The sequence below is a fragment of the Enterobacter cloacae complex sp. FDA-CDC-AR_0132 genome (assembly GCF_003010695.1).
Classification (GTDB): Bacteria; Pseudomonadota; Gammaproteobacteria; order Enterobacterales; family Enterobacteriaceae; genus Enterobacter; species Enterobacter ludwigii.
The window spans coordinates 3,050,093-3,107,074 of sequence record NZ_CP027618.1 but is presented as its reverse complement, the minus strand read 5'-3'; the positions used below and the strand labels follow the sequence as shown (position 1 = coordinate 3,107,074).

56 protein-coding genes, 5 tRNA genes and 1 riboswitch (2 of these 62 only partly in view) are annotated in these 56,982 nt (G+C 56.1%); of the genes, 26 read left to right on the top strand and 35 right to left on the bottom strand.

Translation table 11 applies throughout. The features are described from left to right. The 3 genes in view from AM379_RS14955 to AM379_RS14945 are tightly spaced (at most 21 nt apart) and all read left to right on the top strand, a layout consistent with a single transcriptional unit that may run on beyond the window. Positions 1-788, top strand: partial view of a fimbria/pilus outer membrane usher protein gene (locus AM379_RS14955; protein WP_158701854.1) — the end only. Its footprint begins 1,756 nt before the window's first position; the window shows 788 of its 2,544 coding nt (coding positions 1,757-2,544); its start codon lies beyond the left edge, outside the window; the stop codon is at positions 786-788. A gap of 21 nt (positions 789-809) precedes the next feature. Further along, on the top strand, positions 810-1,799 hold the full coding sequence (locus tag AM379_RS14950; RefSeq protein ID WP_106503853.1) for a fimbrial protein: 990 nt from the start codon (positions 810-812) through the stop codon (positions 1,797-1,799). Between the two features lie 5 nt (positions 1,800-1,804). Further along, positions 1,805-2,308: a fimbrial protein gene (locus AM379_RS14945; RefSeq protein WP_078775028.1), complete on the top strand. Its 504-nt coding sequence runs from the start codon at positions 1,805-1,807 to the stop codon at positions 2,306-2,308. On the opposite strand, the gene dinG is transcribed toward AM379_RS14945, so the two are convergent. Then, on the bottom strand, positions 2,295-4,472 hold the full coding sequence (gene dinG, locus AM379_RS14940; protein WP_106503852.1) for an ATP-dependent DNA helicase DinG: 2,178 nt from the start codon (positions 4,470-4,472) through the stop codon (positions 2,295-2,297). The two genes, AM379_RS14945 and dinG, sit on opposite strands and share 14 nt — an antisense overlap. A gap of 96 nt (positions 4,473-4,568) precedes the next feature. Then, on the bottom strand, positions 4,569-5,954 hold the full coding sequence (gene rhlE, locus AM379_RS14935; RefSeq protein WP_106503851.1) for an ATP-dependent RNA helicase RhlE: 1,386 nt from the start codon (positions 5,952-5,954) through the stop codon (positions 4,569-4,571). 237 nt (positions 5,955-6,191) lie between these two features. Between rhlE and cecR the strand changes: the two genes are divergently transcribed. From cecR to AM379_RS14910, 5 genes are read left to right on the top strand one after another with little or no spacing between them, the layout of a single operon-like run. Next, positions 6,192-6,869 carry a transcriptional regulator CecR gene (gene cecR, locus AM379_RS14930; RefSeq protein ID WP_014169235.1) on the top strand — a complete coding sequence of 226 codons (678 nt, stop codon included), beginning with the start codon at positions 6,192-6,194 and terminating at the stop codon, positions 6,867-6,869. Beyond that, a complete protein-coding gene (gene hlyD / locus AM379_RS14925; RefSeq protein ID WP_040016978.1) occupies positions 6,866-7,861 on the top strand; it encodes a secretion protein HlyD in 996 nt (331 codons plus the stop codon). The genes cecR and hlyD overlap by 4 nt, the downstream gene beginning before the upstream one ends. Beyond that, positions 7,854-9,593 carry an ATP-binding cassette domain-containing protein gene (locus tag AM379_RS14920; RefSeq protein ID WP_040016977.1) on the top strand — a complete coding sequence of 580 codons (1,740 nt, stop codon included), beginning with the start codon at positions 7,854-7,856 and terminating at the stop codon, positions 9,591-9,593. Before hlyD ends, AM379_RS14920 begins: the two co-directional genes overlap by 8 nt. Further along, positions 9,583-10,716, top strand: coding sequence for an ABC transporter permease (locus tag AM379_RS14915; RefSeq protein WP_020884927.1), 1,134 nt, complete (start codon positions 9,583-9,585; stop codon positions 10,714-10,716). The genes AM379_RS14920 and AM379_RS14915 overlap by 11 nt, the downstream gene beginning before the upstream one ends. Positions 10,717-10,725: 9 nt before the next feature. Next, entirely contained in the window at positions 10,726-11,832 is a 1,107-nt protein-coding gene (locus tag AM379_RS14910) for an ABC transporter permease (RefSeq protein ID WP_014169231.1), read from the top strand. On the opposite strand, the gene AM379_RS14905 is transcribed toward AM379_RS14910, so the two are convergent. Beyond that, positions 11,794-12,204, bottom strand: a complete 411-nt coding sequence (locus AM379_RS14905; protein WP_014169230.1) for a YbhQ family protein — start codon at positions 12,202-12,204, stop codon at positions 11,794-11,796. The two genes, AM379_RS14910 and AM379_RS14905, sit on opposite strands and share 39 nt — an antisense overlap. Before the next feature lie 133 nt (positions 12,205-12,337). Between AM379_RS14905 and AM379_RS14900 the strand changes: the two genes are divergently transcribed. The 3 genes from AM379_RS14900 to AM379_RS14890 are packed head-to-tail and all read left to right on the top strand — an operon-like array spanning position 12,338 to position 15,299. After that, entirely contained in the window at positions 12,338-13,099 is a 762-nt protein-coding gene (locus AM379_RS14900; protein WP_014169229.1) for an endonuclease/exonuclease/phosphatase family protein, read from the top strand. Further along, positions 13,096-14,337, top strand: a complete 1,242-nt coding sequence (gene clsB / locus AM379_RS14895) for a cardiolipin synthase ClsB (RefSeq protein WP_106503850.1) — start codon at positions 13,096-13,098, stop codon at positions 14,335-14,337. Before AM379_RS14900 ends, clsB begins: the two co-directional genes overlap by 4 nt. Then, positions 14,337-15,299, top strand: coding sequence for a lysylphosphatidylglycerol synthase domain-containing protein (locus AM379_RS14890; protein WP_014169227.1), 963 nt, complete (start codon positions 14,337-14,339; stop codon positions 15,297-15,299). The genes clsB and AM379_RS14890 overlap by 1 nt, the downstream gene beginning before the upstream one ends. A gap of 58 nt (positions 15,300-15,357) precedes the next feature. Here AM379_RS14890 and AM379_RS14885 read toward each other — a convergent pair whose 3' ends face one another. From AM379_RS14885 to moaA, 6 genes are all read right to left on the bottom strand, one after another. Next, complete coding sequence (locus AM379_RS14885) at positions 15,358-16,065, bottom strand: Bax inhibitor-1/YccA family protein (protein ID WP_014169226.1); 708 nt, start codon at positions 16,063-16,065, stop codon at positions 15,358-15,360. 58 nt (positions 16,066-16,123) lie between these two features. Further along, complete coding sequence (gene moaE / locus AM379_RS14880; protein WP_014169225.1) at positions 16,124-16,576, bottom strand: molybdopterin synthase catalytic subunit MoaE; 453 nt, start codon at positions 16,574-16,576, stop codon at positions 16,124-16,126. A gap of 1 nt (position 16,577) precedes the next feature. After that, positions 16,578-16,823, bottom strand: a complete 246-nt coding sequence (gene moaD / locus AM379_RS14875) for a molybdopterin synthase sulfur carrier subunit (protein ID WP_086532769.1) — start codon at positions 16,821-16,823, stop codon at positions 16,578-16,580. Continuing rightward, positions 16,816-17,301, bottom strand: a complete 486-nt coding sequence (gene moaC / locus AM379_RS14870) for a cyclic pyranopterin monophosphate synthase MoaC (RefSeq protein ID WP_008501142.1) — start codon at positions 17,299-17,301, stop codon at positions 16,816-16,818. The genes moaD and moaC overlap by 8 nt, the downstream gene beginning before the upstream one ends. Positions 17,302-17,304: 3 nt before the next feature. Continuing rightward, positions 17,305-17,817, bottom strand: coding sequence for a molybdenum cofactor biosynthesis protein B (gene moaB / locus AM379_RS14865; RefSeq protein ID WP_020884931.1), 513 nt, complete (start codon positions 17,815-17,817; stop codon positions 17,305-17,307). A gap of 24 nt (positions 17,818-17,841) precedes the next feature. Then, positions 17,842-18,831, bottom strand: a complete 990-nt coding sequence (gene moaA / locus AM379_RS14860; RefSeq protein WP_032681391.1) for a GTP 3',8-cyclase MoaA — start codon at positions 18,829-18,831, stop codon at positions 17,842-17,844. Beyond that, positions 18,819-18,953: riboswitch (molybdenum cofactor riboswitch) on the bottom strand. Its footprint overlaps the gene before it by 13 nt. Before the next feature lie 226 nt (positions 18,954-19,179). On the opposite strand from moaA, the gene yvcK reads away from it, so the two are divergent. After that, entirely contained in the window at positions 19,180-20,088 is a 909-nt protein-coding gene (yvcK, locus tag AM379_RS14850; protein WP_020884933.1) for a uridine diphosphate-N-acetylglucosamine-binding protein YvcK, read from the top strand. A gap of 86 nt (positions 20,089-20,174) precedes the next feature. Here yvcK and uvrB read toward each other — a convergent pair whose 3' ends face one another. Continuing rightward, the gene (uvrB, locus tag AM379_RS14845) at positions 20,175-22,190 is read right to left on the bottom strand and encodes an excinuclease ABC subunit UvrB (protein WP_079231254.1); all 2,016 of its coding nucleotides are present in this window, start codon (positions 22,188-22,190) and stop codon (positions 20,175-20,177) included. Between the two features lie 751 nt (positions 22,191-22,941). Between uvrB and AM379_RS14840 the strand changes: the two genes are divergently transcribed. Continuing rightward, entirely contained in the window at positions 22,942-23,664 is a 723-nt protein-coding gene (locus AM379_RS14840; RefSeq protein ID WP_014169219.1) for an ABC transporter ATP-binding protein, read from the top strand. Here the strand turns inward: AM379_RS14840 and bioD are convergent. The 4 genes from bioD to bioB are packed head-to-tail and all read right to left on the bottom strand — an operon-like array spanning position 23,627 to position 27,254. Next, complete coding sequence (gene bioD, locus AM379_RS14835; protein WP_063934396.1) at positions 23,627-24,328, bottom strand: dethiobiotin synthase; 702 nt, start codon at positions 24,326-24,328, stop codon at positions 23,627-23,629. The genes AM379_RS14840 and bioD overlap by 38 nt on opposite strands. After that, positions 24,321-25,076, bottom strand: coding sequence for a malonyl-ACP O-methyltransferase BioC (gene bioC, locus AM379_RS14830; RefSeq protein WP_106503849.1), 756 nt, complete (start codon positions 25,074-25,076; stop codon positions 24,321-24,323). The genes bioD and bioC overlap by 8 nt, the downstream gene beginning before the upstream one ends. After that, a complete protein-coding gene (gene bioF, locus AM379_RS14825; protein WP_106503848.1) occupies positions 25,060-26,217 on the bottom strand; it encodes an 8-amino-7-oxononanoate synthase in 1,158 nt (385 codons plus the stop codon). The genes bioC and bioF overlap by 17 nt, the downstream gene beginning before the upstream one ends. Next, complete coding sequence (gene bioB / locus AM379_RS14820) at positions 26,214-27,254, bottom strand: biotin synthase BioB (protein ID WP_014169215.1); 1,041 nt, start codon at positions 27,252-27,254, stop codon at positions 26,214-26,216. Before bioB ends, bioF begins: the two co-directional genes overlap by 4 nt. Positions 27,255-27,340: 86 nt before the next feature. On the opposite strand from bioB, the gene bioA reads away from it, so the two are divergent. After that, positions 27,341-28,630 carry an adenosylmethionine--8-amino-7-oxononanoate transaminase gene (gene bioA, locus AM379_RS14815; protein WP_425592155.1) on the top strand — a complete coding sequence of 430 codons (1,290 nt, stop codon included), beginning with the start codon at positions 27,341-27,343 and terminating at the stop codon, positions 28,628-28,630. 72 nt (positions 28,631-28,702) lie between these two features. Beyond that, positions 28,703-29,179 (top strand): kinase inhibitor, encoded by a 477-nt coding sequence (locus AM379_RS14810; RefSeq protein WP_014169213.1) that lies wholly within the window; start codon positions 28,703-28,705, stop codon positions 29,177-29,179. A 42-nt stretch (positions 29,180-29,221) separates the two neighbouring features. Here AM379_RS14810 and hutH read toward each other — a convergent pair whose 3' ends face one another. The 5 genes from hutH to hutI all read right to left on the bottom strand — a co-directional run bounded on the left by hutH (position 29,222) and on the right by hutI (position 35,476). Continuing rightward, on the bottom strand, positions 29,222-30,742 hold the full coding sequence (gene hutH / locus AM379_RS14805) for a histidine ammonia-lyase (protein ID WP_044866436.1): 1,521 nt from the start codon (positions 30,740-30,742) through the stop codon (positions 29,222-29,224). Then, positions 30,742-32,427 (bottom strand): urocanate hydratase, encoded by a 1,686-nt coding sequence (hutU, locus tag AM379_RS14800; protein WP_020884940.1) that lies wholly within the window; start codon positions 32,425-32,427, stop codon positions 30,742-30,744. The genes hutH and hutU overlap by 1 nt, the downstream gene beginning before the upstream one ends. A gap of 136 nt (positions 32,428-32,563) precedes the next feature. Continuing rightward, a complete protein-coding gene (locus AM379_RS14795) occupies positions 32,564-33,298 on the bottom strand; it encodes a histidine utilization repressor (RefSeq protein ID WP_047357123.1) in 735 nt (244 codons plus the stop codon). Between the two features lie 19 nt (positions 33,299-33,317). Then, positions 33,318-34,256 (bottom strand): formimidoylglutamase, encoded by a 939-nt coding sequence (gene hutG / locus AM379_RS14790; RefSeq protein ID WP_106503846.1) that lies wholly within the window; start codon positions 34,254-34,256, stop codon positions 33,318-33,320. Next, positions 34,253-35,476, bottom strand: a complete 1,224-nt coding sequence (gene hutI, locus AM379_RS14785) for an imidazolonepropionase (RefSeq protein WP_106503845.1) — start codon at positions 35,474-35,476, stop codon at positions 34,253-34,255. The genes hutG and hutI overlap by 4 nt, the downstream gene beginning before the upstream one ends. 224 nt (positions 35,477-35,700) lie before the next feature. Between hutI and AM379_RS14780 the strand changes: the two genes are divergently transcribed. Further along, positions 35,701-36,984 carry a putative acyl-CoA thioester hydrolase gene (locus tag AM379_RS14780; RefSeq protein WP_014169207.1) on the top strand — a complete coding sequence of 428 codons (1,284 nt, stop codon included), beginning with the start codon at positions 35,701-35,703 and terminating at the stop codon, positions 36,982-36,984. Between the two features lie 91 nt (positions 36,985-37,075). On the opposite strand, the gene pgl is transcribed toward AM379_RS14780, so the two are convergent. Next, positions 37,076-38,071 (bottom strand): 6-phosphogluconolactonase, encoded by a 996-nt coding sequence (gene pgl / locus AM379_RS14775; protein WP_106503844.1) that lies wholly within the window; start codon positions 38,069-38,071, stop codon positions 37,076-37,078. A 140-nt stretch (positions 38,072-38,211) separates the two neighbouring features. Here pgl and AM379_RS14770 point away from each other — a divergent pair, with 140 nt between their 5' ends. Then, complete coding sequence (locus tag AM379_RS14770; protein ID WP_025204641.1) at positions 38,212-39,030, top strand: pyridoxal phosphatase; 819 nt, start codon at positions 38,212-38,214, stop codon at positions 39,028-39,030. On the opposite strand, the gene modC is transcribed toward AM379_RS14770, so the two are convergent. The 4 genes from modC to AM379_RS14750 form a co-directional block, all read right to left on the bottom strand. Further along, positions 39,031-40,089, bottom strand: a complete 1,059-nt coding sequence (gene modC, locus AM379_RS14765; RefSeq protein WP_020884945.1) for a molybdenum ABC transporter ATP-binding protein ModC — start codon at positions 40,087-40,089, stop codon at positions 39,031-39,033. It abuts the gene before it with no gap. Between the two features lie 2 nt (positions 40,090-40,091). Then, entirely contained in the window at positions 40,092-40,781 is a 690-nt protein-coding gene (gene modB, locus AM379_RS14760) for a molybdate ABC transporter permease subunit (protein WP_106503843.1), read from the bottom strand. Further along, positions 40,781-41,554, bottom strand: a complete 774-nt coding sequence (gene modA, locus AM379_RS14755; protein WP_063925289.1) for a molybdate ABC transporter substrate-binding protein — start codon at positions 41,552-41,554, stop codon at positions 40,781-40,783. The genes modB and modA overlap by 1 nt, the downstream gene beginning before the upstream one ends. Positions 41,555-41,733: 179 nt before the next feature. Next, complete coding sequence (locus tag AM379_RS14750) at positions 41,734-41,883, bottom strand: AcrZ family multidrug efflux pump-associated protein (RefSeq protein ID WP_020884948.1); 150 nt, start codon at positions 41,881-41,883, stop codon at positions 41,734-41,736. Between the two features lie 127 nt (positions 41,884-42,010). On the opposite strand from AM379_RS14750, the gene modE reads away from it, so the two are divergent. The 7 genes from modE to gpmA all read left to right on the top strand — a co-directional run bounded on the left by modE (position 42,011) and on the right by gpmA (position 49,762). Further along, complete coding sequence (modE, locus tag AM379_RS14745; protein ID WP_025204643.1) at positions 42,011-42,799, top strand: molybdenum-dependent transcriptional regulator; 789 nt, start codon at positions 42,011-42,013, stop codon at positions 42,797-42,799. Positions 42,800-42,866: 67 nt separating this feature from the next. After that, entirely contained in the window at positions 42,867-44,339 is a 1,473-nt protein-coding gene (modF, locus tag AM379_RS14740) for a molybdate ABC transporter ATP-binding protein ModF (RefSeq protein ID WP_106503842.1), read from the top strand. A gap of 202 nt (positions 44,340-44,541) precedes the next feature. After that, the gene (galE, locus tag AM379_RS14735) at positions 44,542-45,558 is read left to right on the top strand and encodes a UDP-glucose 4-epimerase GalE (RefSeq protein ID WP_020884951.1); all 1,017 of its coding nucleotides are present in this window, start codon (positions 44,542-44,544) and stop codon (positions 45,556-45,558) included. Positions 45,559-45,567: 9 nt separating this feature from the next. After that, a complete protein-coding gene (galT, locus tag AM379_RS14730) occupies positions 45,568-46,614 on the top strand; it encodes a galactose-1-phosphate uridylyltransferase (RefSeq protein WP_014169198.1) in 1,047 nt (348 codons plus the stop codon). A 3-nt stretch (positions 46,615-46,617) separates the two neighbouring features. Continuing rightward, complete coding sequence (gene galK / locus AM379_RS14725) at positions 46,618-47,766, top strand: galactokinase (RefSeq protein ID WP_025204645.1); 1,149 nt, start codon at positions 46,618-46,620, stop codon at positions 47,764-47,766. Then, positions 47,760-48,803 carry a galactose-1-epimerase gene (gene galM, locus AM379_RS14720; RefSeq protein ID WP_032681402.1) on the top strand — a complete coding sequence of 348 codons (1,044 nt, stop codon included), beginning with the start codon at positions 47,760-47,762 and terminating at the stop codon, positions 48,801-48,803. The genes galK and galM overlap by 7 nt, the downstream gene beginning before the upstream one ends. A 206-nt stretch (positions 48,804-49,009) precedes the next feature. Next, on the top strand, positions 49,010-49,762 hold the full coding sequence (gene gpmA / locus AM379_RS14710; RefSeq protein WP_020884954.1) for a 2,3-diphosphoglycerate-dependent phosphoglycerate mutase: 753 nt from the start codon (positions 49,010-49,012) through the stop codon (positions 49,760-49,762). A 61-nt stretch (positions 49,763-49,823) separates the two neighbouring features. On the opposite strand, the gene aroG is transcribed toward gpmA, so the two are convergent. Continuing rightward, positions 49,824-50,876 (bottom strand): 3-deoxy-7-phosphoheptulonate synthase AroG, encoded by a 1,053-nt coding sequence (aroG, locus tag AM379_RS14705; protein ID WP_014169194.1) that lies wholly within the window; start codon positions 50,874-50,876, stop codon positions 49,824-49,826. A gap of 304 nt (positions 50,877-51,180) precedes the next feature. Between aroG and AM379_RS14700 the strand changes: the two genes are divergently transcribed. Beyond that, positions 51,181-51,561 carry a YbgS-like family protein gene (locus tag AM379_RS14700; protein ID WP_025204646.1) on the top strand — a complete coding sequence of 127 codons (381 nt, stop codon included), beginning with the start codon at positions 51,181-51,183 and terminating at the stop codon, positions 51,559-51,561. 106 nt (positions 51,562-51,667) lie between these two features. Further along, the gene (zitB, locus tag AM379_RS14695; protein WP_020884956.1) at positions 51,668-52,606 is read left to right on the top strand and encodes a CDF family zinc transporter ZitB; all 939 of its coding nucleotides are present in this window, start codon (positions 51,668-51,670) and stop codon (positions 52,604-52,606) included. Here the strand turns inward: zitB and pnuC are convergent. From pnuC to tolB, 10 genes are all read right to left on the bottom strand, one after another. After that, positions 52,603-53,322 (bottom strand): nicotinamide riboside transporter PnuC, encoded by a 720-nt coding sequence (gene pnuC / locus AM379_RS14690; RefSeq protein ID WP_020884957.1) that lies wholly within the window; start codon positions 53,320-53,322, stop codon positions 52,603-52,605. The genes zitB and pnuC overlap by 4 nt on opposite strands. A 22-nt stretch (positions 53,323-53,344) precedes the next feature. After that, positions 53,345-54,388: a quinolinate synthase NadA gene (gene nadA / locus AM379_RS14685; protein ID WP_106503841.1), complete on the bottom strand. Its 1,044-nt coding sequence runs from the start codon at positions 54,386-54,388 to the stop codon at positions 53,345-53,347. A gap of 235 nt (positions 54,389-54,623) precedes the next feature. Beyond that, a tRNA-Lys gene (locus AM379_RS14680) sits at positions 54,624-54,699 on the bottom strand. 31 nt (positions 54,700-54,730) lie between these two features. After that, a tRNA-Lys gene (locus AM379_RS14675) sits at positions 54,731-54,806 on the bottom strand. Between the two features lie 139 nt (positions 54,807-54,945). Next, positions 54,946-55,021, bottom strand: a tRNA-Lys gene (locus AM379_RS14670). Positions 55,022-55,025: 4 nt separating this feature from the next. Continuing rightward, positions 55,026-55,101: transfer RNA gene (locus AM379_RS14665), tRNA-Val, on the bottom strand. Positions 55,102-55,128: 27 nt separating this feature from the next. Further along, positions 55,129-55,204, bottom strand: a tRNA-Lys gene (locus tag AM379_RS14660). 161 nt (positions 55,205-55,365) lie between these two features. Continuing rightward, positions 55,366-56,160, bottom strand: coding sequence for a cell division protein CpoB (gene cpoB / locus AM379_RS14655; protein WP_032677703.1), 795 nt, complete (start codon positions 56,158-56,160; stop codon positions 55,366-55,368). Between the two features lie 9 nt (positions 56,161-56,169). Next, on the bottom strand, positions 56,170-56,691 hold the full coding sequence (pal, locus tag AM379_RS14650; protein WP_003858578.1) for a peptidoglycan-associated lipoprotein Pal: 522 nt from the start codon (positions 56,689-56,691) through the stop codon (positions 56,170-56,172). A gap of 35 nt (positions 56,692-56,726) precedes the next feature. Further along, positions 56,727-56,982, bottom strand: the end of a protein-coding gene (gene tolB, locus AM379_RS14645; protein WP_025204648.1) for a Tol-Pal system beta propeller repeat protein TolB. Its footprint extends 1,037 nt past the window's final position; the window shows 256 of its 1,293 coding nt (coding positions 1,038-1,293); its start codon lies beyond the right edge, outside the window — the gene reads right to left on this strand; the stop codon is at positions 56,727-56,729.

The window sequence follows — 56,982 nt, the reverse complement described above, 5'->3', positions numbered from 1 at the left end:
GGATGCATAACACCTGGGCCACCTACAACCTCAACAACACCAAAGACGGTACGACGCAGAACATCGGCCTTAACGGTACCGCGCTGAAGGGAGACAACCTCAACTGGAATATTCAGGAGGGGCTGAGCAGCACCGGTAGCGGAAACTCCACCAGCATGAACGCCGATTATAAAGCGACCTATGGCGAAGTGAGCGGCGGGGTAAGCCAGGATAAATACCAGCAAACCGTAAACGTCGGGCTGCAGGGTGGCGCGATCGTGCACGCCAACGGGATAACCCTGAGCCAGCCGCTCGGAGAGACCATTGCGCTGGTGAAAGCACCGGGAACACACGGTACCCATATCGCCAATCAGACGGGCGTTGAGACCGACTTCCGCGGCTATACCGTCGTGCCGTTTGTTACCCCTTATCGCCACAATACCATTGCGCTGGATACCGAAACCCTGCCCGACGAGGCCGACGTGACGCACGCAGCGTACGTTGTGACCCCGACACGCGGGGCCGTGGTGCGCGCCAGCTTTAATACCCGCGTGGGCAGCCGGGTCCTGATGACGCTGACGCACAACGGTAAACCGCTGCCCTTCGGTGCGACGGTAACAACGGAGGATAAGGACAGCGAATTTATTGTCGGCAATGACGGCCAGACCTATCTCTCCGGCCTGCCAAAGCAAGGGCATCTCGCCGTCACCTGGGGACAGGATGCGAGCGAGCACTGCGAGGCCGACTACGTCCTTACGGATGAGACAGAGAAAACCAACATCCTTAACGCTGCTGCGCAGTGCCACTGATTCACCGTTAGGCAAACCATTATGCAAATGATTAAACAGTGCTTTTTCTTCCTGGTCCTGGGAACCGCCGCGTTATTTATGCCTCATGCTAACGCGCTCTGTACCTCATCCGATCTGCCAAAACAGATTAATGTGACCTCCGTATCCGTCTCGAGCACGTTGCCGGTAGGTGCCACCATTCCAGGCACCGAGCAGACCGTTCACGTGGCGGGCAACTGCTATAACCCTTCTGACTTCGGGCTTCCGATTGTTGCGTGCTATTACGGCGCAGGTCTGGAGATCCCCGGTCTTTCTGGGGTGTATGAATCAGGGCTGGAAGGAATTGGCGTAGCGCTGATGAATGACAAAGGCCAGCGAATTACCGGTGCCGGGGGAATTTACTGTAACTCAAGCGGCACGCCGCTGGGCTATGTCTCCAACGACATTTCTGAGGCCTTTAACTTTAATGTCACGCTGGAACTGGTGAAAACGAGCAATACGGTCAAATCAGGTTCGCTTTCTCAGGCGGAGTCTAAATTTGGTGTCGGGGTTTATCAGCATGAAGGCATCAGCGATCCTAATACGATTTCCTATGCGGGCAATGTGAATCTCGAAACGGTTACCTGCTCTGTCCTGCCTAAAAATCTCACCGTGAACCTGGGCGATTTTCCCGTCAGTGATTTTATCAGTATCGGGTTGCTATCCAGCCCTGCACAAAACTTTGACGTCACGATTAATTGCGACAGCACCGTCCAGCCTGAGCTAAAGGTGACCAGCGCAAACGGCTACGAAACGGCATTCGAAGGGGTGATCAAATTGACTCAGCAGAACGGCATGGCAACCGGCGTGGGCGTGAGAATGCTCTTTGATGACCATCTCGCCACCTTTGACACCTATGTCAGCACCCGAAGCCAGGCCATCGCCAACGAAACCCTGCGAATACCGTTCGAGGTTCGTTACGAACAGGTCAGCAACGTGGTGACACCGGGGCCGGCCAATACCGTGGCGACTATCACTCTGGCTTATAAGTGACCAACATGAAAAAGACACTTGCGATCCTGATTCTCGGCTTGATTGTCCGGGCACAGGCGGACGATATTCAGATCCAGATGACAGGCAATATTTACGCCAACACCTGCATTATTGACAGCGCCAGCCGCAACCTGACGGTGGATTTAGGCCAGGCGGTATCAGGGGATTTTAAAAATGTGGGCGATACCGGCGCGTGGAAAGACTTTACGCTCTCGGTCTCGCATTGCCCTCCCACACTTGCGCTGGCGACCGCCTTTTTCTATGGTCAGGCCGACAGTACGCACCCGACAAAATTCGCCAATATCGGCAGTGCGAAAGGGTTGGCTCTGGAACTGGCAGACCGCCAGGACAATATACTCATTGCCCCGCAGGCAGCCTTTAACGTTCCGGTTAACTCAGCGGACCACACGGCAACGTTTCCTCTGGCTGCCCGCTATTATGCCAGCGCATTGCCCGTCACCGCCGGAACGTTTAACAGCGTGGTCCAGGTGACCTTTACTTACCAGTAGGCCCGCGCCCCTTCGTACGGATGCTTTTACGCCGTCCGGCGGCAGGTTTTGCCGGACGTTTTTTAACGTCGGGCACGTCCGGCTGTTCAATCGGAAAAACAGGCAGAGCGTTGAGTAACCGCTGGCCGTAATTTTTGGTGAGCAGACGTTTGTCATAAATCACCACCTCTCCCCAGCAGCTGTGGCTACGGATCAGACGCCCCACCTGCTGAATCAGATTAAACGACGCCGCGGGTAAGCTTTGGACCTCGAACGGATAGCGATTGAGGCTTTTGAGCCATTCACCTTCGGTGATGACGACCGGGCTGTCGATGGGCGGGAAGGCGATTTTATGGATATGCACCTGCGTCAGGTAATCCCCCTTCAGATCCAGCCCCTCCGCGAATGACTGCAGCCCGATCAGCACGCTACGTTCCCCGTTATCAATGCGTTTGCGGTGCAGCTCTACCAGACGGTAGCGGGGCTGATCGCCCTGCACCAGCAACAGCAATCGCAGGTCGGTAACGTGCTCCAGAAAACGCTGCATCGCCCTTCCACTGGCAAACAGGACCAGCATGCCGGGATATTTTTCACTCTCCAGCTGCTCGCGGAAATACGCTGCCATTTCGGCAATGTGCTGTTCTTCGTTGTCGATAAGCGGCTCATACTTCATGCGCGGAATGACCAGCTTGCCCTGTTCACAGTGGTTAAACGGCGAATCCAGCGCCACAAAACGATCGCCAGCTTTCTCTTTCAGCCCGCTCATCTCCTGTAAACGGGAGAAACTGTTCAGGGAACGCAACGTCGCGGAAGTCACTACCACGTGCGGCACGCTGCGCCAGATAAGCTTTTCCAGCTGATCGGCAACACGAATCCCCACGCAGTGGAAAAACAGGTGCGCCTGTCCGTCTTTCACGTCACGGGTTGCCCATTTGGTGACCGGCGCACCGGACGCCTGCGCCATCGAGGCCAGACGCCAGAGCTTGCTCTGGGCTTCGAACATGCCCAACGCACGGTTCATCTGCAGCAGAATGCGGTGCAAACGTACCACGTCGTGGCTACCGGTTTTCTCACTGAGATCGTTTAAGAACATCTCCGCCAGCCCGCGCAGCTTTTCAAGGTGCTTCGCCAGCTGCTGGCAGATCTCCATCACCTCGTCGGGCAGCTCTCCCATCGCAAAGCGGTGCTCTGCTTCCTGGGTCGCCGGGAGATAAAGATTGAGAATGTTATTCAGGGAAGCAATAAGGCTGTAGACCGCTTCGCAATGTTCGCTCAGCCGCTCGGGCACCGCCAGCGGCGGTGTGGTTTTCGGGCGGAACTGCTCCATACAGGTCGCCACCAGCTTGCAGAACAGATCCAGCTGCAGGCGGAACCACGGCGCGGTGATTTCGGCGCTCATCTCCAGCGCATCCCGCGCCACATCCGGCAAATGGTGGCCTTCATCGAGCACCAGCAGCAGGTTTTTGGGCTCCGGCAGGACGGCCTCACTCTCCAGCGCGGCCATGACCAGCGCGTGGTTAGCGACAACCACCTCCGCTTCCTGAATCTCCCGCCGTGCGACAAAGAACGGGCACTCGCGATAGTAGTGGCAGTTGCGGTTAAGGCAACTGGCTTTATCGGTGCTGAGCCTGCGCCACAAATCATCGCTGATGGCATGGCTGGTGTGATCGCGAAGGCCGTCCCACTTGTAGCTGTCGAGCTCGGTTTTTAGCTTCGCGCACTGCTCCTGTTCCGCTTTGTTGTTCGGCGTCAGTTCATCATCCAGAAAGGCCAGCAGATCCTGCTGAGAGGGCTCACTGCTGGCGAGAGCCGCGAGATTGCGCGGACACACATAACGCCCGCGGCCAAAGGCGGCTGTAAATCGCAGTTCAGGGATGATTTTGCGCAGCAGCGGCAGGTCTTTACTGAAGATTTGATCCTGCAGGGCCACGTTAGCGGTGCTGACCACCAGCGTTTTTTGCTCTTCCCGCGCAATGGCAATGCCCGGGATTAAATACGACAGGGTTTTCCCGACACCCGTCGGGGCTTCAATCGCCAGATGTCGTCCGTCGTCCCCGGAGAGCGTTTTTGCCACATCAGCAATCATCTGCCGCTGAGGCGCTCGGGGGATAAAATCGGGGATCTGCTGTTGTAGCGCCTTATACCAGGCGCCAATTTGCGCTTTGAGCGCCGCGGTTAAAGCCATCGGAGGACCTGAAATACTGTATAAACAGCCACTATTGTGGCACTTTCTTTCCGCTGCCGCAAAAGAAAAGCCCGGCTTTACGACCGGGCTTCCAGATTACTGCGGGTTAGCAGGTTTACGCGGGCGGCGTCGGCGCTGCCCTTCCCCTGCCGGTTTCCCCTCGCCGCTACGCCATGGGCTTTCACCGCCTGGCTTAGCCTCTGTATTACGACGCGGAGGTTTGCCCGCGGCTTTCGGTGCACCGCCTTCAGAACGACGCGGCTGCTGACTGCGCCCGCCACCCTGACCACGACCACCGCCGCCGCCCTGACGGCCATTCTGAATAGGCTCCGCCTTGATGGACGGGTCCACGTCATAGCCCGGGGTTTCGATACGCGGGATCTCTTTTCTCAGCAGACGTTCGATATCACGCAGCAGTTTGTGTTCATCCACACACACCAGCGAAAGCGCTTCACCGGTTGCCGCCGCACGACCGGTACGACCGATACGGTGAACATAGTCTTCCGGTACGTTTGGCAGCTCGTAGTTTACGACGTGCGGCAGTTCTTCAATATCCAGACCGCGGGCAGCAATGTCGGTGGCAACCAGGACGCGAATGTCACCGGATTTAAATTCAGCCAGCGCGCGGGTACGTGCCCCCTGGCTTTTGTTACCGTGGATCGCCGCGCTGCGGATACCGTCTTTATTCAGCTGTTCCGCCAGATGGTTAGCGCCGTGCTTGGTACGGGTAAAGACCAGCACCTGCTGCCAGTTGCCCTGACCAATCATATGGGAGAGCAGTTCCCGCTTACGCTTTTTATCAACGAAGTGCACGTGCTGGGTAATTTGCTCAGAGGCGGTGTTGCGGCGCGCCACTTCCACTTCCAGCGGGTTATGCAGCAGTTTTTCCGCCAGCGCCTTGATCTCATCAGAGAAGGTGGCAGAGAACAGCAGGTTCTGACGACGCGGTGGCAGCTTAGCCAGCACGCGACGAATGTCGTGGATAAAGCCCATATCCAGCATGCGGTCAGCTTCGTCCAGCACCAGGATTTCGATGCTATCAAGCTTCAGGGCATTCTGGTGCTCAAGATCCAACAGACGACCCGGCGTTGCCACCAGCACGTCCACGCCACCGCGCAGCTTCATCATCTGCGGGTTAATGCTTACTCCACCGAAAACCACCAGCGAGCGAATGTTGAGATAGCGGCTGTACTCACGCACGTTCTCACCAATCTGGGCCGCCAGCTCACGCGTTGGGGTGAGGATCAGGGCACGCACCGGACGACGTCCTTTGGCGTGCGGCTGATTTTTTACCAGCAGCTCTAACAGCGGCAGGGTAAAACCCGCGGTCTTACCGGTACCGGTCTGGGCGCTGGCCATCAGGTCGCGGCCCTGCAGAACGGCCGGAATAGCCTGCTGCTGGATTGGGGTTGGCTCGACGTAGCCCTGCTCTGCGATAGCGCGCAAAATTTCAGGGTTCAGGCCAAGGGAATCAAAAGACATAAAAACTCCGAACCGCCCCGACCATCACAGGTGTAGTTTTCAGGGAGATATAACGAATAGGGAAGGACAAAAACCACAATGTCGTGAAGCAGCGGAGTGTAGCAGGTTTTGTGACGTGGCGCATAAAATATCCCGCAGCGCTGCGTTGACGAAAGATTTCCCGCCGTGTGGTCACTGGACAAAAAGGGCAACCGGGCATAATGTTAATCAATCGATTGATTAATTTTTAAAACCGCCATGAATACGACCCCAACGACATCGAAAGGTGAACAGGCCAAAAACCAGCTTATTGCCGCCGCGCTGGCGCAGTTTGGCGAATATGGTCTGCATGCCACCACGCGGGACATCGCGGCGCAGGCCGGGCAAAACATTGCGGCCATTACCTACTATTTTGGCTCAAAAGAGGATTTGTACCTCGCCTGTGCCCAGTGGATCGCCGACTTTATCGGTAACCATTTTCGGCCACACGTTGAAGAGGCCAGCGGGCTATTGAGCCAGCCGTCGCCGGATCGCGCCGCCATCAGGCAGCTGATTATCAGCGCCTGCGACAATATGATTCGCCTGCTGACCCACGACGAGACGCTGAGCCTGAGTAAGTTCATCTCCCGTGAGCAGCTCTCCCCTACGGCGGCTTACCAGCGAGTGCACGATCAGGTGATTGCCCCGATGCATACGCACCTGACCCGGCTGATCGCGGCCTATACCGGACGAGACGCCGACGATACCGAGACTATTTTGCATACCCACGCCCTGCTGGGTGAAATTCTCGCCTTCCGTCTTGGGCGCGAAACGATCCTGTTACGCACCGGCTGGACACAATTTGATGAGGATAAAGCCGCGCAGATTAGCCAGGTCATCACCTGTCATCTCGATCTGATCCTGCAAGGCTTAACGCAAAGGAGCCTGAAGTCATGAAAAAACCTGTCGCCATCATTCTGGTGGTCGTTGTTCTGCTTGCCGCAGGTATCGGCGGCTGGCTGTGGTATCAAAGTCACCAGGACAGAGGCCTGACGCTGTACGGTAACGTCGATATTCGCACCGTGAATATGAGTTTCCGCGTCGGGGGGCGCCTGGCCTCCCTCACCGTTGATGAAGGCGATACCATCAAAACCGGTCAGAGGCTGGGGATGCTCGACAAGGCCCCGTACGAGAACGCGCTGATGCAGGCGAAAGCAGGTGTTTCCGTGGCGCAGGCGCAATATGACCTGATGCTGGCCGGCTACCGTGACGAAGAGATTGCTCAGGCCGCCGCCGCGGTCAAACAGGCGCAGGCCGCCTATGACTACGCACAAAACTTCTATGCCCGTCAGCAGGGGCTGTGGAAAAGCCGCACCATTTCTGCCAACGACCTGGAAAACGCCCGCTCCTCCCGCGACCAGGCCCAGGCGACGCTGAAATCCGCCCAGGATAAATTAAGCCAGTACCACACCGGTAACCGCCCGCAGGACATCGCGCAGGCAAAAGCCAGCCTGGAACAGGCGCAGGCGCAGCTGGCGCAGGCGGAACTGGATCTGCACGACACCACGCTCATTGCCCCGTCTGACGGCACGCTGATGACCCGCGCCGTGGAGCCGGGCAGCATGTTAAGCGCGGGAAGCACCGTCCTGACGCTTTCTCTGACGCGTCCGGTATGGGTGCGCGCCTATATTGATGAGCCTAATCTCGGCCAGATGCAGCCGGGCCGCGAGCTGCTGCTCTACACCGACGGTCGGCCGGATAAACCGTATCATGGCAAAGTTGGCTTTGTGTCGCCGACGGCTGAATTCACGCCCAAAACGGTTGAAACGCCGGATCTGCGTACCGACCTGGTTTATCGCCTGCGCATCATCGTGACCGATGCCGACGACGCGCTGCGTCAGGGCATGCCTGTCACCGTAAAAGTCAGCGACGGGGAACGACATGAATGACGCGGTTATTCAGCTCAACAATCTGGTCAAACGCTTCGCGGGGATGGAAAAACCTGCCGTCGCCCCGCTGAACTGTACCATTCAGAAAGGCTATGTGACCGGGCTGGTTGGCCCGGACGGCGCAGGCAAAACGACGCTGATGCGGATGCTGGCGGGTTTGTTAAAGCCTGATGAAGGAACCGCCAGCGTGCTCGGACTCGACCCGATTAAAGACGATGGCGCGCTCCATGCCATGCTGGGCTATATGCCGCAGAAGTTTGGTCTGTATGAAGACCTGACGGTGATGGAAAACCTCAATCTGTATGCTGACCTGCGCAGCGTCACTGGCGAAACCCGTCAGAAGACCTTTGCCCGTTTGCTGGAATTTACCTCGCTTGGCCCCTTCACCGACCGGCTGGCGGGCAAGCTCTCCGGCGGGATGAAACAAAAGCTGGGGCTGGCCTGTACGCTGGTGGGCGAGCCGAAGGTTCTCTTGCTCGATGAACCCGGCGTGGGCGTCGACCCGATTTCGCGCCGCGAGCTGTGGCAGATGGTGCATGAGTTAGCCGGCGATGGGATGCTGATCCTCTGGAGCACCTCGTACCTTGATGAAGCGGAACAGTGCCGTGACGTTCTGCTGATGAACGAAGGTGAGCTGCTTTATCAGGGAGAGCCGACCACACTGACGCAGAGCATGGCTGGTCGCAGCTTCCTGTTGCACAGCGCCCAGGCCTCCAACCGTCAGCTGCTGCAGCGGGTGCTAAAGCTACCTCAGGTCAGCGATGGAATGATTCAGGGCCGTTCGGTGCGCGTGATCCTCACGAAAGAGGCGACCGCGGACGATATACGTCGTGCACCGGGTATGCCTGAAATTGAGATGGAGGAGACCGCGCCACGCTTTGAAGATGCGTTTATCGATCTGCTCGGCGGCGCAGGGACATCAGAATCCCCCCTCGCCGCGATCCTGCACACGGTTGAAGGTACGCCGGGTGAAACGGTGATTGAAGCCAAATCCCTCACCAAAAAGTTTGGGGATTTTGCCGCCACCGATAACGTCAATTTCGCGGTGAAACGCGGTGAGATTTTTGGCCTGCTCGGGCCAAACGGCGCCGGGAAATCGACCACTTTTAAGATGATGTGCGGCCTGCTGGTACCGACCTCGGGCAAAGCGCTGGTGCTCGACATGGACCTGAAGGTCAGCTCCGGCAAGGCGCGTCAGCATCTGGGCTATATGGCGCAGAAATTCTCACTGTATGGCAACCTGACGGTCGAGCAGAACCTGCGCTTTTTCTCCGGCGTGTACGGCCTGCGGGGCCGCGCGCAGAACGAGAAAATCCACCGCATGAGCGAGGCCTTTGGCCTGACGGGCATTGCTTCCCATGCCACCGACGAACTGCCGCTCGGCTTCAAGCAGCGGCTGGCGCTGGCCTGCTCATTAATGCATGAGCCCGATATCCTGTTTCTCGATGAGCCGACGTCCGGCGTTGACCCCCTCACCCGCCGCGAGTTCTGGCTGCATATTAACAGCATGGTGGAGAAAGGGGTCACGGTCATGGTAACCACCCACTTTATGGATGAGGCGGAATACTGCGACCGCATCGGGCTGGTGTATCGCGGCAAGCTGATTGCCCACGGTACGCCGGACGACCTGAAAGAACAGGCCGCCGATGACGAGGTGCCGGACCCGACCATGGAACAGGCGTTTATTACCCTCATCCACGACTGGGATAAGGAGAATGCCCATGCGCAATAACGCCATTTCGTGGCGCAGGGTGCGTGCGTTGTGTATCAAAGAGACGCGCCAGATCGTGCGTGACCCCAGCAGCTGGCTGATCGCTGTGGTGATCCCCCTGCTGCTACTCTTTATCTTTGGCTACGGGATCAACCTTGACTCCAGCAAACTGCGGGTCGGGATTTTGCTGGAGCAGCAGAGCGAAGAGGCGCTTGATTTCACCCACACCATGACCGGCTCCCCTTACATTGACGCCACCATCAGCGACAACCGGCAGGCGCTAATCCAGATGATGCAGGCCGGGAAGATACGCGGGCTGGTGGTGATCCCGGTGGATTTTGCCGCCAACATGGCGCGCACCGATGCCAGTGCGCCGGTGCAGGTGATCACTGATGGCAGCGAGCCAAACACCGCGAACTTTGTACAAGGCTATGTGGAGGGCATCTGGCAGCTGTGGCAAATGCAGCGTGCCGAAGATCGCGGGGAAACCTTCGAACCGCTGATCGACGTGCAGACGCGCTACTGGTTTAACCCTGCGGCCATTAGCCAGCATTTTATTATCCCGGGTGCAGTGACCATCATCATGACGGTTATTGGCGCCATTTTGACCTCGCTGGTGATTGCCCGCGAGTGGGAACGCGGCACCATGGAAGCGCTGCTGTCTACCGAGGTCACACGGGTTGAACTGCTGCTCTGTAAGCTTATCCCCTACTACTTCCTCGGCATGCTGGCGATGCTGCTCTGCATGCTGGTCTCGGTGTTTATCCTCGGCGTGCCGTACCGCGGATCGCTGGTGGTGCTGTTCTTTATCACCAGTCTGTTTTTACTGAGCACCCTCGGGATGGGGCTGCTTATCTCTACCATCACCCGTAACCAGTTCAACGCCGCGCAGGTGGCCCTGAACGCCGCCTTTTTACCGTCGATTATGCTGTCCGGGTTTATTTTCCAGATAGACAGCATGCCCGCCGTGATCCGTGCCGTGACCTACATTATTCCGGCGCGCTACTTCGTGAGTACGCTGCAAAGCCTGTTCCTGGCGGGGAATATTCCGGTGGTGCTGATCATCAACACGCTGTTTTTGCTGGCATCGGCAACGATGTTTATTGGGCTGACGTGGATAAAGACCAAACGGCGTCTGGATTAAGGAGCGAACATGTTTCACCGTTTATGGACATTGATACGCAAAGAGCTGCAGTCGCTGCTGCGCGAGCCGCAGACGCGCGCCATTCTGGTATTACCGGTGTTGCTTCAGGTGTTGCTCTTCCCGTTTGCCGCCACGCTGGAGGTGACTAACGCCACCATTGCTATCTACAACGAAGATAACGGCAAACATTCCGTCGAATTGACGCAGCGTTTCGCCCGGGCGAAGGCTTTTACCCACATCCTGCTGCTGAAAAGCCCACAGGAGATCCAGCCCACCATCGATACGCAAAAAGCGTTATTGCTGGTGCGTTTCCCGGCCGATTTTTCCCGCAACCTGGATACCTTCCAGACGGCACCAATGCAGTTAATCCTCGACGGGCGCAACTCCAACAGCGCCCAGATTGCAGCCAACTATCTTCAGCAGGTGGTGAAGGATTACCAACAGGAATTGATGGACGGGAAACCGAAACCTAACAACAGCGAGCTGGTGGTGCGCAACTGGTATAACCCGAATCTGGATTACAAATGGTTCGTGGTGCCATCGCTGATCGCCATGATCACCACCATCGGAGTGATGATCGTAACGTCGCTCTCCGTCGCCCGTGAGCGCGAACAGGGGACGCTCGATCAGCTGCTGGTTTCCCCGCTCGCAACATGGCAAATTTTCGTCGGCAAAGCGGTTCCGGCGCTGATTGTCGCGACCTTCCAGGCCACCATCGTGCTGGGCGTGGGAATATGGGCCTACCAGATCCCGTTCGCCGGTTCGCTGGCGCTGTTCTACTTCACCATGGTGATTTACGGGCTGTCGCTGGTCGGGTTTGGACTGCTGATTTCCGCGCTCTGCTCTACCCAGCAGCAGGCATTTATTGGCGTGTTCGTCTTTATGATGCCGGCGATTTTGCTTTCGGGCTACGTCTCACCCGTCGAGAACATGCCGGTATGGTTACAGGATTTGACGTGGATAAACCCGATTCGGCACTTCACGGATATCACCAAGCAGATCTATCTGAAGGATGCGAGTCTGGACATTGTCTGGGGAAGTTTGTGGCCGCTACTGATCATAGCGGCCACGACGGGCTCAGTGGCGTACGTGATGTTTAGACGAAACATCGCGTAGCTTTTTCTCTTTGGTCAGTAACGAGACCACGGCAGGCCCTGCGAGGATTGCCAGACCGGCCAGGGCCAGCAGCAGGTTGTTTTGCAGCACACGCGACAGCAACCAAAGCACAATCATCGCCGCACCAAAGTACCAGGTGGTGGTGAGCTCTTCGAGCACATCACCCACCTCACGCCAGCGTGCTTCGTGGTGGCGCTGTAAAAACAGCATCGACAGTACGGTGACGCCATAGAGGACGCAGAGCCCTAAGCCGACCCGCACCAGCGTGCCGCTCATCCAGCCCATCACCAGTACGGCCACGACCAGTAAATGCAACATTATCTGCCAGCAACTCAGGCCAGTTGCGACACGAACGCGTTGTTGCCACTTCATGGCTTCTCTCCTGAAGGATTTTTCTCTGCTTAATCAGACTACCGCACTTTACGGAAAATTCCGTAACACCGCATCTTTTTGTGACGCCTACTACACTTTATTTTCATCGGGATAGTCACCCTGGAAGGAACGTATGACCAAAAAAATGCAGCATTTCTCGCTTAAAGTGCTGACGATAAACATTCATAAAGGCTTCACAGCATTTAACCGCCGCTTCATTTTACCGGAGCTACGCGACGCGGTTCGCACCGTCAGCGCGGACATTGTCTGTCTTCAGGAAGTCATGGGCGCGCACGAAGTGCATCCGCTTCACTTTGAAAACTGGCCGGACACCCCGCACTACGAATTCCTGGCCGACACCATGTGGAGTGATTACGCCTACGGGCGCAACGCGGTGTACCCGGAAGGGCATCACGGTAATGCGGTGCTGTCACGTTTTCCCATCGAACATTACGAGAACCGCGACGTCTCTGTGGGTGAAAGTGAAAAACGCGGGCTGCTTTACTGCCGTATCGCCCCGCCGGACCTGGCGTTCCCGGTGCACGTGGGCTGTGTTCATCTGGGCCTGCGCGAAGCCCATCGCCAGGCACAGCTAAAAATGCTGGCCGAATGGACCAATGCCCTGCCTGAAGGTGAACCTGTGGTCGTGGCCGGTGATTTCAACGACTGGCGGCAGCGGGCTAACCATCCGTTGAAGGTTGATGCCGGACTTGAGGAGATTTTCACCCGTGCAAACGGCAGGCCTGCACGCACCTTTCCGGTACGGTTCCCGTTTTTGCGACTCGACAGAATCTACGTGAAAAACGCCCATGCCAGCAGCCCGACCGCACTGGCGTTACTTAACTGGCGACATCTTTCCGACCATGCGCCGCTCAGCGCGGAGATCCACTTATGAAATGTTCATGGCAGGAAGGCAACCGGATCACGCTGCTGGTCAACGGGGATGAATATTACCCCGCGGTGTTTGACGCGATTGACCACGCAAAGCAGAAAGTGATCCTTGAAACGTTTATCTGGTTCGAAGACGACGTCGGTAAGCAGTTGCACAGCGTGCTGCTGCGTGCTGCCCTGCGTGGCGTCAAAATCGAAGTGCTGCTGGATGGCTATGGCTCACCGGACCTCAGTGATGCGTTCGTCAATGAGCTCACCTCAGCAGGCGTCGTGTTCCGTTATTACGATCCTGGCCCTCGCCTTTTCGGCATGCGTACCAATCTTTTCCGCCGGATGCACCGCAAAATTGTGGTGGTGGATGAGACGGTAGCGTTTGTTGGCGGCATTAACTACTCCGCTGAACATATGTCCGATTACGGCCCGGAAGCCAAGCAGGATTACGCGATTCGCATTGAAGGACCGGTGGTGCAGGATATCCTGCTCTTTGAGCTGAAAAACCTGCCCGGTAAAGAGGCTGCCCGCCGCTGGTGGCAGCGCCGCCATCATCGTCCGGAAGAGAACCGTCACCCCGGTGAAGCGCAGGCGCTGTTTGTCTGGCGGGATAACGGTGAGCACCGGGACGACATTGAGCGGCATTACCTGAAGATGCTGGCGAATGCGAAGCGCGAAGTGATTATCGCCAACGCTTACTTTTTCCCGGGCTATCGCCTGCTGCATGCCATGCGCAATGCGGCCCGACGCGGCGTGCGCGTGAAGCTCATTGTTCAGGGCGAGCCGGACATGCAGATTGTCAAAATCGGTGCCCGGTTGCTGTACAACTATCTGGTGAAAGGTGGCGTACAAATTTACGAATATCGCCGCCGGCCGCTGCACGGCAAAGTAGCCCTGATGGACGATCACTGGGCCACCGTGGGCTCCAGCAATCTCGACCCGCTGAGTTTGTCACTGAATCTTGAAGCTAACCTGATCATCCACGATCGCCAGTTCAACCAGACTCTTAGGGATAACCTGCAGGCGTTGATCGTGAACGACTGCGTGCGCGTGGACGAATCCATGGTGCCCAAACGCACCTGGTGGAATCTGGGCATTAGCGTGGTGGTGTTCCACTTCCTGCGTCATTTCCCGGCGATGGTGGGCTGGCTGCCGGCGCACACGCCAAAACTTGCGCTGGTGGATCCGCCTGTCCAGCCCGAAATGGAAACCCAGGACCGCGTTGAAGCGGAAGATGGAGGGAAAACCTGATGTCGAAATCACATCCACGCTGGCGGCTGGCTAAAAAGATCCTCACCTGGCTGTTTTTCATCGCCGTCGCGGTTCTGCTGGTGGTTTACGCCCAGAAAGTTGACTGGGAAGAGGTGTGGAAAGTTATCCGCAACTACAACCGGCTGGTGCTGCTGGGCGCGGTGGGGCTGGTGATTGTGAGCTACCTCATGTACGGCTGCTATGACCTGCTGGGCCGCGCCTACTGCGGCCATAAGCTTGCGAAGCGCCAGGTCATGCTGGTGTCGTTTATCTGTTACGCCTTTAACCTGACATTGAGTACCTGGGTGGGCGGGATCGGCATGCGCTATCGCCTTTACTCGCGCCTCGGCCTGCCGGGTGGGACCATTACGCGCATTTTTTCCCTCAGCATCACCACCAACTGGCTGGGTTACATTCTGCTCGGCGGGGTGATTTTCACCATCGGCGTGGTGCAATTGCCTGCGCACTGGTACATCGATGAAACCACGCTGCGGATTTTAGGCTTTGCATTACTGCTCATTATTGCGCTCTATCTTTGGGCCTGCGCCTTTGCCAAACGCCGACATATGACCATCAAGGGGCAAAAACTGGTGCTGCCTTCGTGGAAATTCGCGGTCCTGCAGATGGCCGTGTCCAGCGCCAACTGGATGGCGATGGGGGCGATTATCTGGATGCTCATTGGTGAAGATGTGAATTACTTCTTTGTGCTGGGTGTGCTGCTGGTCAGCAGCATTGCCGGTGTGATCGTGCATATTCCGGCGGGGATTGGGGTGCTGGAGGCGGTATTTATCGCCCTGCTCGCCGGAGAGCATGTTTCACAGGGTACGATTATTGCCGCCCTGCTGGCCTACCGTATGCTCTATTACTTCCTGCCGCTGGCGCTGGCAACGGTGTGTTATCTGGTGCTGGAGAGTCGGGCGAAGAAACTGCGGGCGAAGAATGAGAAAGCGTTAGCGAAGTGAGGTCTGGCGGGGGAACTTACCCGGCCTGCGCAACGCAGGTCGGGTAAGGGAAATACCCTTAACGACGGTTGCCTAAAATACGCAGCAACATCAGGAACAGGTTGATGAAGTCCAGATACAGCGTCAGGGCGCCCAGAATCGCGTATTTGCGCAGGTTTGAGCTGTCGCGTACGTCAATCTGTTCGCCAATATTTTTCAGCTTCTGAGTGTCGTAGGCCGTCAAACCGACGAAGATCACCACCCCGATATAGGTCACCGCCCACATCAGCGCTTCACTCTTCAGCCACAGGTTCACCAGCGACGCCAGCACAATCCCAATCAGCCCCATAAACAGCATGCTGCCGAAACCGCTCAGGTCACGCTTCGTGGTGTAGCCGTAGAGGCTCATCGCACCAAACATCCCGCCAGCGACCACAAACGTGCTGGCGATGGAGGAATAGGTATACACGATGAAGATGCTGGAGAGCGTCAGCCCCGTCAGTGCCGAATAGAGCATAAACAGCGTGGTCGCCATTCCGGCGCTCAGCTTCTGCACCAGGCCGGAGAGAACAAAGACCAGCGCCAGTTGCGCGATGATCAGCCCAAAGAAGGTGATTTTGCTTGAGAAGATAAACATCATCAGCTCAGGCGTGTTGGCTGCATACCATGCGATAAAGGCGGTCAGCAGTAAACCGACCGTCATCCAGCCATAAACCTGAGCCATATACGTCTGCAGCCCGGTACGGGTCTGCTGTACTATTGAATCGGAACGCGGAAATCGGTCCATGATTCACTCCTGATTAAGTAGACACACACGTTAAGACTAACACATCCACGCAAACCGACTACCAACGACTGGCGGCTTCTTTGTCGCTGTCACGCGACTCAACCCACCTGTCGCCTTCCGGCGTCGCTTCACGTTTCCAGAATGGCGCTTTGGTTTTGAGGTAATCCATAATGAACTCCCCGGCTGCAAACGCACTACTACGGTGGGCACTGGTCACGCCGACAAAAACGATTTCCTCGCCAGGCCACATTTCACCAATACGGTGGATAACCGTCACTCGCCCGAGCGGCCAGCGGCCACGCGCCTGTTCAACGATCTCCGCGAGGGATTTCTCCGTCATGCCCGGATAGTGCTCCAGCGTCAGCGCCTTTACGCTGTCGCCGAGATTATGGTTACGCACTTTGCCGGTGAAGGTGACAACCGCACCGTCTTCGTCACGCTCTGCCAGCCAGTCATATTCTGTACCAACGCTGAAACGATCATGACCTACCAGAATTCGGGTTTCAGCCATCTTAGCCCCCTGTCACCGGCGGGAAGAAGGCCACTTCATCCCCGGCCGTCAGCGGATGGGTCAGCTCCACCAGCGTCTGGTTAACCGCGGCCAGCAGCTTGCCTTCATCCAGCGCCAGCGCCCAGCGGTCGCTTTGCGTGGCAAGATGCGCACGCAGGTCGGCAACGGTGTCAAACGGGGCATCAAGCGTCAGGCTGTCGGTGCCCACCAGCTCGCGGACCTGAGCAAAAAAGAGCACCTTAATCATGGCTGTCCACCTTAAAATCACCGGATTTACCACCGCTTTTCGCCAGCAAACGAACCGGGCCAATCACCATATCTTTCTGCACCGCTTTGCACATGTCATAGATAGTCAACGCGGCGACAGAGGCCGCCGTCAGGGCTTCCATCTCAACCCCGGTTTTCCCGGTTAAGCGGCAGAGCGATTCGATGCGCACGCGGTTGTGCTCCGGCTGCGCCTGCAGGTTAACTTCCACCTTGCTCAGCATCAGCGGGTGGCAGAGCGGAATTAAGTCCCAGGTGCGTTTCGCAGCCTGGATCCCGGCGATGCGGGCGGTGGCAAAGACGTCGCCTTTGTGATGGCTGCCGTCAATAATCATCGCCAGGGTCTCTGGCAACATGGTCACGAAGGCTTCAGCACGCGCCTCACGCACCGTTTCGGCTTTGGCGGAGACATCCACCATATGTGCTTCGCCAGCGGCGTTAATGTGGGTCAATTGCGACATAACTTATTTCTTTAAATGGGGATGGAAATTACACGGACGAGTACGGGCATCCAGCTGCGGCGCAATAATATTTTCCCACGCGGTGCGACACGCTTTTGTCGAGCCGGGCATGGCAAAAATCAACGTCCCGTTCGCCACACCGGCCACCGCACGCGACTGCAGCGTGGAGGTGCCAATCTCTTCAAACGAGAGCATGCGGAACACTTCACCAAAGCCTTCCACTTCCCGGTCAAACAGCGGGACGAGCGCCTCGGGAGCCTGGTCGCCTGTGGTAAAACCGGTGCCACCGGTGATCAGCACCACCTGCACCTCATCGCTGGCAATCCACTGAGAGACCCGGGCACGAATGGCATAACGGTTCTCTTTCACGATCGCCTTATCAACAATACTGTGCCCGGCATCATGTGCCGCATCGCGCAGCCAGTGGCCGGAGGTGTCATCCTCTTCACCGCGGCGGTCGGAAACGGTAAGAATAGCAATGCGTGTCGGGATAAATTCCGCGCTAACCTGACTCATCTTCTGGTTCCTTCTTAAGCCTGATTACCCGCCAATGTAGGACAGGTTCTGAGTAATGCCGGTGTTGCCCTGATGCAGGAAGTGGGTCTGTTTTTTGTGCGTCAGAGCTTCAGAAATCCGCGCTTCAAGCGCGGCCTGTTGGGCGTCTTCCGCCAGCAGATCGCGAAGGTCGACACCGCCATCCCCGAACAGGCACAGATGCAGCTTACCAACGGAGGAGACGCGAAGACGGTTACAGCTGGCACAGAAGTCTTTCTCATACGGCATGATAAGCCCGATTTCCCCTTCGTAATCCGGGTGACAAAAGACCTGCGCCGGGCCGTCGCTGCGCTGACGGATCTGGTGGATCCAGCCGCGTTTCAGCAGCTCATCTCGCAACACCATCCCGGAGATGTGATGCCGACGGAACAGCTCACTGCCCTCGCCAGTTTCCATCAGCTCGATAAAACGCAACTGGATGGGGCGGGATTTGATCCACGCCAGGAAGGTATCAAGCTGGTGATGGTTGACGTCACGCATCAGCACCGTATTGACTTTGACCTTCTGGAACCCGGCACTGAACGCCGCGTCAATTCCATCCATCACCTGGCGGAATTTATCCTGGCCGGTAATGGCATGAAACTGGCGGGCATCGAGGCTGTCCACGCTGACGTTGATGGCGGTTAAGCCCGCGTCGCGCCAGGTCGCAACGTCGCGAGCCATGCGGTACCCGTTGGTGGTGACCGCAATCTGACGGATACGATCGTTCTCACGCACCGCAGCAATGATATCGGGGAAATCACGACGCAGAGAGGGTTCCCCTCCGGTCAGGCGGACCTTTTCCGTGCCGAGTTCAGAGAATGCGCGTGTGACGCGGCGCACTTCGTCCACGGAGAGAAAGCCGTTATTGGTGACGCTGCCCGGTTTGTAGCCATCGGGCAGACAGTAGGTGCAACGGAAGTTGCACACATCGGTAATCGACAGACGTAAGTAAAAAAACTTACGCGCGAATGCATCAGTAAGTTGTGAAGCCATGTACACCTTTCCAGAGACGGGAGGCACAGTCATTTCTTTCTGTACCCTGGTGGCATATTCGCCACGGCCAGGGCGCCATATCTTTCGACACAGGCGCCAGGGCTCGAGTGTATGTTTTCAAATTTGAAAACGTGGTTATGGCGATAGTAGCGCGGAAATCTTCCCTTCGCCATTATCACTTAACGCTATATAACAATATACATAACGACATAATCGTGTATTTTCGCTACAGAATACCGAAAAACAGCATATTCACATTGATATACGTCATTTTGCGCCGGGTGAGGCATCGTCTTTTAGGGGTAGTTAGGGTAGTGTTACGCAGATCGAACGTGATAAGGAATGTGTATGCGCAATCGCACTTTTGCGGATCTTGACCGTGTTGTCGCTCTTGGCGGAGGCCATGGTCTGGGGCGAGTGATGTCTTCTCTGTCCTCACTTGGCTCAAGGCTGACAGGGATAGTGACAACCACGGATAATGGCGGCTCCACCGGGCGTATTCGACGCGCGGAAGGGGGTATCGCCTGGGGCGATATGCGTAATTGTCTGAACCAGTTAATTACCGAGCCGAGCGTCGCTTCGGCGATGTTTGAGTACCGTTTTGGCGGTAACGGCGAACTTTCCGGGCATAACCTTGGAAATTTGATGCTTAAAGCGCTGGATCACCTGTCAGTGCGCCCGCTGGAAGCCATCAATTTGATCCGAAACCTGCTCAAGGTTGACGCGTTCCTGATCCCGATGTCCGAACAACCGGTCGATTTGATGGCAATCGATGCGGAAGGGCACGAGGTTTATGGCGAAGTGAACATCGACCAGCTTACCGTGCCGCCAAAAGAGCTGATGACCTACCCAAGCGTGCCCGCCACGCGTGAAGCCATTGAGGCCATCGGCGAAGCGGATTTGATTTTGATTGGGCCGGGCAGTTTTTACACCAGCCTGATGCCCATTTTACTGGTCAAAGAGCTGGCACAGGCTCTGCGCAGAACGCCCGCCCCCATGGTTTACATCGGCAATTTAGGCCGTGAGCTGAGCCCGGCGGCGGCGAGCCTGTCGCTGGCGGACAAACTGAATCTGATGGAGCAGTACGTCGGGAAGAAAATCATCGATGGCGTGGTGGTCGGCCCGAAAGTTGATGTATCAGGGATTGGCGATCGCGTGGTGGTTCAGGAGCCGCTGGAAGCGAGCGATATTAAATATCGCCACGACCGTCACCTGCTGCGTGAAGCGCTGGAGAAGGCGATTCAGGACCTGGGATAGAGATTATGCCTTCACCCAACTTCTCTCCCACGGGAGAGAGCAAACACTAAAAAAATGACAGCCTGTGGCTGTCATTTTGCTTTTACCTAGGAGGCGGCGATAAACAGATCGCGCAGCTGATGCAGCTGGTCGCGGATTTGCGCGGCCTCTTCGAATTCGAGGTTCTGCGCATGCTGCATCATCTGCCCTTCCAGTTCGTGGATTTTCTGCTGCAGCGCTTTTGGCGTCAGCTCGACGGTATCCGGCTCAACCACTGAACGCGCCTTCCCGCGCCCTTTCGCTTTGGTCTTCGCAATGTTCTGACCCAGCGCCAGAATATCCACCACTTTCTTGTTCAGGCCCTGCGGCGTAATACCGTGCTCTTCGTTGTAACGCTGCTGTTTCTCACGACGACGCTCCGTTTCGCCAATTGCTTTCGCCATTGACGGGGTAATTTTGTCACCGTAAAGGATCGCTTTACCGTTAACGTTACGCGCGGCACGGCCAATGGTCTGGATCAGGGAGCGTTCAGAACGCAGGAAGCCCTCTTTGTCGGCATCCAGAATCGCCACCAGCGAGACTTCTGGCATATCCAGGCCTTCTCGCAGCAGGTTGATACCCACCAGCACGTCAAACTCGCCCAGACGCAGGTCGCGGATGATCTCCATACGCTCGACGGTATCGATATCCGAGTGCAGGTAACGCACCCGCTCACCGTGCTCCTCAAGATACTCGGTGAGATCTTCCGCCATACGCTTGGTCAACGTCGTTACCAGCACGCGCTCATTGATGGCCGCGCGGATACGGATTTCTGACAGCAGATCGTCAACCTGAGTGGCGACCGGACGCACCTCGATAATCGGATCCAGCAGCCCGGTCGGACGCACGACCTGGTCAACCACCTCATCGCCCGATTTTTCAAGCTCGTAGTTGCCCGGCGTAGCCGAGACGTAGATGGTTTGCGGTGCCAGCGCCTCAAATTCTTCAAACTTCATGGGACGGTTATCCAGTGCCGATGGCAGACGGAAACCATACTCCACCAGCGTCTCTTTACGCGCCCGGTCACCGCGATACATCCCGCCAATTTGCGGGATAGTCACGTGAGATTCGTCGATCACCAGCAGACCGTCTGCCGGCAGATAATCAAACAGCGTCGGCGGTGGCTCGCCCGGACCACGCCCGGAGAGGAAACGTGAGTAGTTTTCGATACCTGAGCAGTAACCCAGCTCGTTCATCATCTCCAGGTCAAACTGGGTGCGCTGGCTCAGGCGTTGCTCTTCCAGCAGCTTATTATTCGCCAGAAGCACCTTACGGCGGTCTGCCAGCTCAACTTTGATCTCTTCCATCGCCTGCACGATACGCTCGCGTGGCGTCACGTAGTGCGTTTTCGGGTAGATGGTATAGCGCTGAACGACCGACTCGACGTGGCCGGTCAGCGGGTCAAACAGCGACAGGCGTTCAACCTCTTCGTCAAACAGCTCAACGCGCAGGGCGACATCGTCCGACTCTGCCGGGAAGATATCAATCACCTCGCCGCGCACGCGGAAGGTACCGCGCTGGAACGCCTGATCGTTACGGGTGTACTGCAGCTCTGTCAGACGGCGTAAAATAGCGCGCTGATCGATGATCATCCCCTGGGTCAGGTGCAGCATCATCTTGAGATAGAGATCCGGATCGCCCAGACCGTAGATAGCCGACACTGACGCCACCACCACCACATCGCGACGCTCAAGAAGCGCCTTCGTCGCCGACAGACGCATCTGCTCAATGTGTTCGTTCACCGAGGCATCTTTCTCAATGAAGGTGTCAGAGCTCGGGACATACGCTTCAGGCTGGTAGTAATCGTAGTAGGAGACAAAATATTCCACGGCGTTATCCGGGAAGAACTCTTTCATCTCGCCGTAAAGCTGAGCGGCCAGGGTTTTGTTTGGGGCCAGCACCATCGTGGGGCGCTGCAGATCGGCGATAACGTTGGCAATGGTAAACGTTTTGCCCGAACCGGTTACCCCCAGCAGCGTCTGGTGCGCCAGCCCATCTTCCAGCCCCTCTTCGAGACGTCGGATCGCCTCAGGCTGATCGCCGGAAGGACGGAATGCAGAATTCAATTTGAACGGTTTACTCATGGGCGACAACCTGATGACGTTATAAGCGGCAGGTGAGTAATTTTACTCGTTGCTGCCAGGAATGCCAGTAAAAAACACTGGATGAAAAACCAGTAGCATGTCAGGATATTTAGAGTACCGGCAGGGTGATTAGCGCGATAGCGGTCAAAATTTGGACCGTGACAACATAAAACACCAGTCAGGACGGGTTATCCCCAGAACTTTTTCTTTTTTAACATTTGTCAAGCCAGGTAATGATAGTTTTATGGCAACAGGTGACACTTTCATTACGGCAATTGCTTTTATCTAACCAATTAAATATTAAGCGATATTTTCTAAAGCCGCGTTTCGCGCCAATTTGGTCGTAACCCGCGTCTTCTCTCGCTTATCGCGTGTTTTCTAACTCTAATGCACATGGTTATCCACAGGAATAGTGGATAACTGCTTCCAGCCCGTGCAGACCGCCGCTCAGCAAATTCCCGACTTTTCCCACGAAACGGCAGCAAAAATTTTTTATAGCTATTTTTTGCTGATAAACAGTTGTGTCATTCATAACCAACCGATGCGATCTTGCTCACATTTCCACCATTTTAACCCTGCACCACAACTCATCACGTCCGGCACCGCGGATGTGCAAAGGGGGTAATCACACACCGCTTATCCAGGACAAATTCCTAAAAAAGCCTCTTTTTTAATCAATTTAGGGTTTCTGGCAGGAGTTTTGCACATCCCACAATGAGCCTCATCCACACAGATTTTTAAGGAGAGAAAGATGTTGAGTCTGCGTGCAGTTAACCAGTTTTACGGAAGCCAACATACGCTATGGAACGTGGATTTAGATTTTCCCAAAGGCATGTGTACAGGCGTTGTTGGCCTGCCGGGGATGGGCAAAACGACCCTGATGAATTGCATCGCCGGGAAAGTGCCTGTCGACAGCGGCACCATCATCTGGCACGAAGCCGGTGCACCGCCGCGAGATTTGCTTAGCCAGACGCCAGAACCCTTCGCTGGCCCGGGAATAGGCTATGTCCCGCAGGACAGGCGGATTTTCTCCCAGCTAACCATTGATGAAAATCTGCATATCGCCATGCGGGCGACAGGGAAACCTGACCCTGAAGCGAAAAGTGACGTTTACGACCTCTTTCCGGAACTCTATGCGCTGCGACAAACCCGGGCCAACACGCTTTCGCCAGACGACCAGTATCAGCTGGCGCTGGCCAATGCACTGGTCATCCGTCCGCGGATGCTGATTCTGGATGAACCGATGCATGGCGCGGGCCACAGCTTCGCCCAGAAGCTGAGCCAGCTGCTGGTGCGGTTAAACCGGGAACTGGGAATGACGGTGTTGTTAGCTGAGCAGCAGCTGTCGTTTATCCGCCGGGTCGCGGAGCGCTTTTGCATGCTGTATCGCGGGCGTAACGTGGCCCAGGGCCACGTTAACGAGCTGGATGACGAGCTTATCGCCCACTGGATGTCGCTGGAGGCAAGACGCTGAGATCGAGGTAATGCCCGGTTTCAGCGCACCCGGCAGTGTCAGCCAGCCACGGGATCTCCCCAAGAAACGGCGCAGGAAGCACCCGCTTCAGCGTTGCCAGATACTCCTGATGTCGCCTGCCCGGCGCAACCACGTCGTTGGCTATCCAGCCGGCCAGGCGCAGCCCGGCCTGCTGAACGGCCTGGGCGGTCAGCATCGCATGGTTGATACAGCCGAGTTTGACCCCTACCACCAGGATTACCGGCAGTTGCTCGATTTGCACCCAGTCAGCAAAGGTCTGGTCCGCCGAAAGTGGCGTAAACCAGCCACCGGCGCCCTCCACCAGCACCCAGTCAGCCTGGCATTCAAGGGCGCGTAACCCGGCAGAAAGCACGGCAAAATCAATCGGGCGACCTTCATCGGCGCTGATAATATGCGGCGAGGTGGGCTCGGCAAAGGTGTACGGATTCACCGCTGAATAGGCAAGTTCAAGCGTGCTGTTGCGCTGAAGCGCCAGCGCGTCGGTATTGCGTAACCCGTGCGCCGTCATCTCGCTGCCGGAGGCGACAGGTTTATATCCGGCGGTGGTTTTTCCCTGCATGCGCGCCGCCTGCAGCAGCGCTGAGCTGGCAACCGTCTTGCCCACTTCGGTATCTGTTCCGGTGACAAAATAACGTTCAGTCACGTTCAATAATCCCATGAAAAAGTTGATATGAGAGCGGGAACTGCCCCCGCTGCTGCGGCCACGCCAGCTCAAGACGCTGCAACTGGCCGCGGGTAAGAGGTTTCTTTTCACGCCCCGCATGCAGATGGGTCGCACCAATGCCCTTCAGGGAGCGCATGGCGCTGAAGGCATCGTCGAAATTCAGCGTAATGGTCTGCTCAGCACAGCGATAGCGCCATCCCGCCAGCGCGTGGATGACCTGCTCGTACGACAAAAAACGGTTAGCGTGAGGTTGTTCATCCACCGCTTTCCACGCCTGATTGAGCTCCGGTAAAGAGCTTTCCAGCAGCGTGGTGAAGGCCACGCATCCACCCGGGCGCGCCACGCGATAAAGCTCGTTTAATGCCTGCGGGAGACTACTGCACCACTGTACCGCCAGATGGCTCCAGACCAGATCAAACCGCGCATCCGGCAGCGGAATGGACTCAATATCGGCAACCAGATAGTGGTGCGCGGCCTGCTGCTGACGGGCCTCCTCAAGCATATCGGGCGACAGGTCGATGGCCGTCACCTCGCTGCCGGCCGCACGCCAGTGTCGGCTATTGGCACCCGGCCCACACCCGGCGTCCAGCACCTGAGGGAACCGGGTCTCGTTGAGTAAAGCAAGCAGCCCCTGCGCGCTCTGACGCTGGAGTTCATCGTGCTGCGAATAGCTGCGCGCGGCCCGGCCAAATGCCGCCGCGATCGCCTGTTTATTCACGGGTGTCATGCAGCGCCTCCAGAAGTGCTTCGATATCCTCTGCTTCGTGCGCCGCCGTGAGCGTCAGACGCAGTCGGGCAGTGCCGGGCGGTACGGTTGGTGGACGAATAGCCGTCACCCATATCCCCCGCTCGCGAAGCGTCTGCGCCAGCGTGAGAGCCAGACCGTTTTCCCCCACCATCACCGGCTGGATTGCGCTCTGCGAATCGGTGCTCTGGAACGGGAGATGGCGTAACCCCTGGCGAAAACGCCGGATATGTTCCGCCAGACGCGCCCGTCGTTCCCCACCTTCAGCGCTGCGGATCACCGCCAGTGATGCAGACAGCGCCACGGCCTGTGCGGGCGGCATACTGGTGCTGTAAATGAGATGACGGGCGAACTGCAGCAGATAGTCGGCGACAGACTCGCTGCACAACACGGCCGCCCCGCTCACGCCAAAACCTTTCCCGAAAGTCACCACCAGCAGTTCCGGCTTAACGTTTTGCTGATGGACGCTACCGCGCCCTTCCTCACCCATCACGCCAATACCATGCGCATCATCAACCAGCAGCCAGGCGTTTTGTCGCTGCGCCGTCTCATGCAGCGGACGCAGCGGTGCACTGTCGCCGTCCATGCTGAACACCCCTTCTGTGACCACCAGCTGCTGTCCGGTGCAGGGCTTATCGAGCAGGCCAGCAAGCTGAGCCGCATCGTTATGGGCAAAGCGGCGGAGCTGCGCAGGGCTTAAACTTGCCGCTTCCAGCAACGAGGCGTGACTTAAGCGGTCGGCAACAATGCGGTCGTCCTTGCCCATTAGCGCGGTGATGACCGCCTGGTTGGCGGCAAAACCTGAAATGAACAGCAACGCACGCGGATACCCCAGCCAGTCGGCAAGGGCCTCCTCCAGCGCCTGATGCGCCGTGGTGTAGCCGCTGACATGCCCCGAGCCGCCGCTGCCGACGCCAAACCGCTCCGCCCCCTGCTGCCAGGCGCGGACGATTGCCGGGTGCTGGCTCAGCCCGAGATAATCATTGCTGGAGAAATTGCAAAACTGCCGGCCCTCGCGGGTGAGAAAACGGCCTGCGCCGTTTTCTACCACGTTGCGAACGCGAAAGGCATCTGCCGCCCGGCGTTCTTCAAGCGCGGAATGGATACGTGCCTGCCAGGTCATACGGTTGCCGCGTTGTAGAACTGGTCAGTATCGGCGTTGAAAATCTGCTGCTCCAGCTGCTGCTGTTGCTCGTTATCCCCCGTCAGGACGTCGGTCTGATGCGGGTTCAGCCCCAGCTTGCGGAACAACTGGACGTCTTTGTCCTCTTCCGGGTTCGGGGTGGTCAGCAGTTTGCAGCCGTAGAAGATGGAGTTGGCCCCGGCCATAAAGCACATCGCCTGCGTCTGCTCGCTCATCTGCTCACGACCCGCCGAGAGGCGCACGTAGGAGGTCGGCATCATGATACGCGCCACCGCAATGGTGCGGATAAAATCAAATGCATCCACGTCTTCGTTATCCGCCAGTGGCGTACCTTTAACTTTCACCAGCATGTTGATCGGCACGCTTTCCGGCGGCGTGGGCAGGTTCGCCAGCTGCAGCAGAAGACCCGCACGGTCTTTCACCGTTTCGCCCAGTCCCACAATCCCGCCTGAACAGACTTTGATGCCGGCGTCACGCACTTTATCCAGCGTATCGAGACGCTCCTGATAGGTCCGCGTGGTGATGATATTGCCGTAAAATTCAGGGGAGGTGTCGAGGTTGTGGTTGTAGTAATCCAGCCCTGCCGCGGAAAGGCGTTGTGCCTGCTCTTCGTTCAGCGTGCCAAGGGTCATGCAGGCTTCCAGCCCCATCTCTTTCACCCCTTTCACCATCTGCTCCAGATACGGCATGTCGCGATCGTGCGGGTTTTTCCATGCCGCGCCCATACAGAATCGGGTTGAGCCTGCATTTTTCGCCTTACGGGCAGAGTCAAGCACCTGCTCCACTTCCATCAGACGTTCAGATTCAAGCCCGGTTTTATAGCGCGCACTCTGCGGGCAGTATTTGCAATCTTCTGGGCATGCGCCAGTCTTGATCGACAGCAGCGTACTGACCTGCACATGGCGTGGATCGAAGTGCTGACGATGCACCTGTTGGGCTTCAAACATCAGCTCAAGGAAAGGTTTGTTGAATAATTCAGTAACTTGCGACATCGTCCAGCGTGCGTGGTGAGCCATGGGGCTTCTCCAAAGGGTTTTGTTAATTTTCAGATCGGTTTATACTCGTAAACCTAAAACTTTTCAAAATGGTTTACAAGTCGATTATGACCCAGGACGATCTCGCCTTCGACAAGCAGCATATCTGGCACCCTTACACTTCCACTACCCGCCCCCTCCCCGTTTACCCGGTCGCCTCGGCTCACGGGTGCGAACTGACCCTGAGCAGCGGTGAGTCGCTTGTGGACGGCATGTCATCCTGGTGGGCGGCTATTCACGGGTATAACCACCCGCGTCTGAATGCGGCGATGAAAGCGCAGATTGACCAGATGTCGCACGTGATGTTTGGCGGTATCACCCATCAGCCTGCGGTTGACCTGTGCCGGCGTCTGGTCGCGATGACCCCGGCCCCGCTGGAGTGCGTTTTCCTTGCAGATTCCGGCTCTGTTGCCGTGGAAGTAGCGATGAAAATGGCGCTGCAGTACTGGCACGCCAGAGGTGAGACCCGCCAGCGGTTCCTCACCTTCCGCAACGGCTATCACGGCGACACGTTCGGCGCGATGTCGGTGTGCGATCCGGATAACTCCATGCACAGCCTGTGGAAGGGCTATCTGCCAGAGAACCTCTTTGCCCCGGCACCGCAAAGCCGTTTTGACGGGGAGTGGGATGAAATGGACATGGTCGGTTTTGCGCGGCTGATGGCTGCCCACCGCCATGAGATTGCCGCCGTTATTCTTGAGCCGGTTGTGCAGGGTGCAGGCGGAATGCGGATGTACCACCCGGCATGGCTGACGCGCATTCGTAAGATGTGCGATCGCGAGGACATTCTGCTGATTGCCGATGAGATCGCCACCGGCTTTGGCCGCACCGGCAAGCTGTTCGCCTGCGAGCATGCTGGGATCGCACCGGATATTCTGTGTCTGGGTAAAGCGCTGACCGGCGGCACCATGACGTTGTCCGCCACGCTGACAACGCGCCACGTTGCCGACACCATCAGCGACGGCGACGCAGGCTGCTTTATGCACGGCCCGACGTTTATGGGCAACCCACTGGCCTGCGCGGTGGCGAGCGAAAGCCTGGCCATTCTCGAGAGCGGCGAGTGGCAAACGCAGGTCGCGACGATTGAAGCGCAGCTTCGCCAGGAGCTGAGCGCAGCGTCCGCGGCTGAATTCGTGGCGGATGTGCGCGTGCTGGGTGCCATCGGCGTGATTGAGACCACCCATCCGGTTAACATGGCGGCGCTGCAGCGTTTCTTCGTGGAACGGGGGGTGTGGGTGCGTCCTTTCGGCAAGCTTATCTATCTGATGCCACCTTATGTTATCTCGCCGGCTCAGCTACGTCAGTTAACGGCTGCGGTAGTTGACGCTGTTAACATTCCCGCACATTTTGCGATTTAACCCTGAGCGTTAACGTCGGTACTCTGTTTATGCATTACACTTTTTGCATAATCGGGTACCGAGGTAAATAGTATGAAAATCATCAGTAAAGATCTGCGCGACGGGGAAAAACTGCCTGAACGCCACGTTTTTAACGGCATGGGTTATCAGGGGGATAATATCTCTCCGCATCTGGCGTGGGACGATGTTCCGGCGGGAACCAAAAGCTTTGTTGTCACCTGCTATGACCCGGATGCCCCTACAGGCTCAGGGTGGTGGCACTGGATAGTGGCGAACCTGCCTGCGGATACGCGCGTTCTGCCGCAAGGTTCCGGCTCTGACCTGGTGGCGCTGCCTGAAGGCGCTATCCAGACCCGAACCGATTTTGGCAAAGCGGGTTACGGTGGCGCCGCGCCGCCAAAAGGGGAAACGCACCGCTATATCTTCACGGTTCACGCGCTGGATGTGGACAAGATTGAGGTGGATGAGGGCGCGAGTGGCGCAATGGTCGGCTTTAACGTCCATTTTCATTCGCTGGGTAGCGCATCGATCACGGCAATGTATTCGTAAAAAAACCGGTGGCCTGAACGTGTCCGGGCCACCGGGCAAATCTTAGAGCACCGAAGGCAGTAAGCCCACCAGGCTTCCCTTCTCCAGCAGCGCGATCGCTTTATCAATATCCGGCGCAAAGAAACGGTCATCATCGTAATGCGCGACCTGTTCACGCAGCAGATGACGCGCCTGTTCCAGCAGCGGGCTGGATGTCAGACCTTCACGCAGATCAACGCCCTGACATGCGGCCAGCCATTCCACCGCCAGCACGCCGCGGGTGTTGGCGGCCATCTCCCACAGACGACGTCCGGCGGCCGGGGCCATCGAAACATGATCTTCCTGGTTCGCTGACGTTGGCAGACTGTCCACGCTGTGCGGATGCGACAGGGCCTTATTCTCGCTCGCCAGCGCCGCGGCCGTCACCTGGGCAATCATAAAACCGGAGTTGACCCCGCCGTTGCGGACCAGGAACGGCGGCAGCTGGGACATATGTTTATCCATCATCAGCGCGATGCGACGTTCGGATAAGGCCCCTACTTCCGCAATCGCCAGCGCGATATTATCCGCCACCATCGCCACAGGCTCGGCGTGGAAATTCCCCCCGGAGACCACTTCGTTTTCCTGAGCGAACACCAGCGGGTTATCAGACACCGCATTCGCCTCCACCAGTAGCACTTCTGCCGCGTGGCGCAGCTGCGTCAGACAGGCTCCCATCACCTGGGGCTGACAGCGAAGCGAATAGGGATCCTGTACCTTGTCACAGTTATGGTGAGAGTCTGCAATATCGCTGGTCTCGGTCAGCAGGTGACGGTACATCGCCGCGGCGTCAATCTGCCCGCGCTGGCCGCGCACCTCGTGGATACGGGCGTCAAACGGACGACGTGAGCCAAGCACCGCCTCGGTGGTCAGCGCACCGCACACGACCGCAGAGGCGAAAAGATCCTCGGCTTCAAACAGACCACGCAACGCAAACGCCGTCGAGGCCTGGGTTCCGTTAAGCAGCGCCAGCCCCTCTTTCGCCGCCAGCGTTATCGGGGTTAATCCGGCTTTTTTCAGCGCCTCTTTCGCGGGGAGCCACTCGCCCTTCCAGCGAGCCTGACCTTCACCGAGCAGCAGCAGCGACATATGGGCCAGCGGCGCAAGATCGCCGGATGCACCGACGGAACCTTTTGCCGGGATCCACGGATAGACTTCCGCATTCACCAGCGCCATCAGCGCCTCGATCACGCTGAGGCGAATTCCGGAGAACCCACGCGCCAGACTGTTGATTTTGAGCACCATCATCAGGCGGACAATGTCATCATCCAGCGGTTGACCGACACCCGCCGCATGCGAAAGCACCAGCGAGCGCTGTAAATTTTCCAGATCGTGCGTGGCGATACGCGTCTGCGCCAGCAGACCAAATCCGGTGTTGATGCCGTAGGCGGTACGTCCTTCGGCAATAATGGCTTCAACGCAGGCAACGCTGTCGTTAATCGCGGCGTGGGCGCTTTCATCAAGTGAGAGCGTAACCGGTTGACGCCAGATGTTACGCAGCTGTTTGAGCGTCAGTGAGCCGGGAGTGAGGGTTAAGGCGTTCATTAATGCTTTCCTTGTGTGGCAGGGATCATCGGCAGGTTCAGGCCCTGCTCTTTGGCACATTCAATCGCAATCTCGTAACCGGCATCCGCGTGGCGCATTACGCCGGTTGCCGGGTCGTTATGCAGCACGCGAGCGATACGCGCTGCCGCTTCATCCGTACCATCACACACGATGACCATTCCCGAGTGCTGGGAGAAGCCCATTCCTACGCCACCACCGTGATGCAGCGACACCCAGGTCGCCCCGCTGGCGGTATTCAGTAAGGCATTCAGCAGTGGCCAGTCGGAGACGGCATCGGAGCCGTCGCGCATGGCTTCGGTTTCACGGTTCGGGCTGGCAACAGAGCCCGAGTCGAGATGGTCCCGTCCGATAACAATCGGCGCGGAGACTTCACCGCTGCGCACCATTTCGTTAAAGGCCAGACCCAGTTTTTGTCGCCACTCCAGCCCGACCCAGCAGATCCGCGCCGGCAAGCCCTGGAAGTTAATGCGCTCGCGAGCCATATCCAGCCAGTGGTGCAGATGTTCGTCGTCGGCGACGATCTCCTTCACTTTGGCGTCGGTTTTGTAGATATCTTCCGGGTCGCCGGACAGGGCCACCCAGCGGAACGGGCCAATACCGCGACAGAACAGCGGACGAATATAGGCAGGCACAAACCCCGGGAAGTCGAAGGCGTTACTCACGCCCATCTCTTTCGCCATCTGGCGAATATTGTTGCCGTAATCAAATGTCGGAATGCCCATCTGGCTAAAGGCCAGCATGGCGTTCACGTGCTCCGCCATGGAACGTTTAGCGGCGAGCACCGTGCCTTCCGGGTCACTTTCGGCTTTTTGCTGGTACGCTTCCCACGTCCAGCCCGATGGCAGATAGCCGTGAAGGGGGTCGTGCGCGCTGGTCTGGTCAGTGACGAGATCCGGGCGTACACCACGGGCCACCAGTTCAGGGAGAATGTCAGCCGCGTTGCCGCAGAGCGCAATCGACATCGCTTTGCCTTCTGACGTGTATTTTTTGATGCGTGCCAGCGCGTCATCCAGGTTTTCAGCCTGTTCATCGACGTAACGGGTACGCAGTCGGAAATCAATGCGGCTCTGCTGACATTCAATGTTCAGGGAGCAGGCACCGGCAAGTGTCGCGGCCAGCGGCTGTGCGCCCCCCATTCCCCCCAGACCGGCGGTCAGTACCCAGCGACCTTTCAGCGAACCGTTATAGTGCTGACGACCGGCTTCCACGAAGGTTTCGTAGGTGCCCTGCACAATCCCCTGACTGCCGATGTAGATCCAGCTTCCCGCCGTCATCTGGCCATACATCGCCAGCCCTTTGGCGTCCAGCTCGTTAAAGTGTTCCCAGGTCGCCCAGTGCGGGACAAGGTTAGAGTTGGCGATCAGCACGCGCGGTGCATTCTTGTGGGTTTTGAACACGCCGACCGGTTTGCCGGATTGCACCAGCAGGGTTTCGTCATGTTCCAGATGAGTCAGGGATTCAACAATCGCGTCATAGCACTCCCAGTTGCGCGCGGCGCGGCCTATGCCGCCATACACCACCAGCTCGTGGGGGTTCTCCGCGACCTCAGGATCGAGGTTATTCATCAACATGCGCAGCGGGGCTTCGGTGAGCCAGCTTTTGGCGGTAAGTGTGGTGCCGCGCGCGGCGCGGACATCCTGCTGGCGGTATTTACCTGACGACATTGTGTGCTCCTCATACGGGACAGATGATGTATTCAGATATACTTGTATAGACAAGCACACACAAGGTCGAATTTAACAAAAAAGATACAATTTTGTTATATTGCGTTAGCTATCACGCTTTTAAAACGTATGACCCTTACGACATGAAATGGCCCTGCAGCCGGTATCGATTTCCCGGGAACAGCAGTCTGGCATGCGACACAATATGCGACGAAGACCAGGTACGGCGACGAATGAGCAGGCAAGGATCGTGCTCTTTGATCCGCAACAGTTCGCACTCCTGCGGCGTAGCGCGAACCGCTTCCACGATGTGCTCCCCTTCCGTCAGCGGCGCGATGAGCGAAAGATAGGCATGCGGCGTGGTCTGGGTGTAATCCTGATCCAGGTACTCGGGCACCCGACCGGCGTTCACGCAGCGATCTTCAATCTGCACCGGGATGTCGTTTTCATAATGCACCATCACGGAATGAAAGATGCGGCTTCCCTCTTTGACATTCAGCTCCACGGCCTGCTCGGCGCTGGCCTGTGTCTCTTCGAGCACCAGCACTTCACAGTGATGCTGATGGTTTCGCGAGGCTATCTCATCGGCAATACTTCTGATCTCAAACAGTGCCGATTGCCCTTTCGGCTCCGCAACGAAGGTTCCGACCCCCTGCAGACGCACCAGAAGGCCCTCATCGGTCAGCTCGCGCAGCGCCCGGTTAATGGTCATTCGGCTAAAACCAAACTGTGCGACCAGTTCGGCCTCGGACGGAATGCGATCGTGCGGCCGCCAGACGCCGGTTGCGATTTTTTCGCTGATGGCCTGCTTCACCTTTTCGTAGAAAGGCGCGGGAGGGCTGGACTGCGACAGGGGTGAGCGTGAAAACATTCTGACTCCTTAAACGTTGTTATGCCCACCAGTGAGCAATTTGCCAGGCCAGACGGGCGGCAAGCTTTGCCCCCTGTCCGTCCCGATCGTACTGCGGGTTAAATTCTACCAGATCGGCAGCCTGCAGTTTTCCACTGCGGCAGATGTGTTCAATCACCGGCAGAAGATCCAGCGCGGGTACCCCTAACGCCGCGGGCGCTGAGACGGCTGGCATTTCACCAGCAGGCAAAACATCGAGGTCAATGGTGAGGTAAACGCGGTCGGCCTGGGCCAGAACCTTGTCCAGAGCCGATAACGCATCTCGCCTGAAATGAAGGTCTTCCACCAGCGTGACGTTTAGTCGCTCAGCTTCATCCCACAGCGCCTGCGTGTTCGCCGCCCGGCTGACGCCCAGGCAGGCATACTGAAAATCGCGTGCCTGTTCCGCACAGTAGTGTGCCAGCTGACGAAACGGCGTGCCGGAGGTCGCGTGGTCCGCCTTGCGCAGGTCAAGGTGTGCATCCAGATTTATCACCACCACGCGCGCGTTCGGGAAAGCATCCAGAACCCCGCGGCCATGCGCCCAGGCGGTCTCGTGTCCCCCGCCAAAAACCAGCGTACGCATGCCGGACTGCTGGCAGGCCTGCACGGCATCGCTTAACGCCCGCTGAGCCGCTTCCAGGTTATCGCCCTCGACATATACCGACCCCATATCCACCAGCCGGTCATGTCCATGATGACTTGCCATGTTCGCCAGCGCTTTGCGAAGCACCTCCGGGGCCTGTACGGCGCCGGGCCTGCCCTGATTGCGTTTTACCCCTTCATCACATTCAAACCCTATCAAAGCGATGCCGGATGACTGAGGGGTAAATACCGGCATCTGTCGCAGGGTCTGAAAAATACGTTTTGCATTGCTGGCCTCGGCGCTGTCGTCGCGCCCCTGCCAGACGGTCTCGGCAACCGGCCGCCAGAGTCTCATACGCTCTCCCCACGGAAAATACGTTGATACAACGGATTGCGTCCCGGCTCGTAGACCATTTCGACCGGGTGATGTGCATCCCAGACGACAAAGTCAGCCACGAATCCAACCTGCAGCTGCCCGTGCGTGGCCCCGCGTCCCAGCGCCTGGGCAGCATGTCGCGTCACGCCAGCCCAGGCCTCTTCAGGCGTCAGGCCAAACTGCACGCAGGCCATATTCATCGCGAGATGAATACTCGCGAACGGGCTGGTGCCGGGGTTATAGTCGGTGGCGACAGCCATGGGAACGCCCTCTTTTCTGAGCTGTTCAACCGGCGGACGCTGGCGCTCCTGAAGAAAATAGAATGCCCCCGGCAGTAATACCGCAACCGTGCCGTTGTGCGCCATCGCCTGAACACCGTCATCGTCGAGATATTCAATATGATCGGCGGAAAGCCCCTTAAAGCGGCTGACCAGCGCCGCGCCGCCAAGATTTGAAAGCTGTTCCACGTGTCCTTTGACCGGAATCCCCAGGGCAGTGGCAGCGCGGAAAAGCCGCTCGGTTTGCGCTGGCGTGAAGCCGACATTTTCGCAAAACACATCCACGGCTTCGAATAAGCCTTTTTGCCACAGCGTGGGCATCATCTGCTCGCACACCGTGGTGAGATACGCGTTCGCGTCATGGCGGTATTCCGCCGGAACCGCATGCGCAGCCAGAAGCGTTGGGCTGATCTCTACCGGATTGTTCTGGCCCAGCTGGCGGGCGACCTGCAGCATCTTCTCTTCCGCTTCGGCGTTGAGACCATATCCCGACTTGATTTCAACCGTGGTCACCCCTTCATCGATCAGCCGCTGCAGACGCTGTTGCGCCAGCGTGAGCAGGGTCTCGGGCGAACTGCTCCGCGTCGCCGTCACGGTCGCGTTAATCCCGCCGCCCTGCGCGCTGATGGTTTGATAAGAGACGCCGTTCAGACGCTGCTCCCACTCTGCCGCACGATCGCCACCGAACACCAGGTGGGTATGGCAGTCAATCAGCCCGGGGGTGACCAGACGACCGTGCAGATCGACACAGTGACGGTGGCCGGAAGGGATGTCGGATTCGGGAATAACGGCCAGAATCGTCTGGCCGCGCACCACCAGGGCGTGCTGCGCTTTCAGGCCATAAGGCGTGCTGTCGTCCGGGATCATTGTCGCCAGTCGCGCATTGCGCCATATTACATCGTCGGGATGAAGCTGCTGCATGGGCATTCCACTTGTCATGGGTTGTATAGACATTTATTTTCATCTGCCCCCTGCTGTCAACCGCTCTGGCGGAAAATGTTATTTATTTGTGATGACTTTCCCGCCTCCTGCGGGTAAAAAATGCATCTTTTACCCTTTTTATCTTCCCGTTTCGCTCAACTTAGTATAAAAAAGCAGGCTATTTCGTCTATCCCGTTAAGACTTGCATACCCAGGAGCTTTACCTTGAACATTTCCAGGATTTCCCGTCTGGCGTTAGCGCTCGCCTTTGGCGTGACATTATCCGCATGCAGTTCTACCCCACCGGACCAGCAGCCTTCTGAGCAGGTTGCACCGGGTACCGCCTCTCGCCCGATTTTGTCCGCTGATGAAGCGAAGAACTTTGACCGTGCGCACTACTTCTCGGCGATGGACCCTAACGCTGCGCCGTGGACACCGTCTTCTATTAACCTGCCGAAACAACCTGACTTCGTTGTCGGTCCGGCAGGTACGCAGGGCGTGACCCACACAACGATTCAGGCTGCGGTTGACGCGGCGATCACCAAACACAGCGCCTCTCGCCAGTACATCGCGATCCTGCCTGGGGAATATGAAGGCACCGTTTACGTTCCGGCAGCACCGGGCAGCATCACCCTTTACGGGACAGGCGAGAAAGCGGTCGACGTGAAAATTGGTCTGGCGATTGATTCTGAAATCGACAGCAACACCTGGCGTCGCCTGGTCAACCCGGCGGGTAAATACATGCCAGGCAAACCGGCGTGGTACATGTTTGACAACTGCCAGAGCAAGCGTGCAGCTACCATCGGCGTGATGTGTTCGGCGGTCGTCTGGTCGCAGAATAATGGCCTGCAGCTGCAGAACCTGACCATTCAGAATACCCTGGGCGATAGCGTGGATGCCGGTAACCACCAGGCCGTTGCACTGCGTAGCGATGGCGATAAAGTGCAGATCAACAACGTGAATATTCTTGGCCGTCAGAACACCTTCTTCGTGACGAACAGCGGTGTTCAGAACACGCTGCAGAATAACCGTCTGACCCGTACGCTGGTCACTAACAGCTACGTTGAAGGTGACGTGGATCTGGTCTCCGGTCGCGGCGCGGTGGTGTTTGAGAACACCGATTTCCGCGTGGTGAATTCACGCACTCAGCAGGAAGGTTATGTGTTTGCCCCGGCCACGCAATCCAACCTGTTCTACGGCTTCCTGGCCGTTAACAGCCGCTTTAACGCGTCCGGTGACGGCGTCGCGCAGCTGGGTCGCTCGCTGGATGTGGACTCTGCCACCAACGGTCAGGTTGTTATTCGTGACAGCGTGATCAACGAAGGTTTCAACATGGCTAAGCCATGGGCCGATGCCGCTATCTCCAAACGTCCTTTCTCCGGCAATACCGGTAGCGTGGATGATAAAGGTAACGTGCAGCGCAACCTGAATGACGCTAACTTCAACCGCATGTGGGAATACAACAACCGCGGTCTGGGCAGCAAAGTGGTTGCTGAGCCTAAGCAATAAAAGAATGCGTTGATGTCTTTTGCTGTACTCGCCCGGTGCCCACCGGGCATAAAAAAACCTCGCATTTGCGAGGTTTTTTGTTTTAAGCCTTTTAGTGTACGTTTACCACCACCCACATTGGCCCCTGGCCGACGGCGTAACGCCCTTTCTCTTCCAGCAGTCCCTGCGCACCTTTGATTTCGTACAGCGCGATGTGGTGGGATTTTTGCCCCGCCGCAATCAGGTATTTACCGCTGTGATCGATATTAAATCCGCGTGGCTGGGTTTCGGTAGGCTGGAAACCTTCAATCGCCAGCACGCTACCGTCTTCAGAAACGCTGAATACCGTAATCAGGCTGGAGGTACGGTCGCAGGCATACAGATGACGCCCATCCGGTGTGATGTGAATATCAGCCGCCCAGCGGGTGTCAGAGAAGTCAGACGGCATCATATCCAGCGTCTGCACGCACTCAATCTTGCCGTTAGGATCTTTCAGTTCCCATACGTCCACAGAACTGTTCAGCTCGTTCACCACATAGGCGTACTGCTGGTTCGGGTGGAACACCAGATGGCGCGGGCCCGCGCCCTCAACGGTGGTCACTTCTGCAGGATTCTGCGCCACCAGGTGACCGTCATCGCTCAGGGTAAACAGGCAGATACGATCCTGTTTCAGCGCAGGGACCCACAGCGTACGGTTATCCGGAGAAATATTCGCCGAGTGGCAACCTTCCAGCCCGTCAACCACCTCCACGGTTTCAACCGGTAGGCCCGCTTCCAGACGCGTTACGCTGACACAGCCCGCATTGTAAGAGCCGCTGAAGATGAAGTTGCCTTTGCGATCGGTGGAGATATGCGTTGGGCTGCCCGGTAAAGGTGCTTCCGCAGTGTAAGTCAGCGCGCCGTCGTCCGGCGAGATGCGGTAGGCCAGCACGCGAAACTCCGGGCGCACACCCACGTACAAGAAACGTTTATCCGGGCTGATAACCATCGGCTGCACCTGACCTGGCACATCAACAACCTGAACCAGCGTGAGGGTACCCTCGGTATTTAAACGCCAGACGTGGATCTGCTGGCTTTCAGGACTGGCGGTATAAACGGTTTGTTTCATGAATATTCACTCCTCTCTGCGCATGAAAGTAGTTAACTTTTGACGGTGAATGCTGAATTGTCATCGGGAATTTTGAAGCCTTTGCCTCTCGGTGTACCATCCCTTCAGAACGTAAATTCAATATTAACCCGGAAAAACAAATGACCTCGCGTGTAATAGCTCTGGATTTAGACGGTACCTTACTTACTCCGCAGAAAACCCTTCTCCCCTCTTCCCTTGAAGCACTCAAACGCGCGCAGGAAGTGGGATATCAACTCCTTATCGTAACGGGTCGACATCACGTTGCCATTCATCCTTTTTATCAGGCACTGGCGTTAGATACACCTGCAATTTGTTGTAATGGCACTTATTTGTATGATTATCAGGCAAAAAAGGTTTTAGAATCCGATCCGCTGCCCGTGCCTCAGGCGCTGCAATTGATTGATCTGCTTGATGAGCATGCCATTCACGGCCTGATGTACGTGGATAACGCAATGGTGTATGAACGTCCGACAGGCCACGTGATCCGCACCAGCAACTGGGCATTGTCTCTGCCTGAAGCGCAGCGTCCGGTCTTTACCCAGGTTTCCTCCCTGCGCCAGGCGGCTCAGGATGTCGATGCTATCTGGAAATTTGCGCTGACGGATGAAGATACCACCAAACTGAATGCCTTCGCGACGCACGTTGAACAAACGCTGGGTCTGGAGTGCGAGTGGTCCTGGCACGACCAGGTCGATATCGCCCGCAAAGGCAACAGCAAAGGCAAGCGTCTGACGCAGTTCGTGGAGTCACAGGGCGGGTCAATGCAGGATGTGATTGCCTTTGGCGATAACTACAACGACATCAGCATGCTGGAGGCCGCCGGTACAGGCGTGGCAATGGGCAACGCCGACGATGCGGTAAAAGCGCGTGCTAACGTCGTGATTGGTGATAACACCACCGACAGCATCGCGCAGTATATTTATACCCACCTGCTGTAATCAGGTGGTGATGGAGACGCTCTTGATTTGCGCGTAAAGCCACAGGCCAGGTTTGATTCCTAACTCATCTCTGGCCCACGGACTGATGCGCGCCCAGAGCGTCTTGCTGCCCACCTCGAGCTTTACCTCAACCTGTCCGTTATCATCAAAACACTCCGCCACTTTCGCGCGCAGGATATTGCGAATACTGGTCTGCAGCGGTGCTTGCAGCACCAGAGAGACATCTGAAGCCTGAATGCGTATACGCAACGCAGACTGCAGCGGTTTGTCGATTTTGTTGACCCACAAATGCTGGTCGCCCAGCGCCAGTGCGGTCATCGCATAATGCGGGTGATGTTCCAGCACGCTCACCTTAAGGATGCTGCTCTGCTGCTCCTTCGGTAACCACGGGTGCATCACGCTGCTGCCCCACACCTCTTCCAGATTACCGAATGCCTTAACGCTGCCCTCTTCCAGTACCAGCACTTTATCGGCCAGATGCAGGATCTCATCCAGCGAATGGCTGACGTAGAGCATCGGGATATTGATTTCACGCGCCAGTCGCTGAAGATAGGGCAGCAGTTCACGTTTTCGCGGAATATCCAGCGAGGCCAGCGGTTCGTCGAGCAACAGCAGTTCTGGCGCGGTGAGCAAAGCGCGGCCTATCGCCACGCGCTGTTTTTCACCACCAGAAAGCGATGAAGGGAGCCGGTCCAGCAGTGACTCAATGCCCAGCAGCGCCACCAGCTTATCAAATTGCGCGGCCATGCTTTTGGCCATGCCGTAGCGAAGATTACCGCGCACGCTGTAATGCGGAAATAATCGCGCATCCTGAAAAACATAACCAATTCGCCGCTTATCCGGTGCCAGATAAATTTTGTTCTCAACGTCATTTAAGACGCGATCGTTGAGCACAATCCGTCCGGACTGCGGTCGCGTCAGCCCGCTGATGGCATTGATCAATGAGGTTTTCCCTGCACCTGATACGCCAAAGATGGCGGTAATGCCGCTCGCAGGCAGCGTCTCGTTAAGGGTCAGGGTATGATTTCCCAGCGTCTGGGTGAACTGAAGTTCGAGCATGACTATTTCCCCATCCGCTCGCGACTGAGTCGCGCCAGCCATTCCGAAACCAGCAGCGAGACCAGCGCCAGCACAATTGAGATGATGCACAGCCGCGCCGCGGCACCTTCTCCACCCGGCGTCTGGATCAGGGTGTACATTGCTGACGGGATCGTTCGCGTCTCACCGGGGATATTCGACACAAAGGTAATCGTGGCACCAAACTCACCCAGCGAGCGGGCGAACGCCAGTACCGTGCCGACAATAATGCCCGGCAGCGTAAGCGGGAGCGTGATGGTGAAAAAGACGCGCCAGCGCCCGGCACCCAGCGTGCGGGCAGCCTGTTCCAGTTTGATATCAACCCCTTCCAGCGCCAGGCGAATGGCCCTCACCATCAGCGGGAATGACATCACCGCCGCCGCCAGTACCGCCCCTCGCCAGCTAAACGCAAACGTCAGCTCAAACCAGTCATATAACCATTCGCCAATAAAACCGCGCCGCCCCATCGACACCAGCAGCAGGTAGCCAACCACCACCGGTGGCAACACGAGGGGAAGATGAAGAACGCTATCCAGCAGGGCTTTGCCGGGAAACTTACAGCGAACCAGTAACCAGGCAAAGAAGATCCCAAAGGGCAAACTCAGCGTAACCGCCAGGGAAGAGACTTTCAGGCTCAGCAGGACAGCCTGCCATTCGGGATCGGTCAATATCATTAGTGAGTCGTAAATCCGTAACGTTTAAAGATTGCGGACGCTTCGGGTCCCTTCAGGTATTCGCTGAAGGCCGTCACGGTCGCATTTTTATGTCCATCAACAATCGCAACAGGATATTCCACTTTCTTGTGGGAGTCTTCCGGGAACGTACCAACCACTTTCACCCCTTTACTGGCGACGGCGTCCGACCCGTAGACTATCCCCAACGGCGCTTCATTACGTTCAACCAGCGCCAGAGCACCGCGCACATCTTCAGCCGGAGCCAGTGTGGGCGATAACGTCTCCCAGGCACCCAGTTTTTGCAATGCTTCTTTGGCGTAGATCCCCGCCGGTACATGCTCCGGATCGCCAACGGCCAGGCGTCCTCCGTTCAGCAACCGGGTCCAGGGGGTCTCGTTGTTGATAGTGATTTCGCCTTGCTGACTGGCTTTCGGCGCCACCACGACGAGGCTATTCCCCAGCAATGTTTCGCGGGTTGTCGCATCAATCGATTTCTTTTCAGCCGCGTAATCCATCCACTTCTGGTCTGCAGAAATGAACAGATCGGCCGGCGCTCCCGCTTCAATCTGACGTGCCAGCGTCGATGAAGAAGCAAAAGAGGAGACCACCTCGACGTTCTTCTCTTTTTTATACGCTGTCGCAATATCCTGCATCGCGTTGGTCAACGACGCCGCCGCAAAGACGGTAATTTTACCCTCATCAGCCAGCGCGTGTCCGCTCAGCGAAAGTGTCAGCGTTGCCCCTGCGAAAAGGCGTACCCATGTACGTGCCATTTGTAGCTCCTGTGAGTATCGTTATATACACACTAATATAACGGTAACTCCGGGGAGATCCCAGCGTTAAATCGTACCGCTCAAGGGGTACAGCAAGCTGATGCTTTAAATAATATCGGCGAGAAAGGGAAATACTTGAGAGCAAAACGCCCGGGCAAGCCGGGCGTTTCGGGGGGAAATTAATGCTGCTTTTTAGCCTGGTCTCTGTGACCAATGTTCGAAAATACGTTGAACACTTCACCCAGGCCGTAGATGGCACCGAGGATAACGGCCATCACTACTGGTACCATGATCACGGCGAATACCAGACTTTTCAACAATTCCAACATGGTTTTCTCCAGATATTGTGAATGGCTTATTCTACCCTGAAAAGTGAGAAAAACATCCCCTTTTGTGCGGTGCCCTTTGCGACCTTCGCCATTTGGGTCACAATGCACTTTTTGCCAGGACAGTGTTATGCAGGCCGAAATTCTCCTCACTCTACGACTACAGCAGAAGCTTTTCGCCGATCCGCGACGTATCGCCCTGCTTAAACAAATAGAACAAACCGGTTCAATAAGCCAGGGGGCTAAGAACGCTGGCATTAGCTATAAAAGCGCCTGGGATGCCATCAACGACATGAACACCCTGAGCGAGCAAACGCTGGTTGACCGGGCCACGGGCGGCAAAGGCGGTGGAGGTGCGATCCTGACACGTTACGGCCAGCGCCTGGTTCAGCTGTATGATCTGCTGGCGCAGATCCAGCAAAAAGCGTTTGATGTGCTAAGTGACGACGATAATCTCCCGCTGGACAGCCTGCTGGCTGCCATTTCCCGCTTTTCGCTGCAAACCAGCGCCCGTAACCAGTGGTTTGGTACGGTGATGGCGGGCGATAACGCCCAGGTGCAGCGTCATATTGAGATCCTGCTTGCCGATGGAACAACCCGTCTGAAAGCCGCGATTACCGCACAAAGCGCAGACCGACTGGCGCTGAATGAAGGTAAAGAGGTGCTGGTGTTACTGAAAGCGCCATGGGTGAATATCACTGCCGATGCCGAAAAAGCAAAAGCCGCTGATAACCAGCTACGCGGTGCCATCCGCCACGTTGAACGCGGTGAAGAGCAGTGTGAAGTTCTGATGACCCTGCCGGACGGGCAAGAACTCTGCGCAACCCTTCCCCTCAGCGACGCCGCAGAATTAGAAGAAGGTGCTGTGGTGACCGCATATTTCAACGCAGACCGGGTGATTATTGCCACATTGTGCTGAGCACATTGACAAGCGTGTCGACAGTGAGTATCCCTGACATCTGTTGCTGCAAAAAATGGGATAAGTCATGTCATCATTGCATATTTCGCAAGGCACGTTTCGTCTTAGCGACACCCGAACGCTGACGATTTCTGATTTAACAATACGCGCCGGTGAAAGCTGGGCGTTTGTCGGTACAAACGGAAGCGGGAAATCAGCGCTGGCCCGTGCGCTGAGCGGAGAGCTCGCGCACCTTAAAGGGGAATACCAGTGTAACTTTACGCGCCTGACGCGCCTGTCATTTGAACAGCTGCAAAAGCTGGTGAGCGATGAATGGCAGCGCAATAACACCGATTTACTCAGCCCGGGCGAAGAGGATACGGGCCGCACAACGGCAGACATTATTCAGGATGAGGTCAACAATCCTGCCCGTTGTGCGTATCTGGCAGAACAGTTTGGCATCACCTCCCTGCTGAACCGGCGCTTTAAATACCTCTCGACCGGTGAAACCCGAAAAACGCTGCTGTGTCAGGCGCTGATGAGCGAGCCGGAACTGTTGATTCTGGATGAACCGTTCGACGGTCTCGACGTGCAGTCCCGTGCACAGCTGGCCACCCTGCTCGGCTCGCTTAACCAGCTGGGCTATACGCTGGTACTGGTGCTTAACCGTTTTGATGAAATTCCTGAGTTTATTCAGAACGCCGGCGTGCTCGCTGACTGCAACCTTACCGAAACCGGCGAAAAATCGGCGTTACTTAAGCAGGCGTTAATTGCCCAGCTGGCGCACAGTGAAAACCTGGACGGCATCACGCTGCCGGAACCGGACGCACCTTCTGCCCGCCACGCGTTAGATCCCCACCAGCCGCGCATCGTGCTGCGTGATGGCGTGGTAGCATATGACGATCGACCGATCCTTAATCATCTCAGCTGGACGGTCAACCCGGGTGAACACTGGCAAATTGTTGGCCCCAACGGCGCGGGAAAATCAACGCTGCTGAGCCTGATCACCGGCGATCACCCTCAGGGCTACAGTAACGATCTCACCCTGTTTGGCCGCCGCCGCGGAAGCGGTGAAACGATCTGGGATATTAAAAAGCATATCGGCTATGTCAGTAGCAGCCTGCATCTGGATTACCGGGTCAGCACCACGGTGCGCAATGTGATCCTGTCCGGGTATTTTGATTCCATCGGCATTTATCAGGCGGTCTCGGACAAACAGCATAAGCTGGCCCAGCAGTGGCTGGATATTCTGGGGATGGATAACCGGGTCGCTGACGCGCCGTTTCATAGCCTTTCGTGGGGACAGCAGCGTCTGGCGCTGATCGTTCGCGCGCTGGTGAAACACCCGACCCTTCTGATCCTCGACGAACCGCTACAGGGGCTGGACCCATTAAACCGCCAGCTGATCCGCCGTTTTGTGGATGTCCTGATTAGCGAAGGTGAAACGCAGCTGCTGTTCGTTTCCCATCATGCCGAAGATGCCCCGTCCTGCATTACGCATCGCCTCGAGTTTGTGCCCGACGGTGAACGCTATCAGTACCTGCTGAGCAAAATCGATTAACCCCGGAGGGCTCTGCCCCTCCGTTTTTTCGGATAACCTGCACAAAGACTTCCCTATCCCTTTGATCTACAATGTCGCATTGCCGCCAAAAAACGGATTTTAAAAGCAGTGTAAACGATTCCACTATTTTATCCCATGTCACACTTTTCGCGTCTCTGTTATGCTATGGTTATTACATACCATAAGCCCAATGGAGCGAAATATGCGAGTTCTGGTAACAGGTGGTAGCGGTTACATTGGTAGTCATACCTGCGTGCAGCTGCTGCAAAACGGTCATGATGTCATCATCCTCGACAACCTGTGCAATAGTAAGCGCAGCGTGCTGCCTGTGATTGAACGTCTTGGCGGTAAACAACCGACCTTCGTGGAAGGCGACATCCGCAATGAAGCGTTGATGACCGAGATCCTTCACGACCATGCCATTGAGACGGTGATCCATTTCGCCGGCCTGAAAGCGGTGGGTGAATCCGTCGCGAAACCGCTGGAGTATTACGACAACAACGTCAACGGTACCCTGCGTTTGATCTCCGCCATGCGCGCAGCGAACGTCAAAAACTTTATCTTCAGCTCTTCCGCAACCGTCTACGGCGATCAGCCAAAAATCCCTTACGTTGAAAGCTTCCCGACCGGCACGCCGCAAAGCCCGTATGGCAAAAGCAAACTGATGGTGGAGCAGATCCTCACCGATCTGCAAAAAGCACAGCCTGAATGGAGCATCGCCTTGCTGCGCTACTTCAACCCGGTTGGCGCCCATCCGTCAGGCGATATGGGTGAAGATCCACAGGGCATCCCGAATAACCTGATGCCGTACATCGCCCAGGTGGCCGTTGGCCGCCGTGAGTCTCTGGCTATTTTCGGTAATGATTATCCAACCGAAGACGGTACCGGTGTGCGTGATTATATCCACGTCATGGATCTGGCCGACGGCCACGTGGCAGCAATGCAGCAGCTGGCCGATAAGCCAGGCGTGCATATTTACAACCTCGGCGCCGGGATCGGCAGCAGCGTGCTGGACGTCGTGAATGCCTTCAGTAAGGCCTGCGGTAAGCCTGTGAATTATCACTTCGCACCGCGCCGTGAAGGCGACCTCCCGGCTTACTGGGCCGATGCCTCCAAAGCCGATAAAGAGCTTAACTGGCGTGTCACCCGCACGCTTGATGAAATGGCACAGGATACCTGGCACTGGCAGTCTCGCCATCCACAAGGTTATCCGGACTAAGGATCCGTCATGACTTCGTTCAATCCCGTCGATCATCCGCATCGTCGTTTTAACCCGCTAAGCGGGCAATGGATTTTGGTTTCTCCGCATCGCGCCAAGCGCCCCTGGCAGGGGGCGCAAGAGACGCCTGCAAAACAGACGCTTCCGCAGCACGACCCGGACTGCTTCCTGTGTCCGGGCAACACGCGTGTGACGGGCGATAAAAACCCGGACTACAAAGGCACCTTCGTTTTCACCAACGATTTTGCCGCCCTGATGACCGACACGCCCGACGCGCCGGATAGCCAGGACCCGCTGATGCGCTGTGAAAGCGCGCGCGGCACCAGCCGTGTTATCTGTTTCTCGCCCGACCACAGCAAAACGCTGCCGGAGCTGAGTGTTGACGCGCTGAAAGAGGTCGTCAGCACCTGGCAGACGCAAACTGCTGAACTGGGCCAGACCTACCCGTGGGTACAAGTGTTCGAAAACAAAGGCGCGGCAATGGGCTGCTCTAACCCGCACCCGCACGGTCAGATCTGGGCCAACAGTTTCCTGCCAAACGAAGCCGAGCGTGAAGACCGTCTGCAAAAAGCCTATTTCGCGGAAAATGGATCGCCGATGCTGGTGGATTACACCCGTCGTGAACTGGCCGATGGCAGCCGAACGGTGGTGGAAACCGAGCATTGGCTGGCCGTCGTACCTTACTGGGCAGCATGGCCATTTGAGACGCTGCTTCTGCCAAAAGCACAGGTTCTGCGCATCACCGATCTGAGCGACGCCCAGCGCGATGACCTCGCCCTGGCACTGAAGAAACTGACCAGCCGTTATGACAACCTGTTCCAGTGCTCCTTCCCGTACTCAATGGGCTGGCATGGCGCTCCGTTTAACGGTGAAGAGAATCAACACTGGCAGTTGCATGCCCATTTCTATCCGCCGCTGCTGCGCTCTGCGACGGTACGTAAATTCATGGTGGGCTATGAAATGCTGGCAGAAACCCAGCGTGACCTGACGGCAGAACAGGCTGCAGAACGCCTGCGGGCTGTGAGTGACGTCCATTATCGCGAATCAGGAGTCTAAAAAATGAGTCTGAAAGATAAAACACAATCCCTGTTTGCTGAGAAATTTGGCTACCCTGCCACCCATGTCATTCAGGCGCCTGGCCGCGTGAACCTGATTGGTGAACATACCGACTATAACGATGGTTTCGTTCTGCCGTGCGCCATTGATTACCAGACGGTCATTAGCTGCGCTAAGCGCGATGACCGCAAAGTCCGCGTTATTGCAGCGGATTACAACAATGAGACGGATGAGTTTTCCCTCGATGCACCCATCGTTACCCACGACAGCCAGCAATGGTCTAACTACGTGCGCGGCGTGGTAAAACACCTGCAGAAACGTAATAAAAACGTGGGCGGCGCTGATCTGGTCATCAGCGGAAACGTGCCTCAGGGCGCCGGGTTAAGCTCGTCCGCGTCGCTGGAAGTCGCCGTGGGTACCGTCTTCCAGCAGCTTTATCATCTGCCACTGGACGGGGCACAAATCGCCCTGAATGGTCAGGAAGCGGAAAACCAGTTTGTGGGCTGTAACTGCGGCATCATGGACCAGCTGATCTCTGCGCTGGGTAAAAAAGAGCATGCCTTGCTTATCGACTGCCGCTCTCTGGGTACCAAAGCCGTTCCCTTGCCAAAAGGCGCAGCTGTGGTAATTATTAACAGCAACTTTAAACGCACGCTGGTGGGCAGCGAGTACAACACCCGCCGCGAGCAGTGTGAGACCGGCGCACGTTTCTTCCAGCAACCTGCACTGCGTGACGTTTCGCTCAACGAATTCAATAAAGTGGCGCACGAACTGGATCCGGTAGTGGCGAAACGCGTTCGTCATGTGCTGACGGAAAATGCCCGTACCGTTGAAGCGGCGTCCGCGCTGGCGAAAGGTGACCTGAAACGTATGGGTGAACTGATGGCAGAATCTCACGCCTCCATGCGCGATGATTTTGAAATCACCGTTCCGCAAATCGATACCCTGGTGGACATCGTCAAAGCCACGATTGGCGATAAAGGCGGCGTGCGTATGACCGGCGGCGGCTTCGGTGGCTGCATTGTTGCCCTGATGCCGGAAGAGCTCGTCCCTGCCGTCCAGCAGGCGGTGGAAAAACAGTACGAAGCGAAAACAGGTATTAAAGAAACTTTCTACGTGTGTAAAGCATCACAAGGAGCAGGACAGTGCTAAACGAAACGCCAACCCTTGCCCCGGATGGCCTGCCGTATCGCCTGTTAACCCTGCGCAACAGCGCAGGAATGGTGGTTACGTTAATGGACTGGGGTGCCACTTTGCTATCCGCTCGCGTACCAATGCCTGATGGCAGCGTACGTGAAACCCTGCTTGGCTGCGCGTCGCCTGAGCAGTATGTCAATCAGTCCGCCTATCTTGGCGCGTCTGTCGGCCGTTATGCTAACCGCATCGCGAAAAGCGCTTTCGAACTTGATGGCGAGCGTTACTCGTTGCTTTCCAGTCAGGGCGAAAATCAGTTACACGGTGGACCTGAAGGGTTCGATAAGCGCCGCTGGAAAATCGTTCAGCAAAACGACCGCGAAGTGCTGTTCTCACTTGACTCGCGTGACGGTGACCAGGGATTCCCCGGTAACCTCACCGCGTTCGCGCATTTCACGCTGGCTGACGATAACCGTATCGCCATTGAATATCGCGCGAAAGTTGATAAGCCGTGCCCGGTCAATCTGACCAACCACGCTTATTTCAACCTGGACGGCAACCAGTGCGACGTGCGTAATCACACGCTCCAGATCCTGGCCGATGCCTATCTGCCGGTGGATGAAATGGGGATCCCGTTTCAGGGACTCAAGGCCGTCAGCGGTACCAGCTTTGATTTCCGCAGCGGAAAAACCATCGCGCAGGATTTCCTGAGCGATGACGATCAGCGCAAGGTAAAAGGCTATGACCACGCGTTCCTGCTGCAGGCGAAAGGCGATGTGACTCAGCCTGCCGCACAGGTCTGGTCTGCGGATGAAAAACTGCAGATGACGGTCTACACCACGGCCCCTGCCCTGCAATTCTATTCAGGCAACTACCTTGGCGGTACCACGGCACGCGAACATGAAGAGTACAGCGACTGGCAAGGTCTGGCGCTGGAAAGCGAGTTCCTGCCGGACAGCCCGAACCATCCAGAATGGCCACAGCCGGACTGTGTGCTGCGCCCGGGTGAAGAGTACGTTAGCGTGACAGAATATCATTTCATCCCGCATTCATAATTCCCAGCCCTCCTGGCGGAGGGCTTTTTCTCTCCGTCTTGCTGAAAATAGCGCCGATCGCAGACAAAATCATAACCCTGGATTCACAAGCATCTTACACTCAGAGACTATTTTCGCTATGGTTAGGGTTAAGCGTTGCTGCTGGCACTGTCACGGCAATATAATGAGAATTGTTATCATTCAATAAAGCTTATGAGGAGTACGATATGGCTGTAACTAAGCTGGTCCTGGTGCGTCATGGCGAAAGCCAGTGGAACAACGAAAACCGCTTTACCGGTTGGTACGACGTTGATCTGTCAGAAAAAGGCGTAAGCGAAGCAAAAGCAGCAGGTAAACTGCTGAAGGCTGAAGGCTTCAGCTTTGATTTTGCTTACACCTCTGTGCTGAAACGTGCCATCCATACACTGTGGAACGTTCTGGACGAACTGGATCAGGCCTGGCTGCCGGTTGAGAAATCCTGGAAACTGAACGAGCGTCACTACGGTGCGCTGCAGGGTCTGAACAAAGCGGAAACCGCTGAAAAATACGGTGACGAGCAGGTTAAACAGTGGCGTCGCGGCTTCGCGGTAACCCCACCAGAGCTGACCAAAGATGACGAGCGCTACCCGGGCCACGACCCGCGTTACGCGAAACTGACGGATGCTGAGCTGCCAACGACCGAGAGCCTGGCGCTGACCATCGACCGCGTTGTGCCTTACTGGAACGAAACCATTCTGCCACGCCTGAAAAGCGGCGAGCGCGTGATCATCGCAGCTCACGGTAACTCCCTGCGCGCGCTGGTGAAATACCTGGACAACATGGGTGAAGACGAGATCCTCGAACTGAACATCCCAACTGGCGTTCCGCTGGTGTATGAGTTCGACGAAAACTTCAAACCAATCAAACATTACTATCTGGGCAACGCTGATGAGATCGCTGCAAAAGCCGCGGCTGTAGCGAACCAGGGTAAAGCGAAATAATTTTCGCTGGACATAAAAAAAGCGTGGAGCAATCCACGCTTTTTTATTTGGCTCCTGAAACTCAGCCGCGACGCGCTTTTACCGCATTCGCCAGCTGACGCAGAAGCGCATCCGTATCGTCCCAGCCGATGCAGGCGTCCGTGACGCTCTTACCGTAGACCAGCGGCTCGCTGCCTTCCAGATTCTGGTTACCTTCCACCAGATGGCTTTCGATCATCACGCCAATAATCGCGTTCTCACCGCCGGCAATCTGCTGACAAACATCGGCGCCGACTTCCATCTGCTTTTTAAACTGCTTGCTGGAGTTGGCATGGCTGAAGTCGATCATCACCTGTTGTGGCAGACCCGCTTTTTCCAGCCCGACCTTCACGTCTGCGACATGTTTTGCGCTGTAGTTCGGCTCTTTACCGCCACGCAGAATAATATGACAGTCACCGTTACCGCTGGTATTCACAATGGCGGAGTGACCCCATTTGGTGACGGACAGGAAGCAGTGCGGTGCCCCAGCGGCATTGATGGCGTCAATTGCCACCTTAATGGTGCCATCGGTACCGTTTTTAAAACCAACCGGACACGAGAGACCTGACGCCAGTTCGCGGTGAACCTGAGATTCTGTAGTACGCGCACCGATTGCGCCCCAGCTCATCAGATCCGCCAGATATTGCGGCGTAATCATGTCGAGGAACTCACCGGCAGCCGGCAAACCGCTGTCGTTGATCTCCAGCAGCAGTTTGCGCGCAATACGCAGACCGTCGTTGATCTGGAAACTGTTATCCATATGCGGGTCGTTAATGAGCCCTTTCCAGCCAACGGTCGTACGCGGCTTTTCAAAGTAAACACGCATGACAATTTCCAGCTCGCCTTGCAGTTCTTCGCGAAGCTGGAGCAATCTTGCTGCGTACTCTTTGGCCGCAGCAGGATCGTGAATTGAGCAAGGGCCAATCACCACCAGAAGACGATCGTCATTACCTTTCAGGATCTTATGGATCGCTTTACGAGCATGAGACACCGTGTTTGCGGCATTTTCAGTGGCGGGGAATTTCTCAAGGAGTGCTACAGGAGGTAATAACTCATTGATCTCTTTAATACGTAAATCGTCGTTCTGATAATTCATTTTCTTTCCAGCTCTGCCATATCTTTAGTAATGAAAGCAATCCTTTCAATCTAACTTGCCGACCAGAAAGTGTAAACACGGTTTTACACTTCACGCAGATAATTCCTGGAATTCACCTAAAAATCGCCACAAAATAGCGAAAAACGAGATCTAACCTAAGCTTTTTAACTGTAACAACCACTTTTGTTTGATTAAACGCGATTCCATACTGACGTAAGTCCGTATGACGGAATCTTTCGCCTCTGAAAAAGATGCACTGTTGGAAAATGTTATCCAGCGTAACGACAAGAACAGGAGCACCAAGATGAAAATGACGAAACTGGCAACCCTCTTCCTCACAGCCTCCCTTACCCTGGCAAGCGGCAGCGTCCTTGCCGCTGAGACGGGCTCAACAGATAACAACGGTGATGCAAATGCCGCGGCGGCGGCGGGTCAGGTCGCCCCTGATGCAAAACAGAATATCGCCCCGAATAATGTCGATAACAGCCAGATCAATACCGGGAACACCAATACCGGAGGCACGATGTTGCATCCGGACAGTAGCGGCTCAGGCACCATGAATCATGACACGATGAGTACCGATGAGATGCATAAGAACACCATGTGCAAAGACGGTAAGTGTCCGAATTCGAATGACAAAGTGGGCGACGATGCCAATACCAAAACGGATGGCACAACCCAATAATCCGTGACGGATGTAAACGTAAAAGGAGAGCTCTGGCTCTCCTTTCTTTTTGGAGTAAGCCATTAAAAACGCTACACTAAAAACAATAACAAAAAGGAAAGCTGATATGGCGCACACGCATTCACACACCCCGTCTCCTGGCGATGACAACGCTAAACGCCTTATGCTGGCCTTCGGCGTCACGGCAACGTTTATGGTTATCGAGGTCATTGGTGGCCTGGTTTCCGGCTCTCTGGCGCTTCTGGCGGATGCCGGACATATGCTTACCGATGCCGCCGCCCTGCTCTTCGCTCTGTTGGCCGTGCAGTTTGCCCGTCGTCCGCCTAACGCGCGTCATACCTTTGGCTGGCTGCGGCTAACCACTCTGGCGGCGTTTGTTAACGCTATTGCTCTGGTGGTTATCACCCTTCTTATCGTCTGGGAAGCCATACAGCGCTTTCGTCACCCTCAGCCGGTCGCCGGAGCGACAATGATGGTTATCGCCGTAGCAGGTCTGCTGGCGAATCTTCTGGCGTTCTGGATCTTGCATCGCGGCAGCGGGGAAAAGAACCTCAACGTGCGCGCTGCGGCTCTGCATGTTATGGGCGATTTACTGGGTTCCGTCGGCGCTATTGTGGCCGCGCTGGTGATCCTTTATACCGGCTGGACGCCCGTCGACCCGATTCTGTCCGTGCTGGTATCGTGTCTGGTATTGCGCAGTGCCTGGCGGCTGCTGAAGGAGAGCGTGAATGAACTGCTTGAAGGGGCGCCGGCATCCGTGGACATTGCCGAGCTTAAACGCAACCTGCGTCGTTCCGTGCCCGAGGTGCGCAATGTGCATCATGTTCACGTCTGGCTGGTGGGTGAGAAACCCGTCATGACATTGCACGTCCAGGTGATCCCTACCCATGACCATGATGGCCTGCTTGAGCGCATCCAGCACTTTCTCGAACATCACTATGAGATTGGCCACGCCACCATCCAGATGGAGTACCAGCCCTGTAACGGCCCGGACTGCCACCTGAACGAGGCGCAGTCCGGCCATTCACATCATCACCATCATTAGTTCGAAAGCGCGCGAGAGCCTCGCTCACGCGCGCTGTTAATCCACATCCGGCTCCCGTTCAGGGCAATGAAGGTCAGCAGCAGATACTCCAGCGACATCGCATAGACGCCCTGAAGTGCAAAAATAACCACGCTAATGACGTTAATGACGACCCAGAGCAGCCAGTTCTCAACGTATTTACGGGTCATCAGGATCATCGCAGCAATCGACAGCACCATCATGCAGGAGTCCCAGAACGGGAAAGCATCCGGCTGGAGTGATGGCATAGCGACATTCAGCCCGAGGCCAGACATTACCGACACCGCGACACGGGTCAGGAATGCAAACACCGGGTTGATATAGACGGTCATTAAACCAATGGCGACAACGCAGGCGACAAACCAGGCGATGGCTTTCGGTAAGGGCAGCCAGCGGATTTGCAGTTCCGCCTCCTGCTGGCTGTTCTGCCGCGACCACGCGTACCAACCGTAAATGTTCGCCGCAAAGAAGAACAACTGCAAAAGCAGGCTGGCGTACAGCTGGATCTGGAAGAAGATAATCGCAAAGAGCGTAACGTTAATTAACCCGAACGCGTAGTTGCTGATCTTCTCCAGGCTTGCCAGCCAGATACACAATAACCCAGCCAGCGTACCCACGGCCTCAATCCATGACAGGTCATAGCCACCTGCACCAATCGGTATATGAACCAGAATGTTCTGTGTGCTAAAAAAATCCATCTTTTCCCCAGGGCGTATTGAATTAAGTACGTAGTGTAGCCGCAAAATCCAGCATGCGGTTAAGCGGAATTAACGCACCTTCACGCAGAGCAGCATCCACATGGATTTCATGCGCTGCTCCGCCTTTCTCCAGGCCCTCAGCAATAGCTTTCAGGCCGTTCATCGCCATCCACGGGCAGTGCGCGCAGCTACGACACGTCGCCCCCTCGCCCGCCGTTGGTGCTTCAAGCAGCTCTTTCTCAGGCACGGCCTGCTGCATCTTATAGAAGATACCGCGGTCGGTTGCCACGATGAGCTGCTTGTGCGGCAGCGTCCTGGCAGCATTGATAAGCTGGCTTGTGGATCCCACGGCATCCGCCATGTCGACAATGGACTGCGGTGATTCCGGGTGAACAAGGATCGCTGCGTGCGGGTAAATCGCCTTCATGCGCGAGAGCGCCTGCGTCTTAAATTCATCATGAACAATACAGGCACCCTGCCAGCAAAGCACGTCAGCGCCGGTCTGCTTCTGCACGTAATTGCCGAGATGGCGGTCAGGCGCCCAGATGATTTTCTCGCCCAGGCTGTCCAGATGCTCAATCAGTTCAACGGCGATGCTTGACGTCACGACCCAGTCTGCCCGCGCTTTCACTGCGGCAGAGGTATTGGCATAGACCACCACGGTACGGTCCGGATGGGCGTCGCAGAAGGCCGAGAACGCATCAATCGGACAGCCGAGGTCGAGTGAACACTCCGCATGTAGCGTTGGCATCAGAATGGTTTTTTCAGGGCTGAGAATCTTTGCGGTTTCACCCATAAAGCGAACGCCTGCGACCAGTAACGTGGAAGCAGGATGTCTGGCACCAAAGCGTGCCATCTCCAGAGAGTCAGAGATGCAGCCCCCGGTCTCTTCCGCCAGTTGCTGGATTTCCGGGTCGGTGTAGTAATGTGCAACCATCACTGCATCTCGCTCTTTGAGAAGTCGTTTGATCTTCTCACGGTAAAACTGCTTCTCATCCTGACTCAGCGGGACAGGCTTTGGCGGGAAGGGATAGATTGCGGCTTCTGGATCAAACATCACGCTCATTATGGCTTCTCGTTTTACTGGCTTAACATTATTGCCTTTCTTTTGCATAACATAGCAAAACGGACGGCAAATGTGTTTTGTATACTAAACAAGATAGCGAATTTGCGAGAAAAAGTCACCGGAAATAGGTGCGCGTAGCACGCATCAGATGGCGACTTCGCCGGAGCCGACCTGCAAGGTCAAAATATGCGGAATACAGATAGCAAAAAAGCGCCTTTAGGGCGCTTTTTTACATTGGTGGGTCGTGCAGGATTCGAACCTGCGACCAATTGATTAAAAGTCAACTGCTCTACCAACTGAGCTAACGACCCCTTGCGGGATGTACTGCAAATCTATTCAGGCTGGTGGGTCGTGCAGGATTCGAACCTGCGACCAATTGATTAAAAGTCAACTGCTCTACCAACTGAGCTAACGACCCGCTTGGGTGTTGCCTGAATTTTTACTCATACCAATAACCTGGTGGGTCGTGCAGGATGACTCGGCTTCGCCTCGCCCTACGGGCTGTTGCTGTTGCAACGTTATCCTTCACGTTTAACATCTGAGTAAGACATTAAAATTGGTGGGTCGTGCAGGATTCGAACCTGCGACCAATTGATTAAAAGTCAACTGCTCTACCAACTGAGCTAACGACCCGGAGTGGTGGGTGATGACGGGCTCGAACCGCCGACCCCCTCCGTGTAAAGGAGATGCTCTACCAACTGAGCTAATCACCCACTCTGTACTACCGGAACTGCTTTAAGTGGTGGGTCGTGCAGGATTCGAACCTGCGACCAATTGATTAAAAGTCAACTGCTCTACCAACTGAGCTAACGACCCACTTTTACGCTGTTTTCACGTTGTTTGATATCCCGTGGCAACGGCGGCATATATTACTGATTTAAGAATTCAGCGCAACAAAAATTTCGATGAAGATCACTTAACTGCTTACGAATCATGCTGCACGACCAGAAATAACGCGATTTCTGGTCATGCGATAATCATCCCATCGAATTCAGACGTTTTTGCGCCTGCTTCGCACCTTCGGTGCCAGGGAATTTAGCAACCACCTGCTGATAAACCGCTTTCGCTTTCGCAGTGTCACCTTTGTCCTGCATGATGACGCCGACTTTAAACATCGCATCAGGCGCTTTTGGCGATTTCGGGTAATTTTTCACCACTGAGGCAAAATAAAACGCCGCATCGTCCTTTTTACCCTTGTTGTAATTCAGCTGACCGAGCCAATAATTTGCATTGGGCAGATAAGTAGAATCAGGGTATTTCTTCACAAAGTTCTGAAACGCAGCGATAGCGTCATCCTGACGAGATTGATCCTGTACCAGGGCAATGGCCGCGTTGTAGTCCGTATTCGCGTCACCGCTCTGAACAGGCGCTCCCGTCGAGGCCGAAGCATCTGCCGCAGGAGCAGGGGGCGACGTCGCCGCACCGCTCTGATCGCCTGCTGCTGGCTGCGCAGCTGCGCCACCGCTGCTGAGGCTATCCATCTGCAGCAAGATTTGCTTCTGACGTTCCACAACCTGGTTAAGCTGATACTGGCTTTCCTGAATCTGACCACGGAGAGAGTCAATATCGTTTTGGTTGTCGGAAAGTTGTTGCTGGAGTTGGGTTAAAAGCTGACTGTGAGCGTTAGAAATACGCTCGAGTTGAGTGACCCGGTCTTCTACCGAGCCTGAGCCGACACTACTGATTGGTGCCTGAGCAAAAGCGGCCCAGGGGGCCGCTATTCCAACCAGTAACGACAGACTCAACAGATGATGTCTGAAGTTACTGCTCATGCAATTCTCTTAGTAAACCAGTACGGCACGACGGTTTTTGGAGTAAGCCGCTTCGTCGTGACCCAGTACTGCAGGTTTTTCTTTACCGTAAGAAACGATGGAGATCTGGTCAGCAGAAACGCCTTTACCCTGCAGGTACATTTTAACGGCGTTAGCACGACGTTCACCCAGGGAGATGTTGTACTCTGGAGTACCACGTTCGTCCGCGTGACCTTCTACGGTGACTTTGTAAGACGGGTTGCTACGCAGGAAGTTAGCGTGAGCATCCAGCATCGCAGCGAAGTCAGAACGGATGTCGTATTTATCCAGATCGAAGTAAACGATGTTGTTCTGCTGCAGCTGCTGCATCTGAAGACGCGCTTGCTCTTCAGAAGACATGTTGCCATTGCCATTCGCGTCCATACCGGTACCGGCACCCATCATGCCTTCGCCGCTCTGGTCATTGCTTGCATTCTTGTTAGAAGAACACGCTGCGATTGCCATTACAGGCAGAGCGATCATCAGCCCCTTCAGCACTTTGTTCAGTTGCATTTCTATGATTCCTTTAGTAATCAATTAATTATTATTTACAGATACGGCGACCAGGCAGGTGATTTTACCTGTCCATCAGTTGCCGGAATACGCGCTTTGAAACGCCCATCTGTAGAAACCAGATTCAGCACAGATCCCATCCCCTGAGAAGAGCTGTAGATTACCATAGTGCCGTTAGGTGCCAGACTTGGCGTTTCATCCAGGAACGTTGACGACAGAACTTGAACGCCACCCGCTACCAGATCTTGTTTGGCAATGTGCTGCTGCCCACCGTTGGAGCTGACCATTACC

Coding starts and splice junctions, on each gene's coding strand:
- pnuC (WP_020884957.1), bottom strand. CDS start 53,322: ATGGATTTTTTTAGCACACAGAACATTCTGGTTCATATACCGATTGGT.
- nadA (WP_106503841.1), bottom strand. CDS start 54,388: ATGAGCGTGATGTTTGATCCAGAAGCCGCAATCTATCCCTTCCCGCCA.
- dinG (WP_106503852.1), bottom strand. CDS start 4,472: ATGGCTTTAACCGCGGCGCTCAAAGCGCAAATTGGCGCCTGGTATAAG.
- AM379_RS14950 (WP_106503853.1), top strand. CDS start 810: ATGCAAATGATTAAACAGTGCTTTTTCTTCCTGGTCCTGGGAACCGCC.
- rhlE (WP_106503851.1), bottom strand. CDS start 5,954: ATGTCTTTTGATTCCCTTGGCCTGAACCCTGAAATTTTGCGCGCTATC.
- moaC (WP_008501142.1), bottom strand. CDS start 17,301: ATGTCGCAATTGACCCACATTAACGCCGCTGGCGAAGCACATATGGTG.
- AM379_RS14945 (WP_078775028.1), top strand. CDS start 1,805: ATGAAAAAGACACTTGCGATCCTGATTCTCGGCTTGATTGTCCGGGCA.
- AM379_RS14700 (WP_025204646.1), top strand. CDS start 51,181: ATGAAAATGACGAAACTGGCAACCCTCTTCCTCACAGCCTCCCTTACC.
- cpoB (WP_032677703.1), bottom strand. CDS start 56,160: ATGAGCAGTAACTTCAGACATCATCTGTTGAGTCTGTCGTTACTGGTT.
- AM379_RS14810 (WP_014169213.1), top strand. CDS start 28,703: ATGAAAATCATCAGTAAAGATCTGCGCGACGGGGAAAAACTGCCTGAA.
- modF (WP_106503842.1), top strand. CDS start 42,867: ATGTCATCATTGCATATTTCGCAAGGCACGTTTCGTCTTAGCGACACC.
- modA (WP_063925289.1), bottom strand. CDS start 41,554: ATGGCACGTACATGGGTACGCCTTTTCGCAGGGGCAACGCTGACACTT.
- AM379_RS14885 (WP_014169226.1), bottom strand. CDS start 16,065: ATGGACCGATTTCCGCGTTCCGATTCAATAGTACAGCAGACCCGTACC.
- moaB (WP_020884931.1), bottom strand. CDS start 17,817: ATGAGTCAGGTTAGCGCGGAATTTATCCCGACACGCATTGCTATTCTT.
- galK (WP_025204645.1), top strand. CDS start 46,618: ATGAGTCTGAAAGATAAAACACAATCCCTGTTTGCTGAGAAATTTGGC.
- bioC (WP_106503849.1), bottom strand. CDS start 25,076: ATGACACCCGTGAATAAACAGGCGATCGCGGCGGCATTTGGCCGGGCC.
- AM379_RS14750 (WP_020884948.1), bottom strand. CDS start 41,883: ATGTTGGAATTGTTGAAAAGTCTGGTATTCGCCGTGATCATGGTACCA.
- galT (WP_014169198.1), top strand. CDS start 45,568: ATGACTTCGTTCAATCCCGTCGATCATCCGCATCGTCGTTTTAACCCG.
- modE (WP_025204643.1), top strand. CDS start 42,011: ATGCAGGCCGAAATTCTCCTCACTCTACGACTACAGCAGAAGCTTTTC.
- modC (WP_020884945.1), bottom strand. CDS start 40,089: ATGCTCGAACTTCAGTTCACCCAGACGCTGGGAAATCATACCCTGACC.
- AM379_RS14920 (WP_040016977.1), top strand. CDS start 7,854: ATGAATGACGCGGTTATTCAGCTCAACAATCTGGTCAAACGCTTCGCG.
- AM379_RS14905 (WP_014169230.1), bottom strand. CDS start 12,204: ATGAAGTGGCAACAACGCGTTCGTGTCGCAACTGGCCTGAGTTGCTGG.
- AM379_RS14795 (WP_047357123.1), bottom strand. CDS start 33,298: ATGTTTTCACGCTCACCCCTGTCGCAGTCCAGCCCTCCCGCGCCTTTC.
- AM379_RS14915 (WP_020884927.1), top strand. CDS start 9,583: ATGCGCAATAACGCCATTTCGTGGCGCAGGGTGCGTGCGTTGTGTATC.
- AM379_RS14890 (WP_014169227.1), top strand. CDS start 14,337: ATGTCGAAATCACATCCACGCTGGCGGCTGGCTAAAAAGATCCTCACC.
- modB (WP_106503843.1), bottom strand. CDS start 40,781: ATGATATTGACCGATCCCGAATGGCAGGCTGTCCTGCTGAGCCTGAAA.
- pal (WP_003858578.1), bottom strand. CDS start 56,691: ATGCAACTGAACAAAGTGCTGAAGGGGCTGATGATCGCTCTGCCTGTA.
- hutI (WP_106503845.1), bottom strand. CDS start 35,476: ATGCAGCAGCTTCATCCCGACGATGTAATATGGCGCAATGCGCGACTG.
- bioA (WP_425592155.1), top strand. CDS start 27,341: ATGACCCAGGACGATCTCGCCTTCGACAAGCAGCATATCTGGCACCCT.
- bioB (WP_014169215.1), bottom strand. CDS start 27,254: ATGGCTCACCACGCACGCTGGACGATGTCGCAAGTTACTGAATTATTC.
- uvrB (WP_079231254.1), bottom strand. CDS start 22,190: ATGAGTAAACCGTTCAAATTGAATTCTGCATTCCGTCCTTCCGGCGAT.
- moaE (WP_014169225.1), bottom strand. CDS start 16,576: ATGGCTGAAACCCGAATTCTGGTAGGTCATGATCGTTTCAGCGTTGGT.
- yvcK (WP_020884933.1), top strand. CDS start 19,180: ATGCGCAATCGCACTTTTGCGGATCTTGACCGTGTTGTCGCTCTTGGC.
- AM379_RS14770 (WP_025204641.1), top strand. CDS start 38,212: ATGACCTCGCGTGTAATAGCTCTGGATTTAGACGGTACCTTACTTACT.
- pgl (WP_106503844.1), bottom strand. CDS start 38,071: ATGAAACAAACCGTTTATACCGCCAGTCCTGAAAGCCAGCAGATCCAC.
- AM379_RS14840 (WP_014169219.1), top strand. CDS start 22,942: ATGTTGAGTCTGCGTGCAGTTAACCAGTTTTACGGAAGCCAACATACG.
- hutH (WP_044866436.1), bottom strand. CDS start 30,742: ATGAACGCCTTAACCCTCACTCCCGGCTCACTGACGCTCAAACAGCTG.
- moaD (WP_086532769.1), bottom strand. CDS start 16,823: ATGATTAAGGTGCTCTTTTTTGCTCAGGTCCGCGAGCTGGTGGGCACC.
- moaA (WP_032681391.1), bottom strand. CDS start 18,831: ATGGCTTCACAACTTACTGATGCATTCGCGCGTAAGTTTTTTTACTTA.
- gpmA (WP_020884954.1), top strand. CDS start 49,010: ATGGCTGTAACTAAGCTGGTCCTGGTGCGTCATGGCGAAAGCCAGTGG.
- AM379_RS14910 (WP_014169231.1), top strand. CDS start 10,726: ATGTTTCACCGTTTATGGACATTGATACGCAAAGAGCTGCAGTCGCTG.
- AM379_RS14900 (WP_014169229.1), top strand. CDS start 12,338: ATGACCAAAAAAATGCAGCATTTCTCGCTTAAAGTGCTGACGATAAAC.
- hutG (WP_106503846.1), bottom strand. CDS start 34,256: ATGAGACTCTGGCGGCCGGTTGCCGAGACCGTCTGGCAGGGGCGCGAC.
- clsB (WP_106503850.1), top strand. CDS start 13,096: ATGAAATGTTCATGGCAGGAAGGCAACCGGATCACGCTGCTGGTCAAC.
- hutU (WP_020884940.1), bottom strand. CDS start 32,427: ATGTCGTCAGGTAAATACCGCCAGCAGGATGTCCGCGCCGCGCGCGGC.
- hlyD (WP_040016978.1), top strand. CDS start 6,866: ATGAAAAAACCTGTCGCCATCATTCTGGTGGTCGTTGTTCTGCTTGCC.
- zitB (WP_020884956.1), top strand. CDS start 51,668: ATGGCGCACACGCATTCACACACCCCGTCTCCTGGCGATGACAACGCT.
- cecR (WP_014169235.1), top strand. CDS start 6,192: ATGAATACGACCCCAACGACATCGAAAGGTGAACAGGCCAAAAACCAG.
- galE (WP_020884951.1), top strand. CDS start 44,542: ATGCGAGTTCTGGTAACAGGTGGTAGCGGTTACATTGGTAGTCATACC.
- bioF (WP_106503848.1), bottom strand. CDS start 26,217: ATGACCTGGCAGGCACGTATCCATTCCGCGCTTGAAGAACGCCGGGCG.
- aroG (WP_014169194.1), bottom strand. CDS start 50,876: ATGAATTATCAGAACGACGATTTACGTATTAAAGAGATCAATGAGTTA.